This is a genomic window from Cupriavidus sp. YAF13, assembly GCF_052113425.1.
In the GTDB taxonomy this organism is placed as follows: domain Bacteria; phylum Pseudomonadota; class Gammaproteobacteria; order Burkholderiales; family Burkholderiaceae; genus Cupriavidus.
The window spans coordinates 1-55739 of record NZ_JBFRDD010000022.1; the positions used below are offsets into that span (position 1 = coordinate 1).

At 65.9% G+C, this 55739-nt stretch carries 55 protein-coding genes (1 of these 55 running past the window's edge); 24 read left to right on the plus strand and 31 right to left on the minus strand.

From position 1 onward, the window contains the following. A partial coding sequence (locus tag AB4061_RS18485; RefSeq protein WP_441636268.1) for a TetR/AcrR family transcriptional regulator occupies positions 1 to 594 on the plus strand: 594 nt, incomplete at its 5' end. Further along, positions 591 to 1640, plus strand: coding sequence for a heparan-alpha-glucosaminide N-acetyltransferase domain-containing protein (locus tag AB4061_RS18490; RefSeq protein WP_441636270.1), 1050 nt, complete (start codon positions 591 to 593; stop codon positions 1638 to 1640). The genes AB4061_RS18485 and AB4061_RS18490, both read left to right, overlap by 4 nt. 95 nt (positions 1641 to 1735) lie before the next feature. Here AB4061_RS18490 and AB4061_RS18495 read toward each other — a convergent pair whose 3' ends face one another. After that, complete coding sequence (locus AB4061_RS18495) at positions 1736 to 2701, minus strand: tripartite tricarboxylate transporter substrate binding protein (RefSeq protein ID WP_441636272.1); 966 nt, start codon at positions 2699 to 2701, stop codon at positions 1736 to 1738. 172 nt (positions 2702 to 2873) lie between these two features. Between AB4061_RS18495 and AB4061_RS18500 the strand changes: the two genes are divergently transcribed. Further along, the gene (locus tag AB4061_RS18500) at positions 2874 to 3461 is read left to right on the plus strand and encodes a class II aldolase/adducin family protein (protein ID WP_441636273.1); all 588 of its coding nucleotides are present in this window, start codon (positions 2874 to 2876) and stop codon (positions 3459 to 3461) included. Positions 3462 to 3515: 54 nt separating this feature from the next. Here the strand turns inward: AB4061_RS18500 and AB4061_RS18505 are convergent, their stop codons facing one another. The 3 genes from AB4061_RS18505 to AB4061_RS18515 are packed head-to-tail and all read right to left on the minus strand — an operon-like array spanning position 3516 to position 5913. Then, the gene (locus AB4061_RS18505) at positions 3516 to 4172 is read right to left on the minus strand and encodes a methionine ABC transporter permease (protein WP_150984309.1); all 657 of its coding nucleotides are present in this window, start codon (positions 4170 to 4172) and stop codon (positions 3516 to 3518) included. Next, a complete protein-coding gene (locus tag AB4061_RS18510) occupies positions 4153 to 5046 on the minus strand; it encodes a methionine ABC transporter ATP-binding protein (RefSeq protein WP_441636276.1) in 894 nt (297 codons plus the stop codon). The genes AB4061_RS18505 and AB4061_RS18510 overlap by 20 nt, the downstream gene beginning before the upstream one ends. A 54-nt stretch (positions 5047 to 5100) precedes the next feature. Then, a complete protein-coding gene (locus tag AB4061_RS18515; protein WP_441636278.1) occupies positions 5101 to 5913 on the minus strand; it encodes a MetQ/NlpA family ABC transporter substrate-binding protein in 813 nt (270 codons plus the stop codon). Positions 5914 to 6213: 300 nt separating this feature from the next. On the opposite strand from AB4061_RS18515, the gene AB4061_RS18520 reads away from it, so the two are divergent. Together AB4061_RS18520 and AB4061_RS18525 are read left to right on the plus strand one after the other, a co-directional pair. Next, positions 6214 to 7233 carry a succinylglutamate desuccinylase/aspartoacylase family protein gene (locus AB4061_RS18520; RefSeq protein WP_441636280.1) on the plus strand — a complete coding sequence of 340 codons (1020 nt, stop codon included), beginning with the start codon at positions 6214 to 6216 and terminating at the stop codon, positions 7231 to 7233. 74 nt (positions 7234 to 7307) lie between these two features. Next, entirely contained in the window at positions 7308 to 8150 is an 843-nt protein-coding gene (locus AB4061_RS18525; protein WP_441636282.1) for a transporter substrate-binding domain-containing protein, read from the plus strand. A gap of 10 nt (positions 8151 to 8160) precedes the next feature. Here the strand turns inward: AB4061_RS18525 and AB4061_RS18530 are convergent, their stop codons facing one another. From AB4061_RS18530 to AB4061_RS18540, 3 genes are all read right to left on the minus strand, one after another. Further along, a complete protein-coding gene (locus AB4061_RS18530; protein ID WP_441636467.1) occupies positions 8161 to 9318 on the minus strand; it encodes an ABC transporter substrate-binding protein in 1158 nt (385 codons plus the stop codon). Between the two features lie 84 nt (positions 9319 to 9402). Beyond that, on the minus strand, positions 9403 to 10368 hold the full coding sequence (locus AB4061_RS18535; protein WP_441636284.1) for a PDR/VanB family oxidoreductase: 966 nt from the start codon (positions 10366 to 10368) through the stop codon (positions 9403 to 9405). Between the two features lie 6 nt (positions 10369 to 10374). Next, positions 10375 to 11412 (minus strand): aromatic ring-hydroxylating dioxygenase subunit alpha, encoded by a 1038-nt coding sequence (locus AB4061_RS18540; RefSeq protein ID WP_441636286.1) that lies wholly within the window; start codon positions 11410 to 11412, stop codon positions 10375 to 10377. Positions 11413 to 11706: 294 nt separating this feature from the next. Here AB4061_RS18540 and AB4061_RS18545 point away from each other — a divergent pair, with 294 nt between their 5' ends. Beyond that, complete coding sequence (locus tag AB4061_RS18545; RefSeq protein WP_441636288.1) at positions 11707 to 12696, plus strand: LysR family transcriptional regulator; 990 nt, start codon at positions 11707 to 11709, stop codon at positions 12694 to 12696. A 12-nt stretch (positions 12697 to 12708) separates the two neighbouring features. On the opposite strand, the gene AB4061_RS18550 is transcribed toward AB4061_RS18545, so the two are convergent. Both AB4061_RS18550 and AB4061_RS18555 read right to left on the minus strand, forming a co-directional pair. Next, positions 12709 to 13578, minus strand: coding sequence for an IclR family transcriptional regulator (locus AB4061_RS18550; RefSeq protein ID WP_441636290.1), 870 nt, complete (start codon positions 13576 to 13578; stop codon positions 12709 to 12711). Continuing rightward, positions 13575 to 14429, minus strand: a complete 855-nt coding sequence (locus AB4061_RS18555) for an IclR family transcriptional regulator (protein WP_441636292.1) — start codon at positions 14427 to 14429, stop codon at positions 13575 to 13577. Before AB4061_RS18555 ends, AB4061_RS18550 begins: the two co-directional genes overlap by 4 nt. A 304-nt stretch (positions 14430 to 14733) precedes the next feature. On the opposite strand from AB4061_RS18555, the gene AB4061_RS18560 reads away from it, so the two are divergent. The 5 genes from AB4061_RS18560 to AB4061_RS18580 all read left to right on the plus strand — a co-directional run bounded on the left by AB4061_RS18560 (position 14734) and on the right by AB4061_RS18580 (position 21445). Next, the gene (locus AB4061_RS18560; protein ID WP_441636294.1) at positions 14734 to 15693 is read left to right on the plus strand and encodes an MBL fold metallo-hydrolase; all 960 of its coding nucleotides are present in this window, start codon (positions 14734 to 14736) and stop codon (positions 15691 to 15693) included. Positions 15694 to 15747: 54 nt separating this feature from the next. Next, on the plus strand, positions 15748 to 17481 hold the full coding sequence (locus tag AB4061_RS18565; RefSeq protein ID WP_441636296.1) for an FAD-dependent oxidoreductase: 1734 nt from the start codon (positions 15748 to 15750) through the stop codon (positions 17479 to 17481). A 35-nt stretch (positions 17482 to 17516) separates the two neighbouring features. Then, on the plus strand, positions 17517 to 17732 hold the full coding sequence (locus tag AB4061_RS18570; protein WP_441636297.1) for a DUF2783 domain-containing protein: 216 nt from the start codon (positions 17517 to 17519) through the stop codon (positions 17730 to 17732). Positions 17733 to 17833: 101 nt separating this feature from the next. After that, on the plus strand, positions 17834 to 19159 hold the full coding sequence (locus AB4061_RS18575) for an MFS transporter (RefSeq protein ID WP_441636299.1): 1326 nt from the start codon (positions 17834 to 17836) through the stop codon (positions 19157 to 19159). A gap of 201 nt (positions 19160 to 19360) precedes the next feature. Continuing rightward, positions 19361 to 21445, plus strand: a complete 2085-nt coding sequence (locus AB4061_RS18580; protein WP_441636301.1) for a putative bifunctional diguanylate cyclase/phosphodiesterase — start codon at positions 19361 to 19363, stop codon at positions 21443 to 21445. Positions 21446 to 21628: 183 nt separating this feature from the next. Here AB4061_RS18580 and AB4061_RS18585 read toward each other — a convergent pair whose 3' ends face one another. Beyond that, positions 21629 to 22072: a MarR family winged helix-turn-helix transcriptional regulator gene (locus tag AB4061_RS18585; RefSeq protein ID WP_441636303.1), complete on the minus strand. Its 444-nt coding sequence runs from the start codon at positions 22070 to 22072 to the stop codon at positions 21629 to 21631. A 151-nt stretch (positions 22073 to 22223) separates the two neighbouring features. On the opposite strand from AB4061_RS18585, the gene aceE reads away from it, so the two are divergent. After that, positions 22224 to 24911 carry a pyruvate dehydrogenase (acetyl-transferring), homodimeric type gene (aceE, locus tag AB4061_RS18590; RefSeq protein WP_441636305.1) on the plus strand — a complete coding sequence of 896 codons (2688 nt, stop codon included), beginning with the start codon at positions 22224 to 22226 and terminating at the stop codon, positions 24909 to 24911. A 94-nt stretch (positions 24912 to 25005) separates the two neighbouring features. Here aceE and AB4061_RS18595 read toward each other — a convergent pair whose 3' ends face one another. The 10 genes from AB4061_RS18595 to AB4061_RS18640 form a co-directional block, all read right to left on the minus strand. Beyond that, positions 25006 to 25518: an MlaC/ttg2D family ABC transporter substrate-binding protein gene (locus tag AB4061_RS18595; protein WP_441636469.1), complete on the minus strand. Its 513-nt coding sequence runs from the start codon at positions 25516 to 25518 to the stop codon at positions 25006 to 25008. Positions 25519 to 25844: 326 nt separating this feature from the next. Beyond that, the gene (locus tag AB4061_RS18600) at positions 25845 to 26909 is read right to left on the minus strand and encodes a 2-aminoethylphosphonate aminotransferase (RefSeq protein ID WP_416051015.1); all 1065 of its coding nucleotides are present in this window, start codon (positions 26907 to 26909) and stop codon (positions 25845 to 25847) included. Next, the gene (gene aepY, locus AB4061_RS18605) at positions 26910 to 28091 is read right to left on the minus strand and encodes a phosphonopyruvate decarboxylase (RefSeq protein WP_441636308.1); all 1182 of its coding nucleotides are present in this window, start codon (positions 28089 to 28091) and stop codon (positions 26910 to 26912) included. Beyond that, positions 28088 to 29737 carry a phosphoenolpyruvate mutase gene (gene aepX / locus AB4061_RS18610; protein WP_441636471.1) on the minus strand — a complete coding sequence of 550 codons (1650 nt, stop codon included), beginning with the start codon at positions 29735 to 29737 and terminating at the stop codon, positions 28088 to 28090. The genes aepY and aepX overlap by 4 nt, the downstream gene beginning before the upstream one ends. Positions 29738 to 29790: 53 nt before the next feature. Continuing rightward, positions 29791 to 30555, minus strand: a complete 765-nt coding sequence (locus AB4061_RS18615; RefSeq protein ID WP_441636310.1) for an NTP transferase domain-containing protein — start codon at positions 30553 to 30555, stop codon at positions 29791 to 29793. 32 nt (positions 30556 to 30587) lie between these two features. Beyond that, complete coding sequence (locus AB4061_RS18620; RefSeq protein ID WP_441636312.1) at positions 30588 to 31595, minus strand: flippase-like domain-containing protein; 1008 nt, start codon at positions 31593 to 31595, stop codon at positions 30588 to 30590. Beyond that, on the minus strand, positions 31592 to 32434 hold the full coding sequence (locus tag AB4061_RS18625) for a HalD/BesD family halogenase (RefSeq protein ID WP_441636314.1): 843 nt from the start codon (positions 32432 to 32434) through the stop codon (positions 31592 to 31594). The genes AB4061_RS18620 and AB4061_RS18625 overlap by 4 nt, the downstream gene beginning before the upstream one ends. A gap of 8 nt (positions 32435 to 32442) precedes the next feature. Further along, a complete protein-coding gene (locus AB4061_RS18630; RefSeq protein ID WP_441636473.1) occupies positions 32443 to 33111 on the minus strand; it encodes a CDP-alcohol phosphatidyltransferase family protein in 669 nt (222 codons plus the stop codon). 302 nt (positions 33112 to 33413) lie between these two features. Beyond that, positions 33414 to 35831: a penicillin-binding protein 1A gene (locus AB4061_RS18635; protein ID WP_441636316.1), complete on the minus strand. Its 2418-nt coding sequence runs from the start codon at positions 35829 to 35831 to the stop codon at positions 33414 to 33416. 125 nt (positions 35832 to 35956) lie between these two features. After that, entirely contained in the window at positions 35957 to 37201 is a 1245-nt protein-coding gene (locus AB4061_RS18640; RefSeq protein WP_441636318.1) for a S1 family peptidase, read from the minus strand. Between the two features lie 339 nt (positions 37202 to 37540). On the opposite strand from AB4061_RS18640, the gene AB4061_RS18645 reads away from it, so the two are divergent. From AB4061_RS18645 to AB4061_RS18675, 7 genes are all read left to right on the plus strand, one after another. After that, entirely contained in the window at positions 37541 to 38080 is a 540-nt protein-coding gene (locus AB4061_RS18645) for an AAA family ATPase (RefSeq protein WP_441636320.1), read from the plus strand. An 83-nt stretch (positions 38081 to 38163) separates the two neighbouring features. Continuing rightward, positions 38164 to 38691 (plus strand): hypothetical protein, encoded by a 528-nt coding sequence (locus AB4061_RS18650; RefSeq protein ID WP_441636322.1) that lies wholly within the window; start codon positions 38164 to 38166, stop codon positions 38689 to 38691. A gap of 133 nt (positions 38692 to 38824) precedes the next feature. Beyond that, entirely contained in the window at positions 38825 to 39445 is a 621-nt protein-coding gene (locus AB4061_RS18655) for a flavodoxin family protein (protein WP_441636324.1), read from the plus strand. A 113-nt stretch (positions 39446 to 39558) separates the two neighbouring features. After that, positions 39559 to 40656, plus strand: coding sequence for a LacI family DNA-binding transcriptional regulator (locus tag AB4061_RS18660; RefSeq protein ID WP_441636326.1), 1098 nt, complete (start codon positions 39559 to 39561; stop codon positions 40654 to 40656). 224 nt (positions 40657 to 40880) lie between these two features. Then, on the plus strand, positions 40881 to 41687 hold the full coding sequence (locus AB4061_RS18665) for an SDR family NAD(P)-dependent oxidoreductase (protein ID WP_441636328.1): 807 nt from the start codon (positions 40881 to 40883) through the stop codon (positions 41685 to 41687). Between the two features lie 63 nt (positions 41688 to 41750). Beyond that, the gene (locus AB4061_RS18670; protein WP_441636330.1) at positions 41751 to 42731 is read left to right on the plus strand and encodes a Bug family tripartite tricarboxylate transporter substrate binding protein; all 981 of its coding nucleotides are present in this window, start codon (positions 41751 to 41753) and stop codon (positions 42729 to 42731) included. Positions 42732 to 42851: 120 nt separating this feature from the next. Further along, positions 42852 to 43289 (plus strand): ester cyclase, encoded by a 438-nt coding sequence (locus tag AB4061_RS18675; protein ID WP_441636332.1) that lies wholly within the window; start codon positions 42852 to 42854, stop codon positions 43287 to 43289. A gap of 50 nt (positions 43290 to 43339) precedes the next feature. Here AB4061_RS18675 and arsH read toward each other — a convergent pair whose 3' ends face one another. The 8 genes from arsH to AB4061_RS18715 all read right to left on the minus strand — a co-directional run bounded on the left by arsH (position 43340) and on the right by AB4061_RS18715 (position 48199). Next, a complete protein-coding gene (arsH, locus tag AB4061_RS18680; protein ID WP_441636334.1) occupies positions 43340 to 44122 on the minus strand; it encodes an arsenical resistance protein ArsH in 783 nt (260 codons plus the stop codon). After that, the gene (arsC, locus tag AB4061_RS18685; protein ID WP_441636336.1) at positions 44119 to 44544 is read right to left on the minus strand and encodes an arsenate reductase (glutaredoxin); all 426 of its coding nucleotides are present in this window, start codon (positions 44542 to 44544) and stop codon (positions 44119 to 44121) included. The genes arsH and arsC overlap by 4 nt, the downstream gene beginning before the upstream one ends. A 6-nt stretch (positions 44545 to 44550) precedes the next feature. Then, on the minus strand, positions 44551 to 45645 hold the full coding sequence (gene arsB, locus AB4061_RS18690; RefSeq protein ID WP_441636338.1) for an ACR3 family arsenite efflux transporter: 1095 nt from the start codon (positions 45643 to 45645) through the stop codon (positions 44551 to 44553). Further along, positions 45632 to 45985, minus strand: a complete 354-nt coding sequence (locus tag AB4061_RS18695) for an ArsR/SmtB family transcription factor (RefSeq protein WP_441636340.1) — start codon at positions 45983 to 45985, stop codon at positions 45632 to 45634. Before AB4061_RS18695 ends, arsB begins: the two co-directional genes overlap by 14 nt. 116 nt (positions 45986 to 46101) lie before the next feature. Next, positions 46102 to 46482 carry a VOC family protein gene (locus AB4061_RS18700; RefSeq protein WP_441636342.1) on the minus strand — a complete coding sequence of 127 codons (381 nt, stop codon included), beginning with the start codon at positions 46480 to 46482 and terminating at the stop codon, positions 46102 to 46104. A gap of 147 nt (positions 46483 to 46629) precedes the next feature. Then, positions 46630 to 47037: a hypothetical protein gene (locus AB4061_RS18705; protein WP_441636344.1), complete on the minus strand. Its 408-nt coding sequence runs from the start codon at positions 47035 to 47037 to the stop codon at positions 46630 to 46632. Between the two features lie 31 nt (positions 47038 to 47068). After that, positions 47069 to 47575, minus strand: a complete 507-nt coding sequence (locus AB4061_RS18710; RefSeq protein WP_441636346.1) for a GyrI-like domain-containing protein — start codon at positions 47573 to 47575, stop codon at positions 47069 to 47071. A 297-nt stretch (positions 47576 to 47872) separates the two neighbouring features. Continuing rightward, positions 47873 to 48199 carry a winged helix-turn-helix domain-containing protein gene (locus AB4061_RS18715; protein WP_441636475.1) on the minus strand — a complete coding sequence of 109 codons (327 nt, stop codon included), beginning with the start codon at positions 48197 to 48199 and terminating at the stop codon, positions 47873 to 47875. A 204-nt stretch (positions 48200 to 48403) separates the two neighbouring features. On the opposite strand from AB4061_RS18715, the gene AB4061_RS18720 reads away from it, so the two are divergent. Continuing rightward, positions 48404 to 49423: a molybdopterin-binding oxidoreductase gene (locus tag AB4061_RS18720; protein WP_441636348.1), complete on the plus strand. Its 1020-nt coding sequence runs from the start codon at positions 48404 to 48406 to the stop codon at positions 49421 to 49423. Between the two features lie 19 nt (positions 49424 to 49442). On the opposite strand, the gene AB4061_RS18725 is transcribed toward AB4061_RS18720, so the two are convergent. Beyond that, positions 49443 to 49871, minus strand: coding sequence for a TOBE domain-containing protein (locus tag AB4061_RS18725; RefSeq protein WP_441636350.1), 429 nt, complete (start codon positions 49869 to 49871; stop codon positions 49443 to 49445). Between the two features lie 138 nt (positions 49872 to 50009). Further along, positions 50010 to 50366 carry a gamma-glutamylcyclotransferase family protein gene (locus AB4061_RS18730; RefSeq protein ID WP_441636352.1) on the minus strand — a complete coding sequence of 119 codons (357 nt, stop codon included), beginning with the start codon at positions 50364 to 50366 and terminating at the stop codon, positions 50010 to 50012. Between the two features lie 220 nt (positions 50367 to 50586). Here AB4061_RS18730 and AB4061_RS18735 point away from each other — a divergent pair, with 220 nt between their 5' ends. Next, positions 50587 to 51912 carry a DUF2325 domain-containing protein gene (locus AB4061_RS18735; RefSeq protein ID WP_441636354.1) on the plus strand — a complete coding sequence of 442 codons (1326 nt, stop codon included), beginning with the start codon at positions 50587 to 50589 and terminating at the stop codon, positions 51910 to 51912. 94 nt (positions 51913 to 52006) lie between these two features. On the opposite strand, the gene AB4061_RS18740 is transcribed toward AB4061_RS18735, so the two are convergent. Then, complete coding sequence (locus AB4061_RS18740; RefSeq protein WP_441636356.1) at positions 52007 to 53215, minus strand: collagen-like triple helix repeat-containing protein; 1209 nt, start codon at positions 53213 to 53215, stop codon at positions 52007 to 52009. Between the two features lie 414 nt (positions 53216 to 53629). Between AB4061_RS18740 and AB4061_RS18745 the strand changes: the two genes are divergently transcribed. The 3 genes in view from AB4061_RS18745 to AB4061_RS18755 are tightly spaced (at most 31 nt apart) and all read left to right on the plus strand, a layout consistent with a single transcriptional unit that may run on beyond the window. Continuing rightward, positions 53630 to 54133, plus strand: coding sequence for an ester cyclase (locus AB4061_RS18745; protein WP_441636358.1), 504 nt, complete (start codon positions 53630 to 53632; stop codon positions 54131 to 54133). A 31-nt stretch (positions 54134 to 54164) separates the two neighbouring features. Next, entirely contained in the window at positions 54165 to 55262 is a 1098-nt protein-coding gene (locus AB4061_RS18750; RefSeq protein WP_441636360.1) for a hypothetical protein, read from the plus strand. Next, positions 55259 to 55739, plus strand: the 5' portion of a protein-coding gene (locus AB4061_RS18755; protein WP_441636362.1) for an MFS transporter. Its footprint extends 863 nt past the window's final position; 481 of the gene's 1344 nt are visible here — the first part of the coding sequence; it begins with the start codon at positions 55259 to 55261; its stop codon lies off the right edge, out of view. Before AB4061_RS18750 ends, AB4061_RS18755 begins: the two co-directional genes overlap by 4 nt.

Sequence of the window (55739 nt, forward strand, 5' to 3'; positions counted from 1 at the left end):
GATCGTCGTACCGTCATCATGCAGGCCGCCATCGACTGCTTCATAGACAAGGGCTTTCACGCGACCAGCATGCGCGATATAGCTTTGGCTGCGTCAGTCAGTCTGGGCAACCTGTACAACTACTTTCCCGGCAAACAGGCTCTTATTGCCGAAGTTGCAAATCAGGAGCAGGCCGAACTAGCGCCGCTGCTACGCACACTCGAAAGAACCGCCAATCCATCAACGGAACAGGTAAAGCAGTTCCTTGCAGCATACTGGGCGCTTTGCCGGCAGCGCGAATGGGCGATACTGGGCGTTGAATGCCTGGCGGAAATCGCGCGAAGTCCCGCTCTTATGCCTGCGTTCGAGAACAATCGCAGGCAATTGCTCGATACCCTGACAAATGCAATCGAACGTGCCATGAAGCGAGGCGTGTTCAAACCGACTGCGCCCGCGCGGCTAGTGGCACAGGCAATGCTAGATATTGTTGAGAACGATGCCTTGCGCCAGGCGTTGATGGCGCAGGCAGAAACCGCCGGCTACCAAGACAATCCCTCTGTCCAGGCAATGGATGCGCTCCATCCAGGGCTCCTGCACGGCTTGCTTGGAACATGACGTCTGCTCCCCCCGCAAGACCGCGCCTGGATGGTCTGGATCTGGCTCGCTATCTGGCGCTGGCCGGAATGACACTGGTCAACTTCCGGTTAGCGATGCAGCCTGCCGCCCGTGGGCCGGCGTGGCTGGACGGACTATTGGGCTTCCTTGAAGGCAAGGCGTCAGCCACCTTTGTAGTGCTGGCTGGCATGGGCTTAGTGCTAGCAACACGCAATCTGGAGTCGACAACGGCACGCATATGGACGCTACGCCGTTCGCTATTCCTGCTATGTGCAGGATTACTTAATCTGCTGATATTTCCCGCCGACATCATCCATTACTACGCAGTGTATTTCCTGCTGGCATTGCCGTTGCTGCGAGCTAGGATTGCGCCGTTGCTCGCCACCATGTTGGCCGTGGCAACTGTTTCATTGTGGGCTTTGCTGAACTCCGACTACAGTCAAGGTTGGGAATGGGCAGCGTTACACTACACCGACCTGTGGACGCCGGCCGGCTTCGCTCGTAACCTGCTGTTCAACGGATTCCATCCGGTGCTGCCATGGTTCGCGCTGTTTCTATATGGCATGTTGCTGGCACATCTACCACTGCAACGCGCCAGTACGCAATGGGCGTTGGCAGGAACCGGATTGTCGATGGCCGTGCTGGCTGGTGTAATCTCACACCTGTGCCAGGACAGCGCCTTTGCCTGGCTGCTAGGCACGACACCTATGCCACCGGGCCCGCTATATCTGCTCATGGGCATTGGCTCCGCCAGCGCTGCCATTGGCGTTTGCCTGCGCATTTCCAGCCAGTGGCCCGGTCGGCCGTTGAGATTCCTGCTACCCGCCGGGCGCATGACCCTCAGCATCTATCTGGCACACATTTTCATCGRCATGGGCCTGCTGGAAACACTTGGGGCGCTGGATGGCAACTGTACTCTGACCGACGCCGCACTGGCCGCATCAGCTTTTCTGGCATTTGCAACAATCGTGGCCTGGGTTTGGAGTTTCAAGATGAGGCAAGGCCCTGTCGAACGCCTGATGCGATGGCTGACAGCCGTGCGTTAGACGCATGGATTCCGGTCACTTGCAAGCCGCTGCGCCATCGCCTCATGGCAACGCTCAACAGGCATGTGACGATGACATGGTTTTGTTAGCCGCGCCTAATCAGCCTGGGCGCCCGAACGCTTCACCACCGCGCCCCACTTGTGGATCTCGCTGTCGACGAACTTGCCGGTTTCCTCCGGGCTCATCGGCATCGGCTCCGAGCCGCGGTCGGTGATGAACTTCGACAGCTCGGGCGACTGCAGCGCCTTCACCGTTTCCGCGTTGAGCTGGCTCACGAGCGCGGGTGGCAGGCCTTTGGGCGCCATCAGGATGGCCCAGCCCAGCGCTTCGAAGCCTGGAACGCCTTGCTCGCGCACCGTGGGCACCGACGGCAGCTGCGGCGCGCGCTTGGCCACCGTGACCGCCAGCGGCACGGCCTTCTTCGACTGGATCAGGGGCAGCGCCGCCGTCACCGAGTCCACCATCAGCGGGATCTGGTTGCCGAGAAAGTCGGACTGCGCCGGGCCGCTGCCCTTGTAGGGGATGTGCACCATGAAGATGCCCGCCTGGGCCTTGAGCATTTCGGCCGACAGATGCTGGGTACCCCCCACGCCCGCGCTGGCGTAGCTGTACTTGCCGGGCGCGGCCTTGGCCTTGGCGATCAGGTCGCGCAGCGAGACGATGCCGGAAGCCGGCGTGGCGAGGAACACCAGCGGCACCGAGAACACGCCGGAGATCGGCTGGAAATCCTGGCGCGGGTTGTAGTTCAGCTTCTTGTATAGCGTCTGGTTGACCGCCATCGCGCTGCCGGCCATCACCAGCGTGTAGCCATCGGGCGCGGCGTGGGAAGCGATCTCCATGCCGAGGTTGCTGCCCGCCCCGGCACGGTTGTCCACCACCACCGGCTGGCCAAGCTGCTTGCCCAGCCGCTCGGCCAGGGCGCGCGCAAAGATGTCGGTGGCCTGCCCCGGCGGGAAAGGCACGATCAGCTTGATGGGCCGCTCGGGATAAGCGGCGTGGGCAAAGGTGGCAGCCGTCGTCAATGCTGCCGCGGCGGCGATGAGGGCGAAGGGCTTCTTCAAGGGGGGGCTCCTGCGTTATTGGTTTTATGTGTGGTGCTGGGTCAGTGCACGGCGCGCGATGCATGGGAGCGGCCGCGCAGGGGAGGATTCTACGGGATGGCGCATCGCGGCCGCATCGCCGTCCTTCCGCTCTTGCATTTCCATATGCCGATTGCAGCGTTGGCAAGCCCGGGTGGCCTTCGAAGAAATCACCGCGTCCAACCTGGTCAAGGTCGATATCGACGGCGAGATCCTGCGCGACGACACTGGCCTTGGCATCAACCCGGCCGGCTACGTGATCCATAGCGCCATCCACGCCGCGCGCCACGACGTGGGCTGCGTGCTCCATACCCACACCGCTGCCGGCATCGGCGTGTCGGCGCAGCGCGATGGCCTGCTGATGATTTCGCAGCACGCCATGCGCTTCTTCGACAGGGTGGCCTATCACGACTACGAAGGCATCGCCATCGACCTGGATGAACGCTCCCGGCTGGTGGCGGACCTGGGCGAGCGCGATATCTTCATCCTGCGCAACCACGGCCTGCTGACGTGCGCGCCCACCATTGCGCAAGCCTTCCAGGAACTGCATATGCCGGAGCGCGCCTGCGTGGCGCAGCTGGCCGCGCAATCCGGCGGCGCACCGCTGGTGATCGCACCCGATGCCGTGGCACGCAAGGTGGCGGACCTGGTGGTGAGCAATGCCGGCGGCCCCGTCACGCGCAAGCACTGGGCGGCCCTGCTGCGGCAGCTCGATCGCAGCGATCCGTCGTATCGCCAGTAATCGCCAGTAATCGCCAGTAGTCGCCAGTAGTCGCCAGCGCGCGCCGTGGCCGGCTCAGCGCCTGTGGTCGAAGCGCCGCGCCAGCCGCTCGCCGCCGAACTGCACCAGCGTGACCAGCGCAACCAGGATCACGATCACATTGAACATCACCGCGGTCTCGTAGCGCTCGTAGCCGTAGCGGATGGCCAGGTCGCCCAGGCCGCCGGCGCCCACCGCGCCGGCCATGGCCGACGAGCCGATCATGGCAATCACGCTGACGGTTGCGCCGCCAACGATGCCGGGCAGCGCTTCGGGCAGCAGCACGTGGCGCACGATGTGCCAGCGCCGGCAGCCCATGGCGCGCGCGGCCTCGATCAGGCCCGGATCGATCTCGTTCAGGCTGACCTGCGCAATGCGCGCAAAGAAGGGAATCAGGTGCACGCTCAGTGGCACCACCGCCGCCCACGTGCCCATGGTGGTGCCGACGATCAGCCGCGTCACGGGCAGCATCGCCACCAGCAGGATGATGAACGGGATCGAGCGGAAGGTGTTGACCAGCGCCGACAGCGTACGGTGCAGCCGCGGACGCGGACGCAAACCACCCGGCGCGCTCAACGTCAGTACGATGGCCAGCGCCATGCCGCACACGAACACCACCAGGCAGGCGGCGCTCACCATCAGCAAGGTCTCGCCCAGCGCCTTTACGTACTTGTCAGCCATGGGCGGGAACATAAGCCTGTATTTCGATATTGGCGCGCGCACTCGCGTACGATGCGTTGGCCGCCTTGGCGGCATGCATGGCATGGGCAAACTCGCCGCCGGCCGGCACCGGCAAATCCAGCCGCAGCGGGCGCAGCAGCGCCAGCGTGGCGGCGGCCCGCGGCTCGGCAAACACCTGCCACACCGTGCCGAGCTCCACCGCGCGGCCTTGGTCGAGCACCAGCACGCGGTCGCAAGCCTGGCGGATCACCGCCATGTCGTGCGTGATCAGCACCACGGTCAGTCCGAGCGTGCGGTTGATGTCGCGCAGCAGGGCCAGGATCGATTCGGTGGTCTCGGGGTCCAGCGCCGAGGTAGCCTCGTCGCACAGCAGGATCTCCGGGCGGTGCACCAGCGCGCGCGCAATGCCCACGCGCTGCTTCTGCCCGCCGGACAGCGTGGCCGGATAAACCTGCGCCTTGTCGGCCAGCCCCACCAGTTCCAGCAACGCCATCACGCGCGGCACAATCTCCGCGCGCGGCACGCCGGCCACGCGCAAGGGCAAGGCCACGTTCTCGAACACGGTCTTGGCCGATAGCAAATTGAAATGCTGGAAGATCATGCCGATGCGCCGGCGCAGCGCCACCAGGCCGTCCTCGTCCAGCGTGCCCACGTCCACGCCATCCACGCGCACCTGCCCCGCGCTGGGACGCTCCAGCATGTTGATGGTGCGCAACAGCGTGGACTTGCCCGCGCCGCTACGCCCGATGATGCCGAAAACCTCTGCGCGCGCCACCGTGAATGACACCTCCTGCAACGCGGCCGCGGGCGCGCCCGGGTAGTGCTTGCCAAGCTGCTCGAAGACGATATGCGGCGGACTTGATTGCAGCGGGGGCGTCTGTGACACGATGAAAATCCTCCGGGAACAACATCAACAACATGAGCAACGGCAGCCGCCACATCAGAACGCCGGGATCACCGAGCCCTGGTACTTGGTCAGGATGAACTTGCGCACCTCGTCCGAGTGGTACGCCTTGATCAGCGGTGCCACCCACGGCGCGGCCTTGTCACGCTCGCGCACGGCAATCACGTTCACGTACGGGTTGTGCTCCTTCTTCTCCACCGCAATGCCATCGCGCGTGGCGATCAGCCCGGCCTGGTAGGCGAAGGTGTTGACCACGGCGGCGGCATCCACGTCCGGCAACGAGCGCGCCAGCACCACCGAAGCGCTTTCCACCAGGTCCAGCTTCTTCGGGTTGGCGGTGATATCGCCCAGCGTGGCCGTGCCGGTGTACGGGTCGAAACCCGCGCGCAGCTTGATCAGCCCATGATCGCGCAGGATCACCAGCGCCCGGGTCTGGTTGCTCGGATCATTGGGAATACCCAGCCGCGCGCCCTGCGGCAGCGACTCCAGCGACTTGTATTTGCGCGAGTAAAAGGCAATCGGCGAGATCAGCGTGTCCGCCACCGCCACGATCTTGTAGCCGCGCTGGTTGATCTGGTCACGCAGGAACGGCTTGTGCTGGAACGCGTTGGCATCGAGATCGCCGTTGTTCAGCGCCTCGTTGGGGCTGGCGGTGCCGGTAATCACGATCGGCTCCACGTTGAAGCCTTGCTTGCGGGCCACCTTGGTCACCACTTCCCATATCTCTTCGTCCACCCCGCCGCGCACGCCGACCTTGATGGGCTTGTCGGCGGCCAGCGCCGGGGCGGCGCCGATGGCGAGCGCCGTCGTGGCGGCGAGGACCGTGGATAAAATTGCACGCAGGTTCATAAGCCGTTCACCTCGAAGATATTGCTGGCGATGATTGAGCTGGCGAGATGCCAGGCAACCAGTCTAGGTAAGCGACGGCATGCCGGTCCAAGAATAAAACCGCAGTAGCAAATCCGGAAAACCTGCCAGCGTGGCAGCGTGGCAGCCGTGGCGACCGGAAGTCAAAACGTGCGCACGCCGCACGCATATCCATGCGCCGATTTGTTCCTTCCGCAAGCCGGGCCGGCTGCGTAGAGTGACGGGTTCCCGTACGCCGCGCGAGCTGCAAGGCTCGCGCCGCCCTCACCCGACGACTTCACCATGGCTTCCTCCCCGGGGCACGCGCCCGCCTCCCCCATCCACAGCGAAGTCGATTTCGGCGCGCCGGGCAAGCACACCGGCTACCTGCGCCTGCCGCACTCCGCGCATCGCTCCGCCTATGGCTGGCTGCCCATCCCGATCGCCTCGGTACGCAACGGCGAAGGCCCCGCCGTGCTGGTGATGGCAGGCAACCATGGCGACGAATACGAAGGCCAGATCCTGGTTTCGCGGCTGATCCGCGCGCTCACGCCGGAGATGGTGCAAGGCCAGGTGATCCTGCTGCCGATGGCCAACTATCCGGCCGCGCAAGCCGGCCTGCGCACGTCGCCGCTGGACGGCGGCAATCTCAACCGTAGCTTTCCCGGCGATGCGCGCGGCACGCCGACGCAGGTCATCGCGGACTATATCGAGCGTTCGCTGCTCACGCGCGTGAGCCTGGCGATCGACCTGCACTCCGGCGGCAGTTCACTGCAATACCACGGCGCCACCTTGTTTGCCCAGGCCGCGCAAGACGCTGCCGCCAAGGCGCGACTGTTCGACGCGGTGCATGCCTTCGGCTTGCCGCACACCTTCATCAATGAGGTGCCCAACCCGGTCGGCTTGCTGGCGGCGGCGCGCCGCCAGGGCGTGCTGGCACTGCTGACCGAACTCGGCGGCGCGGGCATGGTGGATGCCGTGGCGCTGCAAGATGCGTGGCAAGGCCTGCTGCATCTGCTCGGGCACCTTGGCGTTGTGCGCGGCCCGCTGGTGCCTGCTGCGGCGCCGCACACCACCCGACTGCTGCGCGTGGACCGGGAGCGCCATTATGTTTATGCGCGGGAAGACGGCATCTTCGAGCCACTGGTGCAGCTTGGCGATCGCGTGGACGCCGGCCAGCCTGCGGCGCTGCTGCATACGCCGCACAGCCTTGAGCGCGAGCCGGCGATCGCGCGCTTCCCGGCAAGCGGGTTGGTGATCTGCAAGCGCGTGCCCGCGCACACGCAGCGCGGCGATTGCCTGTTCCAGCTGGCCGACGATTGATAAGCGCTTGCTCAGCACAAGGCGCGCGTGCCGGCATCACGCCGTCGCTTTACACCTCACCAGTATGCATTCCCATGCCCAGGCTATCTGACTCACCACGCCGCGCCCTCCTTGCCCTGGTGCTCACCACGCTGCTCGGCAGCACCGCCGTCCACGCCGACGCCACGCTGGATCGCATCCAGCAGCGTAAGAAAATCAGCATCGGCGTCATCGTCAACGGCACGGGCGGCTTCGGCTCGATCGATCCGGCCAGCGGCGAGATGATCGGCTTCAACCCGGAGCTGGCCAGGCAGATCGCCAGGGACCTGGGCGTGCAAGCCGAACTGGTACCCGTGCTGCCAGCCAACCGCGTGCAGTTCCTGCAGCAAGGCAAGGTGGACCTGCTGGTTGCCAGCATGCTGCTGACGCCGGAGCGCGCCACGCAGATGGATTACGCCCCCACGCCGTACTATCGCAACGGCGGCACCGCGGTCTTTCTCAAGCGCAGCGGCATCAAGCGCTGGGAGGACCTGCGCGGCAAGCCGGTCTGCCTTTCGCAGGGCAGCAGCTATGCCAAGCCGCTGAGCGCGCAGTACGGCGCCGAGCTCAAAGGCTTCAAAGGCATGTCCGAATCCCTGCTGGCGCTGCGCGGCGGCGCCTCGTGCGTGGCAGCCGTGCATGAGAGTGTGACACTGAACACGCTRGTGGCGCGCGATCCGGAATGGCGCGACTACGCGGTGCTGCCCGACGAGGTCGATCCCGCCCCGCAAGTGGCCTGGGTGCGCAAGGGCGAAAAAGACACGGTGGCGGCGGTGGACCGCATCATCCAGGACCTGCACCGCTCCGGCCGGCTGATCGAGCTGGAAAGCAAGGCCGATCTGCTGCCGCGCTCGCCGCTGCTGGCGCAAATGCACCGCAAGTTCAGCGGCAAGCCATAGAGGCAGTGATTTACTTCAGGTATTTCCAGACGCCATTCTGGATCTGGACCAGCACCGCTGCCCGCTTGTCGTAGCCAACATGGTCGGACCGGGACATCGTCGTCACGCCTTGGGTAGTCACGACACCGCTGGTGCTCTCCAACGCGTCGCGCAGCGCGATGCGGAACGCCTCTGTGCCCGGTTTGCCCTTGCCAAGGGCGGCGGGAATCGCCGCACGCAGCACCAGGCCCGCATCCCAGACGTTGGCCGAGAAGATCGAGGCTGAGTTAGAGCCGTACGCGGCCTCGTAGCGCTTGACGAAATCCTGCGCGACGGGCCGCATCGGGCTGCCAGGCTCAAGCTGGTCCGCTACCAGCACCGGCCCGACCGCGAAGATCGCGCCCTCCGCATCCTTTCCGGCAACGCGCAGGAAGTCCCGGTTGGCAATGCCGTAGGTCTGGTAGACGCGTCCTTTGTACCCGCGCTCGGTGAGCGCTTTCTGCGGCAGGGCGCCGGGTGTGCCGGATGCGGCGACAAGGACGGCGTCCGGCTTCGCGGCGATGATCTTCAGTGTCTGCGCGACTACGCTGGTGTCCGTGCGGACATAACGCTCCGTGGCCACAAGCTTGATACCGGCCTTGTCCGCCAGCGGCTGGAGTGCGGCCAGCCATGCGTCGCCATAGGCATCCGAGAAACCCATGAATGCCAGTGTCTTCGTCCCGGCCTGTTGCATATGGTCAAGCGTGGCGCCGATCATCAGGTTCTCATTCTGGATCGCCTTGAATGCCCACCGTCGTTTCTCGTCCTGCGGCTCCACGATCTTGGCGCTGGCAGCCAGGCTCATCAACGGCACCTTGGTCTCGGCGGCAACGTCGACCAGCGCAATGGTCGACGGCGTAACCGAGGAGCCCATCACCACATCCACCTTGTGCTCATCCACCAGGCGGCGAAAGTTGCGCACGCTGACGCTGGGATCCGAGGTGTCGTCGAGGAGGATGAAGTTCAGCTTCTGCCCTGCTGCCTCCTTTGGCAGGAGGTCGATCGCGCGCTTTGCCGGCATGCCGAGCGACGCCGCGGGACCGGTCAGCGACAGGGTGACGCCGACGTTGATGTCGGCACGCGCAGGGGTTGCTGCCAGGCCGGCCATGGCAAGCACGGCAGCCAGTATTGAGCGAGCGGGATGGAACATCATCTTGTCTCCTTGGATGATCGCGGCCATCTGGGTGGCGCGTGTTGCGGTGCTCTTGCCAGGCAGTGGGGCTGCGCGGCGTGCTCAGATGTCCAGTTCCAACTCGGGAGTCAGCGCCCGGGAAACGCAAATCATGATGGCGGTGTTGGCCTCGCGCTCTGCGTCGCTCAGCACGTAGTCCCTGTGGTCCGCCTTGCCGGACAGCAGGGGCACCTCGCAACTGCGGCACAATCCCTCGCGGCAGGAGAACGGCAACGGCACGCCGTTGTGCTCGAGCGTTTCGAGAATGGTGGAACCGGCGGGCACGGTGAAACGGCTGCCGTGCCGGTGCAGGACAACCGTGAAAGCCTCGTCCGCATCGGCATCGGCATGTGCACTGGCCTGCTGCGGATCCGCGCTGAACCGCTCGAAATGCGTGGCAGCGCGTGGCACACCTGCCGACTCCGCCTTGGCAGCCACCGCATCCATCAGCGGCGAAGGCCCACAGCAATACACGTGCCCACCCTCGTGCAGCCCGCCAAGAAAAGAGGCAAGATCCGCCAGCGCACCCTGGCTTTCGTCATCGACATGCAACTGCACCCTTTCCCCGTAGCGCGACAACGTATCCAGGTAAGCCGCGCGCTGGCGCGAGCGCATGCAGTAGAGCAGTTTCCACGGCCGGCCGTTGGCCTCGCACCAGCGGATCATGCTGAGAATCGGCGTGATGCCGATGCCGCCGGCGATGAACAGATGCGCAGTGGCAGCCGCGTCGATGCCGAACAGCGAACGCGGCGCGCTCACGGCGAGCGCGTCGCCCTCCTTGAGTCCTTCATGGACATACCGCGACCCCCCACGCGACAACGGCGCGAGCCCCACGCCAAGGCAGTAGCGGTCGGTCTCGTCGGAGTCGTTGCACAGCGAGTATTGCCTGACAATATTGCCGGGCAGGTGTACATCGATATGCGCGCCCGCGGTGAACGCCGGCAAGGCGCCACCGCAGGGGCGCCGCAGCTCGATGCCGAGAATGCCCTCGGCCTCCGCGGTCATCCTGGATACGATCAGTTCGAGCATGCCGTGCTACCTCCGCGCGGACGCTGCCGCTTCCTCTTCGAGCTTCTGGTTCACCGCCCAACGGAATTGCGAAAGCGCGGCGTCGATGGAAAACGGCATCATCTTGAAGTTGGGCTCAAGCTCAAGGCTTCGCTGCTGCGCCGAGATGATCTCGCGGTCTTCGTCGAACGCGGTGACCACGCTTTGGTGAATCGACGCGGTGACTTCCGGCTTGTCGATGGCAAAGTTGTGCGGATGGGCGAAGAAGTAATGCGTGGAGTTTTCCGTCTCCGGGGTGATGGCCTGGCAGCCACGGAATTCGGCGGCATCGACGCGCACCCCCGCCGGCGCGCCCGTGCCGGTGGGAGACATGCCGGAATCCATTAGCAGGATGGCGGGGATCGTGAAGTTGTAGATGTTCCAGCGATCGACCTTCCCGGGATAGTCCTTGACGGCCTTGGCGAAGGCGGGCGCTTCGGTATTGATGGCCCAGCGCGTGATCCGCACGCCGCCATCGATACGCTCGACCTTGGGCTGCACCGCGGCATAGTCCTCGCTGCCGCCCAGGGTGGTGGGATGAACGAACGGCAGGTGCGAGAAGTCCAGCAGGTTGTCGCAGATCAGCAGGTAATTCACGTCGTAGTGGATGTAGCCGTCCAGGCTGCGCCATTCCGGATGGTCCAGCCACTGCGTATCCGGGATCAGCGACGGATCGGCATTGTCCGGGTCTCCCATCCAGATCCACACCCAGCGGTGCTGCTCGACGATGGGGAACTTGCGCACCTTGGCCTGCGGCGGAATGCGCTCCTGCGCGGGCGCCTCGATGCATCTACCCGCGCTGTCGAACTTCAGGCCGTGATACATGCAGCGGATGCAATCGCCTTCCCTGCGCCCGACCGACAGCGGCGCGCCACGATGGCAACAGCGATCCTCCAGCGCGACGATGCTGCCGTCTTCCTTGCGGTACATCACGACAGGCACGCCGATGATGGTGCGGGAGAACATGCCTTCGCCAGGGATTTCCTTATCCCAGCCGGCTACATACCAGGTGTTTTTGATGAACATGCGGCGTTCCTCGAAGCGTTCACTTTGCGCCCGTGCGGAAATTCGGGGCGCACGTTGCCATGCACGCATTGCTTGCAAGCAATGCGTGTTGCGGGCGTTAAAAAAGGCGGGGAGTCAGGGTGGCGGCAATGTGCCTTGCGGGCCGGGACGCGGGTGGCGGCGGGTGCGGGCGTGGGCGTGGGGTGTCATGTCTTGTCTCCAGTGCGGCGACCCATCTCCGGGGTCCTTGACTGCAGAATAGATTTGGAGGAAACATGCGTCAACGTCATCCCCCTAATAGCGAGAATGTACGCCATGCATGCAGATGAGCTGGACCTCAACCTCCTTACGGTGTTCGATGCGATGCTGCGGGAGCGCAGTGTGACCAAGGCCGCGCAAGAGCTGGGCCTGACGCAAAGCGCGATGAGCCACGCGCTGAACCGGTTGCGCGCCTTCTTTGACGACCAGTTGTTCGTCAAGACGCCGGCAGGCATGATGCCCACGCACAAGGCGCAGGAGCTGACCGAGGCAATTGTGGGCGTGATGGCCACTGTGCGGCAGCAAGTTCTATCGCAGTCCCGCTTCGATCCGCTAGTGGCACGGCGCACGTTCAACCTGTGCATGACCGACATGGGCGAACTGGTCTTCCTGCCGCCGCTGATCAGCAGGCTGCGCCGCGAGGCACCGCACTGCAAGCTGCGCACGTTGCAGGTTCCACTACAGCAGATCGAGGGCATGCTCGGCACGGGCGAGGCCGACCTGGCACTGGGATCGATTCGCGCCGCGCCGGAAGGCTTGTTCCAGCAGCGCTTGTTCATGCACTCGTTCGTGACCATCGTGAGCGCGCGCAACCAGGAGGTGGGCGACGCCCTGACGCTCGAGCAGTTCCAGCGCATGCCGCAGATTGTGGTCACGCTGTCCGGGCGCGCCAGCGCGGCGTATGACAGCGCGTTTGACGACCATGGCATCCAGCGCAATATCTACCTGTCGACGCCGCACTTCCTGGTGGTGCCGCTGCTGATGGAGCAGCAGCCGGACCTGATCGCCACGGTACCGCTGGAACTCGCCAACGTCTTTGCCCGGTACGGCACGGTGCGCGTGATGCAGCCGCCGGTGGCGCTGCCGGAATTCGCCATCAAGCAGCATTGGCATCCGCGTTTCCACCATGACCCGGCAATCATCTGGCTGCGCGAGCTGGTGAAACGGACCTTCGAACACTATCCACGGGTCGACGATGGCGAGGATGAAGCGGCGGCGCCTGCGCCGCAACCCAAGCGGCCCCGGCGCGTGGCAAAAGGAAAGTAAGCGGCGGCTCGGCTATCCGTTCCCCACGGCTACCTCTATCGGCTCCATCGCGCCGAACCGCCACGACAACCGCCGCGCCGCCTGCAACAGTGTCCCGGCCATTGCGCCGTCCGTACCGCTGTCAAAGCTGCCCGATGTGCCAATCAGGGCGATGACGAGCGCAATGCTGCCGGTGTGGTCGAACACCGCCGCCGCAAGCGTGTCGATGCCGGGCACGGGCCGGCCCAGCGCATTGTCGATCCGCTGCGCGCGGATTTGCGCCAGCCGGGCCGCGTACGCTGGCGCAAGTGCTTCGCCCGCGCCGCCATCCGCTTCGACAACATCCGATGCCCGTGCACCTGCGAGCCGCAGCGCGTCCTGGCCCAGCAGGCCAATCAGCACGGGCTCCGGCAGGTGCGCCGCGAACAGCCGGCCGATCGCCGTATTGACCAGCGACAGCACAGTGCCGACCCGCAGGCTGACGTGCTGCGGCCGCGCGGCTTCCTCCAGGCGGACCACGGTCGGCCCCAGCGGGCCAAGCACTGCCATTGCCACGCTCAGGCTGGTCGCGCCCGCCAGTTCGATCACTTCTGGCTCGGCCTCGCGGGTTGGCGAGAGCCGCTGCAAGGCGATCAGCCCGAGTTCGAGGCCCAGCGGGCCGGACAGGAAATTGCCCGCCGCGTCGCGCGCCAGCAAGCCGATCTTCTGCAGGCTGACCAGATGCGGGAACGCTTTGGCGGGCGGCATGCCGGCCGCGCGTGCAAGGTCGCGCAAGGGCAGCGGCCGCCCGGCCGCGACCAGCCCGGCAAGCAACTGGCCGGTGTTGTCCAGCGACTGGATGCCGCGTTGCGGCTTGGCGGCTTCACCCAGGATGTCGTCGATTGGCATGGGGGCGGGTGTCATTCGGTTTCGTTAGTGGCGTTAGTGGCGGCGATCGCGTCACGGATGGCCGCGGCGGTGTCTAGCAATGCGACAGCCACGGGGCCGCGCCAGCCCACATCGATGGCGCCGGTCGATCCGACCACGGTCAGCGCCAGGCGCAGCCGCCCGCTGGCGTCCAGCACCGGCACGCACAGGCTGCTGACGGCGGGGCTTGGTGCGTCGATGCTGCGCTCGATGCCGCGCTCGCGGATGGCGGCAAGATCCGCACCGAACGCGGTGGCGTCCACGGCGGGCGTATCGCCCGCGTGCTGTTGCGCCCAGATCGCCTGCCACTGGCCGGGCGGGAGAAACGCGCAGAACACGCGGCCGGTCGCCGTTGCCGACAGCGACATCACCGTGCCAACGTGCAGGTTCACGTGCAAGGGCGAGCCAGCGTGCGCATAGCGCACGATGGTGGGGCCCTGCGGGCCGGCGGCGCAGATCGCCACACTGAACCCGCACGAGCCGGCCAGCGCGGCCACCAGCGGCACCGCCGCCCGGTAGGCCGGATCGTGGTCCAGATACAGCATGCCGAGTTGCAGCGCGAGCGGGCCCGGCTCGTAGCGCCCGGACAGGTGGTCGCGCTTGATCAGGCCAAGCCGCACCAGGCTGACCAGGTAAGTGTGTGCTTGCGCGGGCGCAATCTGCACGCTGGCCGCAAGATCGGCCAGGGCCATCGGCGCGCGGACATCGGCCAGCGCGCGCAGGAAGCGGCCGCCGACTTCCACGCTCTGGATGCCGCGCTGCGCCTTCTCCTCGCCGCCGGCGTCCGCGATGTGGTCCTCGGATCGCGTTGATCGCGCGGATCGCGCTGGTCGTGCTGGTCGTGGCATTCGGCCCCCGCTTGAAAACCCAGATAGTAATCGACCGGGCGCCATCCGCCCGGCAAGACCGAGGGTTTCCCCTCGGATTTCTGCGTCTTGTTTGTGCCTTACCCTCCCCGCCCCTCTAGTTAGTCAAAAACAATACGATTTGTTATTGACTAATTTTGCTGCAATTCCTAAGATGGCCTTACCCCGATACCGGTGCAGTTATAGAGTGAATACGGGGCGAGACAGTCCCCCGCTATGCAGTGATCTGCTCCGGCGCCTGCTGTCTCGTCTTTCCCCCACGCAAGACAAAAGAGATGAGGCAAGCATGAGCAAGGCATTCGCATCCCAGGCCGACCTGGAAGCCAAGAAAGTCACCTTCACCCAGCTCTCCGAGAACGCTTACGCGTACACCGCCGAGGGCGACCCCAACTCCGGCGTGATCATCGGCGACGACGGCGTGCTGATCGTCGATACCACCGCCACGCCTGCCATGGCGCAAGACCTGATCGCCAGGATTCGCTCGGTGACGGACAAGCCCATCAAGTACGTCGTGCTCTCGCACTACCACGCGGTGCGCGTGCTGGGTGCTTCGGCCTACTTCRCCGAAGGCGCGCAGCAGATCATCGCCAGCCGCGGCACCTACGAGATGATCGTGGAGCGCGGCGAGGCCGACATGAAGTCGGAGATCGAACGCTTCCCGCGCCTGTTCGCCGGGGTGGAAACCGTGCCGGGCCTGACCTGGCCGACGCTGGTGTTCGAGAAAGAAATCACCCTGTACCTCGGCAAGCTCGAAGTGCGCATCGCCCATCTGGGCTCGGGCCACACCAAGGGCGACACAGTGGTCTGGCTGCCGTCGCAGAAGGTGCTGTTCTCCGGTGACCTGGTGGAGTACGACGCAGCCTGCTACTGCGGCGACGCGCAACTCGAGCAATGGCCCGCCACGCTCGACGCCTTGCAGGCGCTGGGCGCCGAGAAGCTCGTCCCCGGCCGCGGCCCGGCCCTGACCAATCCGGAAGAGGTCAAGAAGGGCATCGAGTACACCAAGGATTTCGTCACCACGCTGTTCCAGGCCGGCAAGGAAGCCGTGGTGGACCGCCTGGACCTGAAGAGCGCGATGGCCCATACGCGCAAATCGATGGACCCGAAGTTCGGCCACGTCTTCATCTACGAGCACTGCCTGCCGTTCGACGTGTCGCGCGCCTTCGATGAAGCCAGCGGCATCCAGCATCCGCGCATCTGGACCGCGCAGCGCGACAAGGAAATGTGGGCCGCGCTGCAAAACTGAAGGCCAATCGCCGCATAGATGGAATGGCCGTACAGAGTGGATGGAGACACCAGCATGAGCAACGATTACCAGAACCAGTCATTTGAGTACCAGCCCTGCCCCGAGCAACGGCAGGCGCACGCAGGCAAGCCGCACCCCGTGATCGTCGTGGGCGCCGGGCCCGTTGGCCTGGCCGCCGCGATCGACCTGGCCCAGCACGGCGTGCCGGTGGTGCTGGTGGACGATGACTGCACGCTGTCGAGCGGATCGCGCGCGATCTGCTTTGCCAAGCGCACGCTGGATGTCTTCGACCGGCTCGGCTGCGGCGAACCCATGGTGGACAAGGGCGTGCGCTGGCACGTCGGCAAGGTCTTCGTGCGCGACGAACAGGTCTACACCTTCGACCTGCTGCCGGAGGCCGGCCACCAACGGCCGGCCTTCATCAACCTGCAGCAGTATTACGTCGAGGGCTTCCTGCTCGACCGCGCGCGCCAGTTGCCGAACCTGGAGATCCGCTGGAAGCACAAGGTGACGGGCATCGAACAGCATCACGCCGGCACGCCTGACGCGGCCGTGGTGCTGACCGTCGACACACCGGACGGCCCCTATGCGCTCACCGGACGCTACGTGGTGGCGGCCGATGGCTCGCGCAGCCCGCTGCGCAACCTGCTGGGCCTGGACAGCAAGGGCCGCACGTTCAAGGATCGCTTCCTGATCGCCGACGTGAAGATGGAAGCCGAATTCCCCACGGAGCGCTGGTTCTGGTTCGACCCGCCTTTCCATCCGAACCAGTCGGTGCTGCTGCACCGCCAGCCCGACAATGTCTGGCGCATCGACTTCCAGCTCGGCTGGGACGCCGATCCCGTGCTGGAAAAAACGCCGGAGCGCGTGATTCCGCGCGTGCGGGCGCTGCTTGGCCCGGACGCGAAGTTCGAGCTGGAGTGGGTCAGCGTCTATACCTTCTCCTGCCTGCGCATGGACAGCTTCCGCCATGGCAATGTGCTGTTTGCCGGCGACTCCGCGCATGGCGTCTCGCCGTTCGGCGCGCGCGGCGCCAACAGCGGTGTGCAGGACGCGGAGAACCTGGCGTGGAAGCTGGCGTACGTGATCCAGGGCCGCGCGCCGGACAGCCTGCTCGACACCTATGCGAGCGAGCGCGAATATGCCGCCGACGAGAACATCCGCAATTCGACGCGCTCGACGGATTTCATCACGCCGAAGAGCACGGTCAGCAAGGTGTTCCGCGATGCCGTGCTGGCACTGTCGAAGAAGCATGCGTTCGCCCGGCAGCTGGTGAATAGCGGGCGGCTGTCATTGCCATCCGTGCTGCGCGATTCGGCGCTCAACACGCTTGACACCGGCGAGTTTGCCGACGCCATGGTGCCGGGCACGGCCTGCGTGGATGCGCCGATCTCCGGTGCGCAAGGCCAAGGATGGCTGCTGCCGCAACTAGGCGGGCAATTCACCGCGTTGCTGTTCGGCACGCCCGACGCCGACAGCCTGGCCGCCTTGCAACGGCTGGGACAAGGCACGCTGCCGCTCAAGCTGGTCGTGGTCAGCGCGAATGCCCAGTGCGCAGCATCGCCCGGCATAGCGGTGTGGCACGACGCCGAGGGACTCGCGGCGCGGCGCTACGACGCGCGGCCCGGCACGCTGTACCTGATCCGCCCCGACCAGCATGTCTGCGCGCGCTGGCGGCAGGTCGACATCGCCGCCGTCCAGCAGGCCATGTCACGCGCGACCGGCAACTTGCGAGGCACGCAGGCCGGCGCACCAACTGCGCAAGCGCCCGCTCCGGTAGCGGCATGAATCCCGCGGCGACATTCTGAGTCAGAGAGACAGCAATGGCACTCAACACCCAACCCAACCTGGCGCGCGCCGACGACTTCTACGAAGCCCTGATCGACATGCATCGCGATCTCGACGACGGCCAGAGCCAGGCGGCCAATGCGCAACTGATCCTGTTGCTCGCAAATCATATCGGCAACCACGACACGCTCGCCGCCGCCATGCAGCTCGCGCGGCAGGGCGCGGCGCCGGAGATCAGCGCGCAAGCCTGATCGCAGCGGGCGCGGCCCGCTGCCCGCTTCCACTCATTGCCAATACGCGCCAGACGTCGGCATCCAGGGCCCAGCCGGGCCCGCGTTCCCGGAGACAATCCATGACCTATTCCTCTGCAGGGGCCATTGCGCCCCCGGCTTGTGCTGCCCGCGACGAAGACGCGCTCTATCGAAAGATCTGGCTGCGCATCATTCCTTTCCTCTTTGTCTGCTACGTCATCTCCTTCCTCGACCGGATCAATATCGGCTTTGCCCAGCTGCAGATGAAGCAGGACCTGGGCTTCAGCGATGCGATGTACGGGCTGGGCGCTGCGGTGTTCTATGTGGGCTACGTGCTGTGCGAGGTGCCCAGCAACATGCTGCTGGCCCGCTTTGGCGCCCGCCGCACCTTCACCCGCATCATGTTGCTGTGGGGCCTGGCATCGGTCGGCATGATGTGGGTATCGACACCCACGCACTTCTATACACTGCGCTTCCTGTTGGGCGTGTTCGAAGCCGGCTTCTTCCCCGGCATCGTGCTGTACCTGACTTACTGGTTCCCGGCGCGGCGGCGCGCTGCCGTGATGGCCATCTTCTTCGCGGGCGTTGCCGTGGCCGGGGTGCTGGGCGGGCTGGTGTCGGGCTGGATCATGCGCGACATGGCCGGCGTGCTCGGGCTTTATGGCTGGAAGTGGATGTTTGCCATCGAGGGGGCGCCCGCCATCGTGCTCGGGCTCGCCGCCGCGGTGTTCCTGGTCGATGGCCCGCAGCAGGCGAGCTGGCTCACCGACCCGGAGAAGGCATTGCTCGCCGCGCATAACGGGCCGGCCGGACAGGCCACGCGCGCGCACTCGTTTGGCGCGCTCATCGAGGCGTTGCGCAATCCGCGCATCTACCTCTTTGCCTTCATTTACTTCGCGCTGACCTGCGGCTCGCTGACGCTGAGCTTCTGGATGCCCCTGATGATCCGGGACTTCGGCATCACCGATGTGATGTCCATCAGTCTTTACTCTGTCATCCCGAACGCCATCGGCGCCGTCGGCCTGATCCTGATTGCCCGCCACTCCGACCGGCGCGGCGAGCGGCATCGCCATTTCGTGGCCTGCACGGTAGGCGGCGCGCTGGCACTGGCGCTGCTGACCCTGCACCTGCCCAGCTTCGCGGCGATGCTCGCGTTGCTGTCCGCCGCGTGCGTGCTGATCTTTGCCGCGCTGCCGATCTTCTGGTCCTTGCCGCCAAGCCACCTGCCGGCCCACACAGCCGCCACCGGCATTGCCTTTATCAGCAGCATCGGCATTACCAGCGGCATCGTCAGCCCGTGGGTGATCGGGCAGATCAAGACGCACACGGGCAGCATGGACAACGCGCTGTACCTGCTCGCGGGGTTGCTGCTGGCCAGCGGCGCCGCCATGTGGGCAGGCGTGCCGAAGGCCGCGCCACGGCACTGATTGCCGGCCAGCCGCTGGCCAGCATTAGCCCCGGGGGCCAGTTGGCCCCCGGGCGCCGATCTTTTTGGGGTTTCGACTAAACTTGCCCGCCATCTTGTCGATATGAGGGGCGTACTGGCGCTTTCCTTGGCGCGCTCGCTCGGCGCGCGCGCGCCGGGCGGCCTCCAGGCAGTTCCAAGTCAACGTCCAGAAAGGTATTCCATGCACGCCGGTAGCTACAACAGTTTGCTTGTGCTGTTCTCACTGCTTGTCGCGATGCTGGCCTCCTACACGGCCCTGGACATGGCCGGGCGCATTGCCACCGCGCAAGGGCGCGCGGCCCACTGGTGGCTGGCGGGCGGCGCCTGCGCCATGGGCATCGGCATCTGGTCGATGCACTTCATCGCCATGCTGGCGTTCCACCTGCCGATTCCGCTGGGCTACGACCTGCCCATCACCGTGGCCTCGCTGCTGATCGCCATCGCGTCATCCGCGCTCGCGCTCTGGCTGGTGGGCAGGGAGACCTTGCCGTGGCGGCGCCTGGCAGGCGGCGCCTTGTTGATCGGCAGCGGCGTTGCCGGCATGCACTACACGGGCATGGCGGCACTGCGCATGGTGCCGGGCATCCACTACATCCCCTCGTTGTTCGTCCTGTCCGTGGTCATTGCGGTCGCGGCATCCGGCGCGGCGCTGTGGATCGCGTTCAACCTGCGGCGCGAGTCCGTCTGGGTGCGGCCCTTGCGGGCGGGCGCATCGGTGGTGATGGGCTCAGCCATCGCCGGGATGCACTACACCGGCATGGCGGCCGCGGAGTTTCCGATCGGCGTCGTCTGCGGCGCGGCGCGCGACGGCATGGACACAGGCTGGCTGGCCGTGGTGATCATCGTCGTCACGCTGGCCGTGCTGGCGATTGCCCTGATCACCTCGGTGCTCGACATGCGCCTGGAAGCCCGCACCGCCATGCTGGCCATCTCGCTCGCCGAAGCCAACCAGGAACTGACCTACCTGGCGCTGCACGACAACCTCACCAAGCTCCCCAACCGCGTACTGCTGGAAGACCGGCTCGAGCAGGCGATCCAGGGGGCCACGCGGGAGAAGAGCCGCTTCGCCCTGATGTTCATGGATCTGGACGGCTTCAAGGCGGTCAACGACGCCTATGGCCATCCCATTGGCGACCAGTTGCTGGTGGAAGTCGCGCGGCGCATCGGCGCCAATGTCCGCTCGCAGGACACCATCGCACGGCTGGGCGGCGACGAGTTCGTGCTGCTGGCCAGCGTCAGCGAGCCGGCGGATGCTGCCACCCTGGCCGAGAAAGTGCTGAGCGCCATCCGCGAGCCCTTCCAGGTAGCCGGCCGCGAGTTGCGCGTCTCCACCAGCATCGGCATCGCCATGTACCCTGGCGATGGCGAGCTCCAGCACGACTTGCTGACCAACGCCGACGCGGCGATGTATCACGCCAAAGCGCTGGGCCGCAACACCATCTGCTTCTTCGAAGCATCGATGAACGCCAACGTGCACGAGCAGCTTCAACTGGTGCAGGACATGCGCATGGCGCTGGAACGCCGTGAGCTGATCCTGCAGTACCAGCCCAAGCTCACCGCCCCCAGCGGCCCGATCGTCGGCGTGGAAGCCCTGGTGCGCTGGATGCATCCCACGCGTGGCCTGATCGCCCCGGACCAGTTCATCCCCCTCGCGGAGAAAACCGGCCTGATCGTGCCGATCGGGGACTGGATCCTGGACGAAGCCTGCCGGCAGATGCGGGCGTGGCGCAACGAGGGCCGCCCCGAGTGGACCATGGCGGTCAACCTCTCGGCGCTGCAGTTCCGGCACGCCAGCCTGATCGCGACCGTGCGCGACACCCTGGCCCGGCATGCGCTGGAGCCACGCTGCCTGACGCTGGAGGTCACCGAATCCACGGCGATGCGCGACGCGGATGCCAGCCTGCAGATCCTGCAGCAACTCCACGACATGGGCGTGCGCATCTCGATCGACGACTTCGGCACCGGCTATTCTAGCCTGCTGTACCTCAAGCGGCTGCCTGCCAGCGAGCTGAAAATCGATCGCGGGTTCATCCGGGATCTGTCACGCGATACGGAGGATGCGGCGATTGTCTCGGCCATTGTGGCGCTTGGGCGCACGCTGAATTTGAATATCGTTGCGGAAGGGGTCGAAACGGCGAAGCAGCAGGAGTTCCTGACGCGGCTTGGATGCGATTCGCTGCAAGGCTTCCTGCTGGGACGACCGATGTCCGCGGCGAACCTGATTGCATCGCTGTCCGACGACAATCTGCTGTTGGATGCCGGATGAAGAAGGCACCATGGGGCCGAGGCTGTGTGAAAACGCATCGATCACCTACACTGAATATGCGCATTCAGATTGGGGGATCGGATGAAGCGACGCAATATAGAGCTGAGGTGGCTGACCGCTCGACTGGCGCCGGACTTCAAGACCATTGCAGACTGCGTCACCGCACGAAAAGGGAGTTCAAACCTATTTCGGCCGTCCCGCTTTGGCGGCCGCCGCGTCCAGCGCGCGAGAAAACCGTTCGATGTCATCCGGCCGGAACTGGGCCAGAAACAGTTCATTGACCGCCGCCTCATAGACGCCCCACATCTTCTTGCGCAAGGCCTTGCCTTGCCGTGTGACGGACACGAACGCAGCGCGCCCGTCTTCCTCTGAACGGATACGGGTCACCAGTTCTTCACGCTCCAGCCGGTCAATCAGGCGAGTCAGGTTGTACCGCTCGATGGCAAGTACATCGGCCAGTTCATGCATCCGCCTGCTTTCCTCCGGCCCGCTTTCAATCCCCCACAGCACGTCGTACCACGCGTAGACAGGCAGTCCAGCCTCGGCCAGACGCCGGTCCACCTCACGTATCAAGGCCCGGTGCGACCGTACGAACGAAAACCACAAATCCGGCTTCTCAGTCGACATGGCATCTCCAATAGTTGCAGTTGCAATTATGCCGCAGAATGCTCACAATACCCGAACGATTGCATTTGCAATTCACTCGGATCGCGATGGCCCCGTCTACCCGACTGGGCCTGGTGCGAACCGAAGCCCCGTCAATCCCATGGAGACAGAGATGAATGCCCCGGTGTTGCCGCTACACGTATTGCCGCAGGATGTGGATCCGCAGGAAACCCAGGAATGGATCGAGGCACTGGCCGCCGTGACCGAAGTCGAGGGCCGCGAACGCGCCCACTACCTGATGAACCGCCTGCATGAATCGGACGCCGCCCAACACGGGGATTTCCACGGCGCGATCACGACGCCCTACGTCAACACGATTGCCGAATCGCGCGAGCAGCCGTATCCCGGCGACATCCAGATCGAGCGCCGACTGGCCGCCATGGCGCGCTGGAATGCCATGGCGATGGTGTTGCGGGCGGGCAAGCACTCCAACGTCGGCGGGCATATCGCCACGTATGCATCGGCCGCCGTGCTGTACGAGGTAGGTTTCCAGCATTTCTTCAGGGGTCAAACGGAGGCCTTCGCTGGCGACCTGGTCTATCTGCAGGGCCATGCATCGCCTGGCATTTACGCACGGGCCTTTCTGGAAGGCCGCATCGACGAAGCACAACTCGACAACTTCCGCCGCGAGGCAGGCCGCAATGGCGTGTCGTCGTATCCGCATCCGCGGCTGATGCCGGACTTCTGGCAGTTCCCCACCGTCTCGATGGGGCTTGGACCGATCACGGCGGCATACCAGGCGCGCGTCATGCGCTACCTCGAGGACCGACAGCTTGCCCCCACCCAGGGGCGCAAGGTCTGGGCATTCCTTGGCGACGGTGAAATGGATCAGCCTGAATCCCTGGCAGCCGTGGCCATGGCTGGGCGCGAGCGGCTTGACAACCTGATTTTCGTTGTCAACTGCAATCTCCAGCGACTCGACGGACCTGTCCGGGGCAATGCCAAGATCATTCAGGAGTTCGAGGGTCTGTACCGGGCGGCTGGCTGGAACGTGATCAAGGTGATCTGGGGCAGCGGCTGGGACCGCTTGCTGGCACGCGACACCACCGGCCTGCTGCGCCAGCGCATGATGGAGTGCGTCGATGGCGAATATCAGGCGTTCAAGTCGCAGGACGGGGCCTATGTGCGCGAACGCTTCTTCGGCAAATATCCCGCCCTGCTTGAACTAGTGGCCGACATGAGCGATGCCGATATCTGGGCGCTGACCCGTGGCGGTCACGATCCGGTCAAGGTCTTCAACGCCTACGCGGCTGCCATGCGGCATGTGGGACAGCCCACCGTCGTCCTGGTCAAGACCGTCAAGGGCTTCGGCATGGGTGAGGCCGGTGAAGGCCAGAATATCAACCACCAGTTGAAGAAGCTCAACGCAGACGCCGTACGCGCGTTCCGTGATCGATTCGAACTGCCGGTCAGCGATGACCAGCTCGACGAGATACCCTACCTGAAGCCCGCCCCCGAAAGCGTGGAGGCACGCTACCTGCACGGCCGACGCGCAGCGCTGGGCGGCCACATTCCAGCCCGGCATGCCGGCACGGGACCCATGGCACTGCCCCCGCTGTCGATCTTCGACACCCAATTGAGCGACTCCGGCACCCGTGGCTACTCCACGACGATGGCCTTCGTACGCATGCTTGGTACGCTGCTCAAGGACAAGTCACTGGGCCGGAACGTGATACCGATCGTTCCCGACGAATCGCGGACCTTCGGCATGGAAGGCATGTTCCGGCAGGTCGGGATCTATTCCCATGTCGGGCAACTCTACACGCCGCAAGACGCCGATCAGCTCAGCTACTATCGCGAGTCGCGCGACGGACAGATCCTGCAGGAAGGGCTCAACGAGTCCGGCGCGATGTCAGCTTGGATTGCTGCCGCCACCGCGTACAGCAATCATGGCGTCAACACCCTGCCGTTCTACATCTACTATTCGATGTTCGGCTTCCAGCGGGTGGGCGACCTGGCCTGGGCCGCCGGCGATGCCCGCGCGCGCGGCTTCCTGCTGGGCGCCACCTCGGGACGGACCACGCTCATGGGCGAAGGACTGCAGCACGACGATGGCCACAGCCACGTGCTGTCGTCGGTCATTCCCTGCTGCGTCTCATACGACCCCACCTTCGCCTACGAACTGGCAGTGATCGTCCATGACGGGATGCGCCGCATGTATGTGGATCAGGAAGACATCTTCTACTACATCACGCTGCTGAATGAGAACTACACGCACCCCGCCCTGCCGGCAGGCGTTGAAGCAGGCATCCTGCGCGGGTGGTACCCGCTGCGCTCCTCGGCGCCGACAGAGAAGCCCGTTGGCCGGGTGCAACTGGCGGGCAGCGGCGCCATCCTCAACGAAGTCATTGCGGCGGCGGAACTGCTGGCATCGGATTTCGGCATCGCCAGCGACATCTGGAGCGCCACGAGCCTGACGGAGTTGCGCCGCGACGGCCTGGCAGCCGAGCGTTGGAACTTGCTTCATCCCGAGGCCAGGCCGCGCGTGCCCTACGTCCAGCAATGCTTGGCCGACCGGGAGGGACCGCTCGTAGTGGCCACTGACTACATGAAAATTGTGGCCGACCAAATCCGTCCGTTCATCGGACAACGTCGCATGGTGGCATTGGGAACCGATGGCTTTGGGCGATCCGACACGCGCGAGGCACTGCGAAGCTTCTTTGAGGTGGACCGGCACTTCGTTGTCCTGGCCGCGCTCAAGGCCCTGGCGGATGACGGCGCGCTGCCGCCCGGCGTGGTCGCCCAGGCCATCCAGCGCTACGGGGTGGCGCAAGACAAAGTCGATCCGTCCTTCGGTTAAGCGTCGGTTGATGTGCTGCTGTCGAGAATGCAGGCAACGAGTATTGCCCGGTCCTCGGCGGCAGTTCTCGGGCCATTAAACGACGCGGGGTACCTCACGCCGCATTATGAGTGGCCAAATACTTGACCAAGCCCTCAATTCCCCCCTTGGCCACGATATCCGCGAACTGCTTACGATAGACCTCGATCAACCAAGCCCCGCTCATATTGATATCGTAAATCGACCACCCCGCCGCGCCCCGCTGCAGCCGATAATCGATCTGCACCACATCCCCGTTGTTCAGCACGCTGGTCTCCACCACCACATCCTTGCCCGCAGTCCGCGGCGCCTTGTAGCGAAACTTCAGCGTCTGCTCGCGCACTTGTGAAAGGGACAAGGCGTAGCTGCGCACCAGCAGCGTCTGGAACTGCTCGTAAAGCTGCTTCTGCTGCTCAGGCGTGGCGTTGCGCCAGGCGCTGCCGACCGCAAGCCGGGTAGTGCGCTGGAAGTCGGTATAAGGCAGGAACTGCCGGCGCACCACGGCCGTGATCTTGTCCAGATCGCCGTTGCGGGTGTCGGGGTTGGCCTGGATGGTGGTGAGTACGCCTTCGACGGCGGCGCGGACCATGCGGTCCGGGGAGGACCGGTCAACGCTCGCGGCTGTGGGACTCTCGCCAGGTGTCGCGGCCGGCGCGGTGATGGGCAAGGATGCGCCAAGGACAAAGATGAAGATAAAGCCGGCGGAAACCGCGAGCACGGCGGCGTTGTAACCCGCACGGGCAAAGCGAAGACGGAAACGGCGAGGCATCGCAATGATCCTCCACGAACAAGATGCGGCCGCCCCGGGGACCCGGGGTACCGGTATCTCTTGCCTAATGCTAGTGCCTTGCCGCCAAAAATAAAATGACGAAAACGACAGCGGCCGGCGCGCACCGCGCACCGGCCAACAGGCACTTACTGCGTCAGCGCCTTGAAACCCTGCAACAAGCGCTCGATGTCATCCATCTGGATATTGCCCATCGTGGAAATGCGGAACAACTCGGCCGACAGCCCGCCCTGCCCCGCATAGATGACAAACCCGCGCTCCTTCAGGCCGTCGTGCAGCTGGGGATACGACAGGCCGGCTGGCAAGCGGTAGGCCCGCAGCACCACCGAGGACTGGTCCGACGGCCACAGGGCCGGCATGCCCAGGGCCTCAAGCCCGGCGCGCGCGCGCTCCGCAAGGGCCGCATAGCGCGCATGGCGGGCGCGCCAGCCACCCTCTTCTGCCAGTTCGCGCAGCGCTTCCACCAGCGCGTAATAGGCATGCACCGACGGCGTGAACGGTGTATTGCGCTGGTCCTGCAAGCGCGCGAGGCGCCCGAGATCCAGGTAGTACGTCCGGCTGGCGGCTTGCTCCAGCGCGCTGCGCCGCACAATAACGAACGATGCGCCCGGCACGCCATGCAGGCACTTGTTGGCCGTGGCCGCCACTGCGGCGATGCTGCCGCCGAAATCGATCGCCTCGGCGCCGAAGCTGCTCACGCCATCCACCAGCAGGCGCACGTCCCGCGCGCGGCACAGTGCGTCCAGTGCCTGGAGGTCGTTCAGGCGGCCGGTGGTGGTTTCATGATGGATCACCGCCACGTGCGTGATCGCGCGGTCCGCGTCGAGCGCGGCGGCAATGCGGGCAAGATCGGGCGCCTGCATCCAGTCGTGCGCAACGACCTCATGGGCGATGCGGTACTGCGTGGCAATTTGCGTAATGCGCTCGCCGTACACACCGTTCTGGACGATCAGCAGCTTGCCTTGCTCGGGCACCAGCGCGGCGATCATGCTCTCCACCGCCGCCGTGCCGGAACCGGTCATCAGGACCGCGGCCCACTCGGCGGGATCCAGTTCGTAGATGTCCAGCAGGCGTGCGCGGGCTTCGTCCTGCAGGTCAAAGAACTCGCTTTCGCGGTGGCACAGATCGGGCTGCAGCAAGCTTTGGCGGACACGTTCCGACAGGGTAACGGGGCCCGGATTGAGTAGCAGCATTTACTTCCCTCCTTGGTCGGCACCGATGTGTCGCGCCAGGCGCGTCTTCACATCGACCGGGGTGATGGTCGGGCGCGGCAGGCCGTCCGGCGTGCCGGCGCTGATCGTCAGCGCGACAAAGCGCGGGCCGGCGGTGCTCGCCGGCGCGGCCGTGAGCGTCTGGTCGAGCAGGTCGAGCTGGTCGCCCTCGGCCGCCGACGCGTAGCCGCAGGCGGACGCCACGCCGGCAAACGAGACTTGGTGCGACACGGTCGCCTGTCCGCCGGTGGAGTCATGGGCGCCGTTGTCGAGCAGCACATGCGTGAGGTTGCCCGGGCCATAGGCGCCGAGCGTGGCGAACACGCCCATGCGCATGAGCGCCGCACCATCGCCGTCCACGGCGACCACGTTGAGGTCCGGACGCGCGAGCGCAAGGCCTAGCGCGAAGGGCGTGAGGCAGCCCATCGAGCCCACCATGTAGAGCTGGTTGGCACGGTCGTCGAGCGCATAAAGCTCACGCCCGCAGAAGCCGGTCGATGCCAGCACCACGGTCTTGTCCATTGGCGTATGCGCGATCACGCGTTGGAGCGCGTCGCGGCGCGTAGGCAGGCCATCGCGCGATGCGCCCTGCACGCCCGAGCGCGGCATGCACCTGGGGCGCGGCGTGGGCCGCTCCTGCTGCTTCAGTGCATACGGCGCGACGCTGCCCTTTTGCATCACCAGCGCGTACGGACGGCCCGTGGCATCCATATGCGCCACCGCGCGATCCAGCGCCGGGCCAACCTCGGCCGGGTCGGTCGGGAAGGTTTCCCACGGGATTTCCATGGTGTCGAGCATCGCCGGGGTGACCGGGCCCATCAGCGCGTGCTGCGGCTCGTCAGCCACGCCCGGCTGCCCGCGCCAGGTCACGATCAGCAACTGCGGCAGGCGAAACGTCCACGTGAGCGAGGTCAGCGGACTGACCGCATTGCCCAGGCCGGAGTTCTGCATCATGGTGACGCCACGGCGGCCGCCCTGCGCGCCCAGCGTCACGCCGGCGATCAGCGCCACCGCATCGCCTTCGTTCGCCGCCGACACGTAGTGCAGCGACGGATCCTGCATCACGTAGTTGATGAACGGCGTGAGATACGAGCAGGGCACCCCGGCATACCAGTCGAAGCCGCGTGCACGCGCGGCCTCGACAAACTGTGCCGCTTCGATCATCGGGCTTCCTCGGCGTCCGTGCCGCCGACCGCGAACGGGGTCTGCGTATGCGCGAAATCGCCCGCGCGGCGGAAGTCGTCGAGGTCGTTCACGCCGCGCCAGTGGCCGTGCACATACTTCACTTCGATCTCTTCGCCGGCTTCGACCAGCGCGTTGAGCAGCGCGGGCATGTCCAGCGTGTTGAAGTCGTCGCGCTTGCGCAGTTCGGCAACCAGCTTCTGCAGGCGCACGCGGCCCTCGCCGCGCACGTTCAGCAGGCCGATCCAGCGGCCGTGCGGCGCCTGGGCTTGGGCGGCGCCCGGCTCCTGGCCCTTGCTCGACACATGGCGCAGCAGGATCTTCTGGCCGAACAGGTCGCGGTCGTCGGACGCGGAGCAATAGGCGAAATCGCGCACGCTCTGGTTCGACTCCGTGGTCAACGACGAGTCCACCACCACGCTGAACGGCGCGTCGCTCTCCAGCAGGTCGCGCAGGATATAACTGCGGAACAGCAGGTCGCCATAAGCGATCACGGTATCCGTCTGCAAGCCGTCGACGGCGCACGCCAGCGAGGCCAGTTCTCCGGTCTGGGCGTACTGCTCGTTGACCACCAGCTTGATGCCAGCCGTGTCGATGGCCTTGGCCTGATAGCCGCCCACCACGGTGATGTCGTTGATCGACTGCTTCTTGAACGCGTCCACCAGCCAGCGCAGCAAAGGCTTGCCGGCCACGGGCAGCATGACCTTGGGACGGTCCTCGGTGAGGGGCTCCAGGCCCGTGCCGCGGCCGGCCGCCAGCACCACCGCCGCGCCCGGCGCTTGCGAGCCGGACAGGTAGATCTTCTCGGCGGTCGAGTATTCGTCGGCGTCCTGCAGGCGGAAGATCTCGTTGACGGTGGCAATGCGGTCTTCCACGTTGACCAGCGTCTCGCTGTCGTGGATTTCCTTGGCCACGGCCTGCATCGAGGATGCCGCCACGCGGATCAGGTGGTTGGCCCAGATCACCACGCTGATGCCGGCCTTGCGGAAGGCTTCGGTCGGGGTGCTGTAGTACTTGGTCGGCACGATCACCAGCGGGCCTCGGCCGGCCCACTCGCGCGCGAACTGCAGGATCTCGTCCGGGCGCGACAGCTTGCTGTGGATCAGGATGGCATCGGCACCGGCCTGGCGATAGGCCTCGGCGCGACGCAGGGCTTCGTCCATGCCCCAGCCTGCGATCAGGGCTTCCACGCGGGCGACGATGGAGAAGTTGTCGTCCGACTGCGAATCCTTGCCGGCCTTGATCTTGCCGCAGAACTCATCGATCTCGGCCAGCGGCTGGCGCTCGCCGTCGATGAAGCTGTTGGTCTTGGGAAACTGCTTGTCCTCGATGCACACGCCGGCAATGCCGCGCTGCTCGAGCTTGCGCACCAGGCGGCGCACATTGTTGAAATTGCCATAGCCGGTGTCGCCGTCCAGCAGGATCGGCAGGTCGCTGGCGTCGGCCATGAACTCCAGCGTGTCGACCACCTGGGTCCAGCTGGCTTCGTTGTTGTCGCGCACGCCGTACTGGGCGGAGATCGCCAGGCCCGAACCCCAGATGGCCTTGAATCCGGCCTCGCGCACGATGCGCGCGGACAGCCCGTTGTGAGCTTCCATCATGAATTCCAGCTCGTTGCCAACAATCATCTGGCGCAGCCGGGCGCTGCGCGAGGCAGTCGAGAAAATCGGGTCAATCGCGTTCACTGTGCTACTCCCACAATCGGCTGAAGTTCGGGCAGGACTTCGTCGCGCGCGCGCGCCACGTCGTTCGGGAAATCGATCTCGATCCACGGTGCGCCGCTCACATCGGCGACATCGAATACGTGGCCGCCTTCGAGCAGCAGGTCGCGCACCGCTTCTTCGTGCGGCATGTTCGAGCGGCCGCTGTCGACATAGCCCTGGACGATCTGCGCCAGGCGGCGCGCGGTCTGCTCCTGAAAGCGGAAGAAACCGACCGACTCGCCAATGGTGTCGTACTCCAGGCCAACCGCGAGCTGCTTGCGCAGCTCCACCGGCACGCCGTTCTTCAGGCACAGCTTGACGGGTTCGTCGCCGGCTTCGAAATCGCGGTCGATCAAGAGGCGGTTGGTGGTGCCGCCCGCCACCAGCGCGCTGAGGATGCGCTCGTCGTAGAGCACGTCCGCATCCATCAGCAGGACGTCGCCGCCACGCGTGAGCGCATCGGCCACCGTGTGCACGGTCAGCACGCTGCCCAGGTCGTAACGCGGGTTCAGCACGATCTCCGGATAGGGGTCGCGCCCCAGCCGTACCAGTTCGGCCTCGACGTGTTCCGGCTGGAAGCCCAGCGCCAGCACGATCTCGTCCACCCCGGCCGCGTCGAGCATGCGCAGATGCCGCTCCAGCAGGGTGATGCCCTCAAAACGCAGCAGGCACTTGGGGAATTGCTCCCCGGGTTGTTGCTGAAGTCGCAGGCCTAGGCCCGCGGCAAGGATGATTGCTCGCATTCGTTCTCCGCACCCATGCAAATTGCCATCGATCAATCGGCGGCCTGCTGCACACCTGCTGCACGCCGCCGTTGGAATTTTCGTTCACTCAAATGTAAATACAGCAGCCCGGGCGCGCCGAGCCCGATCTCGCGGGCGCGCTTTGCCAGGGACAGTGCCAGCGCGGCATCGGGCGGCAGGCCGACGATGGGCGCCAGCAGCAGGTAGCCGCCTTCCTGCGCGCCCAGCGAGCCGGGAATGGCAAACGCCGCGCCACGGATCGCCTGCCCCACGCTCTCCAGCAGCAAGGCGTCGAGCCAGCTGACGGGATGCCCGAGGAAATGCAGGGCCAGCCAGACCTCGCCCGTGCCGACCAGCCAGCCCACCAGGCTCAGCGCGAAGGTGGACGCCACCTTGCGGCGGTCGCGGTACATGCCTTGCACGGCCGCATCCACGGCATCGGCGCGCATGGTCAACCCCGACCAGTCGCGCTTGCCGAATACCTTCGACAGCAGGCGCAGCACCCGGCCAAACAGGCCACGCTTCTGCACCACGTAGAAACCCGCTATGCATAGCGCAAGCACGGCGGTGACGACCAGGGTCGGTATGCGCAGGTCCGCAAGCGCGTCGTGCCCGCCATACAGGCCGAACAGCGCCAGGCCGATGAAGGCGAACACCATCTGCGCCAGCGCCTGCATGGTGGTGCTCACCGTGATGGCCGCGGCGGCGTCGCGCATGCGCGTGCCGCGCTGCGCCAGGTAGCGCACCATCAGGACCGGGCCGCCGATCTGCCCCGCAGGCAGCAGGCTGTTGACGGACTCGCCGGCCCAGCGCGCCAGCAGCGCGTCGCGCATGGTGCCGTGGCCGGCCCGGCGGTCGAACAACACGTAGATGGCGCCGGCGTCCAGCACCAGCGGCAGCAGGTGGAACGCGGCGACCAGTACCAGGCCCCAGCCGGCCGACATGAACGTCGACGCGACGGAGCCAAATCCCTGCCAGGCGAGCAGCGCGACAAAGAGCGCCGCGCCGATCGACAGGAAAAGCATGGCAGCACGGGTCATGGGCGGGGCTTCTGGCCCGGCACCAGTCTCTTGAACACTTGCCGGAAGCCGAAATAGGCAACCGCGTCCTTCATATTGGAGATGAAGCGCAGCCACGGGCGCATGCCCGGATCGGTCACGTACTCGAACGTCAGCGACACGCGCATTTCGTTGGCGCCGGCCGGCGTGATGCGGTGGCGCAGCTTGTCGCCATCGAAGAACACCAGCCCCCCGGGCGTGGTCTGCACCGAGCCGGGCTCATCGGGCACTTGCGCGTCGCGCGTGTGCAGTTCGTAGTCCAGGCGGCATGACGATTCCTCGATCACGCCCAGCAGCAGCGTGTAGCGGCGGCCGTCGTAATAAGAGGTGTCGTAGTGCCAGCCAATGTGGTCGCCCTGGCGCGTGTAGTAGTACAGCGCGTAGGCATGGGGATCGGAGTCGGGGGAGAGCAGCAGCTTCTCGCCGCACATCTGCTCCAGCCAGCCGATCAGCGCCTTCGAGCGGTACAGCTCGGCGATAAACGGCGCGAGCTCGTCGATGGTGTGGCGGCTGACGCTGCCGCCCTGCTTGTGGCCGGGCAGGTAATTGCGGTTGATCTGCGGCACCAGCGCGCGGGCGCTGGCCACCAGTTGCGCGGTGACTTCCGGCGCCAGGAATTCCTCCAGGTGCAGGAAGGCGTCCTGGCGCACGAAATCGGCGCGCAGCTGCTTGCTGTCGAGCCGGGCGGTGCGCTCGGCCACGGCGGCATCGGGGTCGGGCAGCATGGCGCCGGCGGCAGGCTCCGCGGCCGGCCTTTGGCAGGAAGGAACTACAGCGGGGGACGGGTCGTCCAGCGTGATGTCGTTGGCTTGCTCGCTCATCGGGTTTCTCAGGTCTCCGTCGAAGCCGTGGCCGGCAGGGGACGCCGCATCACACGCCAGTAATCGACGATGACCCAGGCCGCGAACAGGGGAGCGCCGATCGACGCCGCCATCAGGAACGGCGCGATGCCACTGGTCAGCGTAACGAGCGGAAGCAGGTAAAGCACGTCTTCTGTCTCGAAACCGCCGGCAGAGGCTTGCTTCGTCCCGCTTTTCCCCACACGCTCTTCGATACGCATGCGCAGAAAGAAGATCAGCGCCACTGCCACGCCCGCCAGCGTGCCTTGCAGCACTGGCGACATCGTGTCTGCCGCGGCCTGCCCGGAAATGGCTACGCCCATACCCACGAAGAGCAGGACGGTAATCAGCGCATCGCTCGCCAGGTCATAAAAATGGCCTATCTTGCTCGATTTACCGCTAATTCTCGCCAATTCCCCATCAGTGTGGTCAACGAAGTTGGACACCACGATCAGGAGCGCACCGTAGTTGGTCCACGCGAAACCGCCCTGCATCAGGCACGCTACCCCGGCAAGGCCGATCACGAGCCGCAGGGTGGTCAAGTGGTTCGGCGTGATCCAGGAGTCCTTGAGCGGGCGGACAAGCGCGCGCGCCAGACGGGCGTCCCAGGTACGCGGAGCGGGAGGCTCGCCACGAGAATTCTTTGGATTTTTGTTCATCTGGAAAAAGGTCCACCGGCAGGAAAGCTGCAGCACGGCTCGCATACTAGCGCTGGTTTGCGCACCTTGCATGGTGCGAACGCAACGCCGAAAGGCCGGCCGGGCCGCTTTTGGGGGCATACGCCAGTCAAACCGCTATGTTAAGCCATGTGACCCGCAACGGTAAGCGTGCGTGCACGGCAGCGGCCTGGAAGTTGCCCCCACGCCGCCGGAGACGCGTTTTACCTTCCGCATGCCGGCAGGCCGGACCTGGCACGGCGGAGCCCGGGGGTGCGGCGGTCAGCGTCGCGCGGGGCCCGGCTTCAGGGCTGGCTGCTTTCGCTGGCCCGTGCCCTGGCATCGTCTTGCGTGAACGATGGCGCCGCCATGGCAGGCGGCACGCTTGCCGGCACCTGCACCGGCGCGCTGGCCGGTGCCGCATCGACGGCGCCTTGCTCGACGGCCGGACTGCTCACGCCCGGCAACGCGGGCGCTGCCGCCGATGCCGCCACGCTGGCTTCGGGTTCCATTGCCGCTGTCTCCGGCGCCGGGCGCGCCGCCCGCTTGGGCGCGGGCGGGGCTTCCGGCTTGGCCGCCGGCCCGAACCACCGCTGGTACCAGCCGCGTATCGTCCAGCCCAACGCTTCAAAGAGGCCGGTCTCCTTGTGCTCCACGAAGCGGACGTTCGCATCGATCATGCGGGACCGCAGCGAACGCTGGAAGAAGTCGCCCACCATCGGCAGCGCGCTGTGCGCGCCCTGACCCCAGTAGTCGCTGCGCAGCGTCACCCGGCTGTCGTTGAACCCGACCCAGGCACCAGCTACCAGCTGCGGATGCATCAGGATGAACCAGCCATCGGCGTTGTCCTGCGTGGTGCCGGTCTTGCCGGCGACATCCGCGCGAATGCCGAAGCGCGTGCGGATGCTCGCGCCGGTGCCGCGGTCGATCACGCCGCGCATCACGTCAAGCAGCGTCTGCACGGTGGCAACCGGCAGTGCCTGCTCGGGCGACGCGGGGCGGAACGTCTCCAGCACCTCGCCCTTGCGGTCTTCGATGCGCGACACCATCACCGGCTCCAGGTAGGCGCCCTGATTGGCGATGGTGCCGTAGGCGCTGACCATTTCCTTCAAGGTGACCGGGCTGGTGCCCAGCGCCAGCGAGGGCACGGGATCGAGCCGGCTTTGCCGCACGCCCATGGCGCGCGCCAGCTTGGCCACCTTGGCCGGGCCAACGCCCTGCATCAGTTGCGCGGTGATGGTGTTCTTGGAATACACCAGGCCGTCGCGCAGGCTCATGGCACGCCCGCTCGGAGGGCCATCGTCGGAGGGCCGCCAGACCTCGCCGCCGGCAAGCGGGATTTCCACGGCCTGGTCGACGAAGGTGTCGTCAGGCTTGGCACCTTGCTCGAACGCGGCGCCATACACGAACGGCTTGAACGTGGAACCCGGCTGGCGCTGCGCCTGCTGGACATGGTCGAAGGCATCCAGGGTGAAGTCTCGGCTGCCTACCCATGCCTTGATCTCGCCGGTGCGCGGGTCCAGCGCGAGGAAGCCGGCCTGGATACGGGTCTTGGACTGGCGCAGCGCCTGCATGAAGGCGTTGTCCGCCAGCAGCTGCTTCATGGCCGCCTCGGGTGTCTGCCCGGACTCCCTGGCCGAGCGGTACGCCGGTGTCTCGCGCACAAAGGCCTGTACCAGATCCTTGTTGGCCGCCCAGCCGGAGCGCGGCGCCCACGCCGCGTCGGCGATGCCTTGCAGCTGGTTGCCCTGGCGCGCCACCGCCTGGTTGGCCAGCGCCTGCAGGCGCGAATCGATGGTGGTGCGCACCACCAGCCCGTCGGTGTAGATGTTGTAGTCGTTGCGGTCCGCCCAGGTGATCAGCCATTTGCGCAGCTGCTGGGCGAAGTGCGGCGCTGGGCCGGGCGGCTCGGCCTGCCGCTCGAAGTCGATGCGCAGCGGGCGCTTCTTCAGCAACTCGTACTTCGCCGGCTCCAGCTTCTGGTATTTGACCATCTGCGCCAGCACGGTATTGCGCCGCTGCACGGCGCGCTCGGGGTTGATGACCGGGTTGTAGTAGCTGTTGCCCTTGAGCATGCCGATCAGCGTGGCGCTTTCCAGCACGTCCAGCCGGCCGGCGGATTTATCGAAGTAGGTGCGCGCCGCCATCTCGATGCCGTAGGCGTTGTACAGGAACGGCACGGTGTTGAGATAGGTCTCGAGAATCTCGTCCTTGGTGTAGAGCGCCTCGATCTTCAGCGCCGTGATGGCTTCCTTGAGCTTGCGCGTGAGCGTAGGCGCGCGGCCGATCTCGTCGGGATAGAGATTGCGGGCCAGCTGCTGCGTGATGGTGGAGCCACCTTGCCGGTCGCCTGAGAAGGTATGCAGCGCGGCCGAGCCCATGCGGCGCCAGTCCAGGCCGAAGTGCTGGTAAAAGCGGTGATCCTCGGTGGCGATCAGCGCGGTCGTCACATTGGGCGAGATATCGGCCAGGCGGACCCATTCGCGATTGGCCCACTTGAACACGGCCAGCGGCTTGCCATCGGCCGACAGGATCTGCGCGGGCTGGTCGGACTTGGCCTTGCGGATATCGCTGATGCCCGGGGTGAAGGGAATCAGCACCAGCACATAGAGCAGGAACAGCACCGGCACGGCGGCCACTGCCTTGGCCACGCCGCGGCGCGTGGGGCGCCGCAGGCGGGCAAGCCGCTCGGCGGCCAGGGTTTTGATCTGGGCCAGATTCATGAAGCAAGCAGCATGGGGCGGAGTCACATTCCGGCACGAAGAAAGGCCTGCATCCTACCAAAATCGCTTGCTGCACCCCGGCATATCGTCCCGCGCCCGGGAATCAAGGCCGGATCGGGGCCACGTCAGTCGAAGCGATGCTCCGCAAGCACCAGGCTTTCGTCCACGCGTTCGTACTTGGACGCGTAGCTGGCATCGAAGCGCACCACGCGCTTGAGCTCCGGGGCATACCACGCTACCGCCGTGTAAGGCACGGAGGATGGTGCGCCATACGAGAAGCCGTAGAACGGCCGCGCCACATAGCCCTTGTAGGCCAGGCGCAAGACGCGGAAGCTGCCGGCAGGCACCGTGATGGTGGACTCCCCGGTCACCTCGCCGGTGAGTTCCGTACGCATGTCGGTGCCGGCCTGCTTGTAGCTGTATTTCCATCGGGCGCCCGGCTTGACGTCTTCCGGCACCCAGCCGCGCGGCGGCGATGCGCCATCGAACTCGCCAGCGCTGGGCGTGCTGATGCGCTCGACACGGCCGTTCAGCGTCTCGACGCGGGCGCCCTGGTTGAACGTGATGCGCTCGCCTTCGACGCGGTCGACACGGTAGACCACATCGCGCCGCTTGCGCGTCAGCTTATCGACCAGCTCATAGCGCCAGACCTCGCCAACGCGGGGCGACGCGCCGCCAGCCGGGGCAGCGCCGGCCTCGTCCGCCACAGGCGCCACAGGCGCCGCCGCGCCGCGCTCCTTGACCTGAGCGATCCAGCTGGCGGGCAACGCCTTGAGCTTTTCGCCAGGCGCGCGCCGTGCCGACAGGATGCCCACGAGGCGGCCCGTCTCATCGAACAGGCCGCCACCGCTGGCTGCCGCCGGGAAATCAAGCGTGATCTCGATGCGGTCCAGCTTGCCGTCGGCGCCCGCGCGCAACCCGGACACACTGCCGTCCAGCACGACCACGCCCGAGGCCTCCGGGCTGGCTGCCGCAAGCACCTTCTGCCCGAACGCCGGTGCCGCCGCCGCCGACACGCTGACGGCCGGCGCGTTGAAGTTCGCCACCCGCAGCAGGCACAGGTCGCGATCCACGTCCGGCGCGTCCAGCGTGGCGTCGTAGCTCACGTTGTCGCGCCGCACGGCAATCGCGCGCGCGCCGGCCAGCACGTGGCAAGCCGTGACCAGTTGCCCCGGGCCGATCACCACGGCGGAGCCCGACGCCAGCGGCGCGTTGTTGGCGCCCATTGCCCGCACGGCATAGATGCTTGGCGTGAGCTTGGCGAGCAGCTGCGGGGCGTCGAGCGCGCTGGCATTGGCGGCGGCGAACGCCAGGAAGACTGGGGTAGCGATCAGAGCGAAGCGGCGCATCGGTTGCGGTGATGTTGTCATGTACGGGAAGCCGGGAGACGTTGCCGGTCCGCGTGGCGAGGCAGGCGGCTTCGCGCAAACGCGCGACGGCGGTGAAGGATCATCTATTCTGGCGTGGCCGTATTCTGCAATGGCCGGATCGATAGGACAAGGGCGGCCCCGCGCGAAGGCAATTGCGAGCAAGCGGGCAATCCGCTAACATCTGCGCCATGACCCGCGCGCAAAACCCGTCGATTATTCGCACCATCCCTGGGATGGTGGGTTAGCGCACGTGGACTGAGCACACAAAGCGACCCGCCCAACGAGGCGGGTTTTTTGTGCCCGCCTCCTTGGGGCCTGCATACACCAAGGAGCCTGAAGATGCAGCCAACCCGCCCCGCAGCAGCAGCAGCGGCACCCGCCGTCCTCTATATGGTCTGCGGCAAGATCGGCTCCGGCAAATCGACCCTGGCCAGGCAGCTCGCTGTCCGGCCGGCCACCGTGCGGATCAGCGAGGACGACTGGCTGTCACGCCTGTATCCCGGCGAGATCCGGGAGGTCGCCGACTATGCCCGCTGCGCCGCACGATTGCGTGACGCCATGGCCGGCCACATCGACGCGCTGCTGCTGGCGGGCATGTCGGTCGTGCTTGATTTCCCTGCCAACACGCCGGCCACCCGAAGCTGGGCCAGGGCCATCTTCGAGCAGGCGGGCGTGGCGCATCAACTCCACTACCTCGATGTGCCCGACGCCGTGTGCAAGGCCCGCCTGCGCGCGCGCAACGCCAGCGGCACGCATCCGTTCGAGACGACCGATGCGCAGTTCGATGCCATCACGCGTTACTTCGTGGCGCCCTTGGCGGACGAGGGTTTCAACGTGATTCGGCATGTGCCATCCGAGGCCGGCGCGGCGACAACCTGACAGGCAAAGCCGGGGAGGCAGCGGACCGCATGGCTCGGCTCGCTATCATGGCGAACACGTTCACCCACCGATCGAAATCCGCCATGCCCCTGACGCTCGAGCTTGCATCCACCCTGCCGATCAGTGCCAGCCAGGCATGGCAGCGCGCGACCACGTCCGAAGGCATCAACGACGAGCTGTTTCCCTGGCTGCGCATGACGGCGCCGCCCGCCATGCGCGGCAAGGCGATCGGCGAGCTGCCGCTTGGCGAGCGGCTTGGCCGCAGCTGGCTACTGGCGTTCGGCATGTTTCCCGTGGACGCGGACGACATCATGCTGGCGGAGGTGGGGCCGGGCTACCGCTTCAAGGAAACGTCGCGGATGCTGAGCATGCGCAGCTGGGTACACGAACGGACGATTCGAGACACCCCTGGCGGCTGCGAGGTGCGCGACCGGCTCACCTTTGCCTTGCGCGGACCCGCGGCCTGGCTGCCCGGCGGTGGCGGCGCGATGGCAGCTGTCGTGAAATGGCTGTTTCGCCACCGTCATCGGCGCCTGGCACGGTGGGCACGAAATGCCAGGCACACAGGATCCCCTGCCTCGCCCGATAATTCAAAATATTTCAATGAATAATTGATATTTCAGTCACCAACGCGATCAGCCGGCGCCTAGACTTGCTTCACCGGCCCAGCAATCAAGCAGATCCAGTGATCCAGGCGATGCGAGCCAAATTCAAATATTTCCAACTTTGTCGAGGCACCGCATCATGAACCCCAACGCTACCCAAATCGCGATCGTCTACCACAGCGGCTACGGCCACACCGCCAGGCAAGCACAGGCCGTTGCACGCGGCGCCGCCAGCGTCGATGGCGTGGAAAGCCTGCTGATCAGCGTCGACGACATCGACCAGCACTGGGACACGCTCGAAAACGTGGACGGCATCATCTTCGGCGCGCCCACCTACATGGGCAGCGCGTCAGCGCAGTTCAAAGGCTTTATGGACGCCACCTCGCGCAACGTGTTCGCCAAGGGCGGCAAATGGGCCAACAAGGTGGCGGCGGGCTTCACCAACTCGGCCTCGCGTTCGGGCGACAAGCTTGCCACGCTGCAGCAGATCGCGATCTTCTCCGCGCAACACGGCATGCACTGGGTCAACCTTGGCCTGCCCCCGGGCCACAACAACTCGAAGTCGACCGAGGATTCGCTCAATCGCCACGGCTTCTTCCTGGGTGCGGCGGCACAGTCGAATGCGGATGAGAGCGCTGATGTGGTGCCGCCGCTGGCAGACCTGCGCACGGCCGAGCATCTGGGTGCGCGCGTGGCGGAAGTGGCGCAGCAACTGGCGGCGGGCCGCGCGGCATTGGCATCGCTGAAGAAGGCCGCCTGAGGGCTTGCGGCCCAATACACATCCGTGCGCCCCCAAGGCGCTCCACGCGATTGAAACGTTTCATAGCATGCTACACTGCATGCCACAGGAAACGACGATATCCGTGGAGTGCCATGCAGAAAAAAGCCGCGGCGCAGCGCAAGCCGACCCTGAAGGACCTGGCCGAGCAAGCGGGCGTTTCGGTTGGCACCGCCTCCAACGTGATGGCGGGGCGAGGCGGCCCGTCCGCCGAGACCGTCACCCACGTGTTCGAGGTGGCGCGCAAGATCGGCTATGTCACCAACGCCGCGGCCCGCAGCCTGCGCTCGCGGCGCTCGCGCCTGGTGGCCTGCCTGGTGCCGGACATCACCAACCGCTTCTACGGCGTGATCGTGCGCGCGGCCGAACATGTGCTGCGCGAAGCCGGCTACACCTTGCTGCTGGTCGACACCCATAACGACACCGAACGCGAATGCGAGCTGCTGCTGGACGTGACCCGCGTCGGCGTCGACGGCGTGCTGTTCGCGCCCGGCTCCGAGAGCTCCGGAAAGCTGCAGCAGCAGATCGCGCAGGTGGATGTGCCGCTGGTGATCCTGGACCGCGATATCGCCCCGGATCGGCCCAGCGTCAAGGTGGACCACTTCAGCGGCGCGCTGAAGACCGCCAACTATCTGTTCGATCTCGGCCACCGCCGCATTGCCCTGCTCTTCCCCAGCTCGCACCTGCGCCCGGCGCGCGCGCGCTGGCATGCCTTCGAGACGGCTGCTGCCGCGCGCGGCATCGGCGATGCGCTGGAGCTTGTGCGCATCGACACCAGCTCGATGGACGTCGCTTTTTCGCAATGCCTGGCGCTGTTCCAGCAAGCCGCGCCGCCCACCGCCATCTTTGGGCTGGGCACGACGCTGCTCGCCGGCGCGCTCAAGGCGGCACGCCAGACCGGCCGGGACATTCCGGGCGACCTGTCGGTGGTGTGCGTGGGTGACACCGAACTGGCCCAGGTGCACACGCCCGAGCTGACCACGCTCACCTGGAACCTGCAGGACCTGGGGCGCCATGCCGCCCGCCTGCTCCTTGCCGAGATGGAGCCGGGCCTCGATCCGCAAGGCAGCCCTGACGCAACGGGGCACCTGATGCTGACCTGCGAGCTGATCCTGCGCGAGTCCTGCGCCGCCGTCGGCGTGGAGGCAGGCAGAAAAACGGCGCGAGGCCGGGCGAAGCGCGTCGCCAGCTAAGCCTGCCGCGTTTTCGCCAGACCCATCGCGTCAGCCCCCGCCGGGCGGCGCGATGCCGCCCATGCGGCATCCCCTTCCCTAGCGCATGCCTCTTGCAGCCGGTCGTTTACCCTTTATATGAAACGTTTCAATTCCGTGCTATATTTTTCCCATCCCTCGTAGCGGGGACCATAAGAACGATCATCCAAAGATCACCATAAGATCCCCACGGAGACAACCTCAGCATGCCGGACAGCAATCGCAAAGGAATGAGCCGGCTTGCCGGCAAGGCAGCCATCGTCGTCGGCGCGGGATCGATCGGCGCCGACACCAGCAACGGCGCCGCCGCCGCCATCGTCTACGCCCGTGAAGGCGCGCGGGTGCTGTGCGTGGACCGCGACCTGGCGCTGGCCCGCAGGACCGCGAGCCAGATCGAAGACGCGGGCGGAAGCGCCAGCGCCTTCGAGGCCGACGTGCGCGACGGCGCGCGGCTGGCTGCCATGGTGGAGGCCTGCCGCGAGCGCTATGGCCGCATCGACGTGCTGCACAACAATGTGGGCATCGAGGAAATCGGCGAGCTCGAGGACATCACCGAGCCATCCTGGGACCGGGTGTTCGACATCAACCTCAAAGGCGCCATGCTCGCCTGCCAGAAGGCGATGCCGCACATGATCGCGCAGGGCGGCGGCTCGATCATCAACATCTCGTCGATCGCCAGCCGCAAATGGGGGCCGATGCCCTTTCTCTCCTACAACGCATCGAAGGCCGCCCTCAACCACATGACGCGGATCCTCGCGCGCCGCTACGCCGCAGACCAGGTGCGCTGCAATGTGATCCTGCCCGGCCTGATCGATACGCCGCATGCGGCGCACCTGACCGATGGCGATGAAGCCGCCGTGCAGGCCGCGCGCGAGTTTCGCAACAGCCGCTGCCCCATGGGCCGGCAAGGCACGCCGTGGGATATCGCCTACGCGGCGTTGTTCCTTGCCTCCGATGAGTCGCGTTATGTGACAGGGCTGGAGATGGTGGTGGACGGCGGACTGGGTCTTTGACGGAAACAGACAGCGAATCAAAGGCCGCGCCGCGGCACATAACAAAGAATCAGGAGACGCCCCATGATGCCCCGCTACCTGCCCGCCGCCACGCTCGTCGTCGCGCTTGCCGCGCCCGCGATTGCAGCGCAAGGCAGTGAATCCCCCGCCGACTACCCCTCCCACCCCATCCGCCTGCTGCTGCCGATCTCGGCCGGCTCGGGCGGCGACATCCTTGGCCGCGTGCTCGCGGAGCGCATGTCGGCCATCCTGAAGCAACCCATCGTGGTGGAGAACAAGGGTGGCGCCTCCGGCATCATCGGCACGCAAGCGGTCGCGCGCGCGGCGCCCGACGGCTACACCTTCACGCTCGGCGGCGCGACCACGCATATGCTGAACGCCGCGGTCTACACCAAGCTGCCATACGACCCGGTGAAGGACTTCACCGCCATCGGCCAGGTCGGCACGGCTGCCATCCTGCTGGTGGCCAGCAATGACTTTCCCGCGAACGACATCAAGGAGCTGGTGGCGTACACGAGGAGCCATCCCAACGAAGTGCAGTACGCCAGCTGGGGCACCGGCTCCACGGGGCAATTCTGCGGCGAGGTGCTCAAGCAGCTCGCCGGCGCGTCGATGACGCATATCCCCTACAAGACCGTGCCGCAGGTGCTCAACGACATCGTCGCCGGGCATATCAAGCTGGGCTATGTGGACATGACATCGGGCACGCCCTTCGTCAAGTCCGGCAAGGTCAAGGCGATCGGCACGTGCACCTCGCGCTCGCCGAGCCTGCCCGGCGTGAAGAGCTACGTCGACGAGGGCATCGATTTCGATCGCGTGTTCCGCTGGGGCCTGTATGTGCCCGCCGGCACGCCCAAGCCGATCGTGCAGAAGCTGTCGGACGCATTGAACCAGGTGCTGGCCACGCCGCAGATCAAGGCCCGCCTGCTGGAGATGGGCATCGCGGCCACGCCGATGAGCGGCGAGGAACTCGGCAAGCTGAATGCGCGCGATATCCCGGCGTGGAAGGAAGTGGCAAAGACCGCTGGCGTGACGCAGGACTAAGCGCCTGATGCACGTGTCAATGCATCAATGCGTCAATGCATCAATCACTCGACCAGCCTGCAAACCCCAAAAAACCAAAGAACCAAAAAAACCAAACACCCAAATCACGGAGCCCTGAACATGGATAGTCTGTCTCTCGCCCGCATCCAGACCGTGCGCGACCACATGGCCCTGGAGTGCACCCAGGAATGGGACGCCGTCATCGCCACCTTTGCCCATCCGCGCTATGAGATGCACGGAGGCGGCGCGGTCTTCGACGGCGAGCAAGCAGTGCGCGGCTACTTTGCGTCTTCGCGCACGCCCTTCCCCGACCAGGCCAACGAGATCATCAGCATCGCCGCGGCCGGCGACACGGTGCTGGTGGAGTTCTGGCTCACCGGCACCCACCTTGGTCCCTTGAAGGCGAACGGCACCGTCTACCCGCCCACGGGCCGCGCGTTTCGCGTGCGCATGGCCGCGTCGTTCGAATTCGCGCCCGGCAGCGACAAGATCATTTGCGAGCGGCCATACTTCGACCAGGGGGCGAAGCTGCGCTCGCTCGGGCTGGTCGCCGCCTAGCGGATGGCGCTTCGGGCCATGTTTCCCGCGCCGCGGCCACATCGGCGACGCTACTCGACTTCGCTGTCGCCGCCGTCGTTGCTATCGTTGCTCTCCAGCACTTGCGCAGCGCGCTCGTGATCCATCGCGGCCTGGGCAAGCGCCGCCGCAACCGGCGGCGCGCTCTCCTTGCGCTCGCTGTACCGGTCCGTCAGGTAAGCGGAACGGTCACGCACCAGCAAGGTGAACTTGACCAGCTCCTCCATCACGTCGACCACCCGGTCATAAAACGCGGAGGGCGCCATGCGGCCATCCGCGTCGAATTCCTGGTAGGCCTTCGGCACGGATGACTGGTTCGGGATCGTCACCATGCGCATCCAGCGCCCGAGCACACGCAATGCATTGACGGCGTTGAAGGACTGCGAGCCACCGCACACCTGCATGACGGCCAGCGTGCGGCCCTGCGTGGGACGAATGCCGCCGATCTCCAGCGGCAACCAGTCGATCTGGTTCTTGAACACCGAGGTCAGCGTGCCGTGCCGCTCGGGGCTGCACCAGACCTGGCCCTCCGACCATGCGGACAGCGCGCGCAGCTCGGCCACCTTCGGATGATCCGCCGGCACGCTGTCCGTGATGGGAAGGCCATGCGGATCGAACACCTTGGTTTGCGCGCCAAGGTGCCGAAGGATCCGCTCGGCTTCGAGCGTAAGCAGGCGGCTGTAGGAGTTCGGGCGCAGCGAGCCGTAGAGCAGGAGAATGCGCGGCGCATGCGTTGAGACGCTGCGCGGCTCCAGCCTTTGACCGGTGGGGATGTCCAGCAGCGGCAGCAGGACGTTGCGCAGCGCATCCGTCATCGGCCAACCCTCCGGCCGTCGGCATCGATCACGCGCTCGCCATCTTCCTTGGCAAAGGCGCCGCGCTGCGGCGATGGCAGGATGTCCAGCACCACTTCCGATGGCCGGCACAACCGCACCCCGAGCGGCGTCACCACAAACGGCCGGTTGATCAGGATCGGGTGCGCCTGCATGGCGTCGAGCAACTGGTCGTCGGTGAGCGCCGGATCGCCCAGGCCGAGTTCGGCGTAGGGCGTCCCTTTCTCACGAAGCGCTTCGCGTACCGTCAGCCCGGCACTGGCGATCATCGCCTTGAGCACCGCGCGCTCCGGGGGTTGCGTGAGGTACGCGATGACTTCGGGCTCGATCCCGGCGTTGCGAATCATCGCAAGCGTATTGCGCGACGTGCCGCAGTCGGGGTTGTGATAGATCTGGACATGCATGCTTGACTACCTTGATGGATGTGTCTGGATGCCGGCTTCGTACCAGGGCTGCGAGCGGTTGACGATGCGCACCACCAGCAACATGACGGGCACCTCGATCAGCACGCCCACCACGGTGGCCAGCGCCGCGCCCGACTGGAAGCCAAACAGGCTGATGGCCGTGGCAACGGCCAGCTCGAAGAAATTGCTCGCGCCGATCAGGCTGGACGGGCCGGCCACGCAATGCGCGACGCCAAGCTTGCGATTGAGCAGATAGGCCAGCCCCGAGTTGAGGAACACCTGGATCAGGATCGGCACGGCCAGCATCGCGATCACCAGCGGCTGGTTGACAATAGCCTGTCCCTGGAAGCCGAACAGCAGCACCAGCGTGGCCAGCAGCGCACTGATGGCGTAAGGGCCGAGCGCCGCCACCGCCCGCCGATAGGCCGCGTCTCCCCGTGCGAGAAGCGCCCGGCGGATGACCTGCGCCACGGCCACGGGAACGACGATGTAGAGCGCGACGGAGATGACCAGGGTGTCCCACGGCACCGCGATGGACGACAGGCCCAGCAGCAGCGCCACCACCGGCGCGAAGGCGACCACCATGATGGCATCGTTCAACGCGACCTGCGATAGCGTGAAATACGGATCGCCCTTGCAGAGCTGCGACCACACGAACACCATCGCCGTGCACGGCGCGGCCGCGAGCAGGATCAGCCCGGCGACGTAGCTGTCGAGCTGGCCGGCGGGCAGCCATCCGGCAAAGACGTGCCGCACGAACAGCCAGCCCAGCAGCGCCATCGAGAACGGCTTCACCAGCCAGTTCACGAACAGCGTCACGCCGATGCCACGCCACTCGCCGGCCACCTGGCCCATCGCCCCGAAATCGATCCGGATCAGCATCGGGATGATCATCACCCAGATCAGCGCGCCAACCGGCAGGTTGACCTGCGCCACCTCCATGCTGGCCACGGTGGCGAAAAAGCCGGGCATGGCCTGCCCCAGCGCGATCCCCGCGACGATGCACAGCGCCACCCACAGCGTCAGGTAGCGCTCGAAAAAACCAATGGCCTGCGCGGGCGCATCCGCCACAACGGGCTGCGCGGATTCAGCGTGCCGCATCGGGGGCCTCCGGCTTGGCATCGCAGCACGCCGGCGCAGCGGGCGCCTCGCATGGCGCCCCGCCACAGCAGTTCTCGGTCAGGAAGGCAACGAGGCCGCTCATGGCCGCAAAGTTGGCCGAATAGATCACGAAGCGGCCGTCCTGGCGGGAAGCCACCAGTTCCGCATGGGACAAGTCCTTCAGGTGAAACGAGAGGCTGGAGGGCGAAATGCCGACCTGTTGAGCGATGTCGCCGGCGGCGATGCCCCTCGGGCCCGCCACCACCAGCGCGCGGAAGATGGCAAGACGGGATTCGTGGGCAAGGGCGCCAAGGGCGCGTACGACCAGGTTAGAGTTCATGCCCCGGATCATAACGCCATCATTTCAATATTTCAACAATCATTGAAATGATAAGGATGGGCACATCGAGCGGTCCGCTAGCCGCCGCCTGGTGCCTGGTGCCCGGCCAAAACAGCTTATGTCGCTTCAAGCACCGAGAGAATATTGCCGGCCGGATCCTTGAACCAGGCGATGACGGGGCCGCCCTCGCTGCGGCAGATGCCCCGCTCGTCGGTCTTCAGCCCGGGCAGGTCGTAGGTCTCGAAGCGCACGCCGAGCTTGCCGAGTGTCTCCACGGCCTTGTCCACGCTCTTCACCGGGAAATTCAGCACCGTGAACGTCGCAGGCACGTGGTTCGGCTTGGGATAAAGCAGCACGTTGTTGCCGCCGGCGATATACAGGGTCAGCAAGCCCCCGCTCGCGGATACTTCCAGCCCCAGCGTACCGCCATAGAAGTCCGTGGCCTTGGCGATGTCGTCGACCGAGAATCCGCTGAATGCATGACTGTCGCGCAACATGGCGTACTCCTTGAAATCACTTCCGCGCATGCGGAAACAAAACCGGCCCGCTCGCGCCGGAGCGGCCTACGGGCCAGTATTGTTCATCGCGGCGGGGGACTCAAGGCGGGCGAGGTAACAAAGCACGGCGCGCAATCCTGCCTGCGCTCACTTCGGGCTTGCAGGCTCCGCCGCTTCGGTGCGCTGGAGCGCACGGCTGCATTTGCGCAGAAGCCGCGCAGGCGATTGCTCTGCCTCAAGCGCCTTCGACGCGGCGATCAGCATCGCAGGCAAGGCAGGATCGCGCCTTGTCGCGTCCATGGCCGCCTGATCGTCGGCACCCAGCTTGCCAAGCTCCGCCGACAAGGCTGCCTCGTAGCGCGGCGCGTTCGCGGGATCCAGCTTCGCGCAAGCCATCGGGAAGGCAACGATGGTGGCGTACATCTCCACCTTGAATTCCGGCGGCAACGGCCCGCACGGCGCATCGGGCGGGCACGGCGTGGTGGAAAAACTGCTGGCGGAAAACAATGCCAGGATCAATGCCAGGATCAGAGCGTTAACGGTCTTTATATGCATGGTGGTGTTCGCGCCTCTGACGGGCAACGCCTCAGGCCGCCGCATCCGCCCCACCCCTGACCGGCAGCCAGATTTCCACGGTGCCCGTTCCTGCCACCGGATCGAAGTCCGCGCTGTAGCGCTCAAACTCAGGCGCATGCCCGGCCTGAAACCCGGACGCCGGCAGCCATTGATGCCAGATGCGGTGAAACGTCTCGTGCAGTGTCGAGACATCGCCTGCATGCACGAATACGGCGTAGCGCTGCGGCTCGATCTTGATGCAGCGAAACGATGACGGCAGTCCATCCGGGCTGCTCACTTCCACGCCGGCCACATACTCGAAGCTGCCGTCGTCCCGAGGGTTGCAGCACAGGCCGTAGGTCATCCCGCCCACCTGGCCCGGGACTTTGCCAATGGACGGGCCGAGCGCTTCCCAGAGCGCGGGGATGCCGCCGTTCGTTTCCAGGGTGAACCGCGCGCCGAGGCCCGCTATCCAGAATGCGCGGCCGGCTTCAAAACGTGGGGTGGGGGGAAGAGCGGTCGAGTTCGGTTCATGCATGCGTTGTGGCTCGGAGAAATTGCAGTCCATAGGAGATATGTGGCGTGCGCGGCGCCAAGCATAGCGCAAACGCCGCCGGCACTTGATGCGCCCATTCGAACCTCGTGCCATGCCTTGGTTAGCGAAATATATCGATATGAGCGGGAATTACCCATATAACGCAGCGCAAAGCCGGCGTCCTGACCAACCAAGGAGGGCGTTCGGTGAATGAAGCGCTGTCCGCCAGCACCGGCGAGTGGCATCGAGGTCCGGCAGTGGCAGGCTTAGGGCTCAGGGCTCAGGGCTTGGGCCGCAAGCTCAAGGCTTGGCCAGCAGCTTGATCAGGCCGTTGATCTCGGCCTCGCAGGCCTTGGCCGCGCGTAGCTCCGCGGCGCGGTAGAGCCGGATCGCTTCCTCGCCCACCGGCGTGAGCACGGTGCCGCCGCCCTGCGCGCCGCCATGCTCGGAATCCACTGCCGGCTTGGCCAGCGAGCGGTTGATCTCGTTGAGCAGATCCCAGGCCCGCTTGTAGGACATGTCGAGGTGTTTCGCCGCGGCGGAAATGGAGCCGCATTCGCGGATCGCTTCCAGCAGCGCGATCTTGCCGGGGCCAATGGCGATGGTATCGCCCAGCATCACGCGCATGCGAAACAGCGCCTGCGGCGTATCCGGGCTGACCGAGGTTCGGGAGCGAGCAAGTTTGACCATGGCGGCATGGTACCCCGGCGGCCTCCCCAGCGGAATATGCGCGCGATGCAATAGCGCCTATGTGGGCATCGCCATACGATCCGCAAAGCGTTATGTTACAGTGAATATAACGAAAAGAAATAAGCGGCAGAGGAGATCCACATGCTCAAGATGAAGCGTCCGGTGTCCGTATGGCTCGGCACCGCCTTTGTGCCACTGTGCCTGGTAGCCTGCGGCGGCTCCGACGCCGAGACACCGGCCATGGCAGCCACCCCGGTAACGCAGCCTGTGCAAGCCCAGCGGCAGCTCCAGGTCGGCGGCGCGCTGGACCGGCCCGCCACGCTAACGCTCGCGCAGCTCCAGGCGCGTCCGGCCGCCACCCAGGCCGTCAGCTTCTCGAGCGGCTCCGGCGCGCAAACCCACACCTATGTGGGCACGGCCTTGTGGGACCTGCTCGATGGCATGGGCATCCAGGTGAATGCCGCCGTCAAGAACGACGTGCTCGGCAAGTACGTGCTGGCGACCGGCGCCGATGGCTACAAGGCGGTGTTCTCGCTGGGCGAGATCAAGCCGGATTTTGGCAACCGGGCCAGCCAGGTTGTCTATGGCGAAACGGTGAATGGCGTCGCGACCCCGCTCACGGCCGATGGACTGCTGCGCGTGACCGCGCCGGGCGACGGCAAGGGCGGCCGCTATGTCTCCGGCCTGCTGCGGCTGGATGTGCGCGCGTCCGGCTCCACGGCCATGGGCACGGGCGGCGCGCCGTCCACCCTCCTCACCGTGACGGGCGCGGTCAAGCAGCCCGGCACGTTCGACCTGACCGCCCTGAAAGCCCTGCCGGTGGTCACGCGCACGGTGGGCGCCAACACCTACACGGGCGTGAGCTTGTGGGATTTCCTGAACACCACGGTCGGCCTCGCCACCAACCCGGCGGTGAAGAACGACGTGCTGGCCATGTATGTGGTGGCAACCGGCAGCGACGGCTACAAGACCCTGGTCGCGCTGGGCGAGGTCGAGCCTGGCTTTGGCAACCAGCCGGACCTCATCGCCTATGCCGTGGACGGCGCGCCGCTGGGCGCCAACGGCTTTGCCAGGCTGGTGATCCCCAACGATGGCAAGGCGGGCCGCTACGTCTCCAAGCTGATCAGCCTGGAAGTGTTCGCGGCGCCGGCTGCCCAATAGGCGCCATTGCTCGGCACGCTTATGCGCGCGCGGCCAGCAAGACGCTGGAGGCCTTGAAGATGGCGACGGCCGCGCCGCCTTGCACCAACCCGAGGCTGGTCACGCTGTCATTGGTGATGATGGCCACGATCTCACCGCCCTGCGCCAGGCCGATGGACACCTCCGCATTCACCGCGCCGGTCTTGATGCCCGATACAGTGCCGGCAAGCTGGTTGCGCGCGGAGAGCAGCATGTCCGGGTCGGGCACGCCCACGATCACGGACGATGCCTTGATCAGCGCGACGGCTTCCTTGCCGACAGCCAGCCCGAGGCGCTTCGTGCTCTCGGCGGTGATGGTCGCCACGATGCGCACGCCGCCGGCAATCTCCAGCTCGATTTCGTCGTTCACCGCGCCTTTGTGGACTGCGCTGACCTTGCCGCTCAATTGGTTTCTTGCACTGGTTTTCATGTTGTTCGCGCCTCGTCATGCCGGCGGCCATCGCCCGGCCGCATGGGTCCCGGCCTGTCGCGCCCGGGTGCCTGGTCGGCAGATCATAGCGCGTTCACATCCCTTCGCCATGCCGTCCTTCCTGATAACCATTCTTGCTCAGGCCCGGACGTAGACCCACGCCTGAACGCCTGACTTCAGCGTCACCGCGATGCGCTTGTAGTCCGAGACTTCATAGGCATCGGCGGATGCCAGCTCCTGCGCGGTGATCTCGAAGACCATGCCGGCCACCTCATCGTTGGGATCCGAGCTGGGCTGGACAATCGGATGGTGCGTCTTTCCGCTGGTAGCAACCACGGCAGGGTCATCGATGGCAACCATCGACTGCGAGTAGCCGGGGATGGCGTCATGGCGACCGGCCAGCTCGCGGCCGAAGTTGGCGATCTGCACCGCCTTGTCTTGCAGCGTTCCGTAGGAAAAAAGCAGTACAGCCGTATCTTTCGCATCCACCATCATCACCACTCCTTTTGATCTGCCTGTCTGGCGCTGCAATTCTAGGGCATGCCCGGTGGTTGCTGGCAGCGCTGCCTTACCGGCCTGCGGCGCGCTGCGCCACCGCTCCACACCCGTTATATTCAATGATATATTTCGCTAACCGAACGGGAAGCCTGACGTTGCCCCTCTCCGAGGCACGGCAACGCGCCACCCTGCCCGTCTTCTCCCACGTGAGGCCCGCATGCACACGCCACCGTTTCGCCTTGCTCACGCCAATGGCATTGGGGCCGCGCTTGGCCACGAGCAGCCACCGGCCGCCGGTTGCTGCACGCCAGCCCAAGCGCAGGGCCGCGCGGTACGGCGGCGCACGCGCCTTGCCGAGCTGGACTCGCACCTGCACTGCTCGGTGATCGGCACCTGCATGACCACCAGCGAGCTGCGCAAGCTGGTACCGCGCTTCACCACGCTGGACCGGCAACGCGCCACCGACCTCGAGATCCACCACGAAGCGGTCAAGCTTTCCAGCGCGGGCGGCGAGGGTTGCAAGGCGTTCCAGAAAGCGCTCGATGAGCGCTACGCGAGCACATTGAAGCGTTTCGGCGCAGCCAAGGATGCGGATGCCGTGCGCAAGCTCTGGGACGACGCCGTCGGCAGCGGCGACATCCCGCCGGCTTACTGGGCGGTGATGACGCACCCTGAAGCCAGCACCGCGGTTCGCCAGGCGGCATTTGGCGAGGTGCATATGCTATCGCACCTGGTGGGTGCGGCGAATCGCGCCGACATCCGCCGGCTGATCGCGCTGGAAGAAGAAAACGCCACGCTGCGGGACAAGCTCGAGCGCCAGCAGGAGCGCCTGCAGGCGTTGAGCACTCGGCATGAAATCGCGATCCGCCAGATGAGCGATCAGCTCAGCCAGCTGAACGCGCGCGCGGACCGGCAAACTGGGCCGTGCGGCACGGATACGGATACGGATACAGATACGGCATTGCAGATGCTGCGAGAGAGCCTGGCGGCTCGCGATGGGGAACTCGCACTGCAGGCAAGCCGCCGCGAAGCCGCGGAGCAACGCGCCATGCGCGAACACGAGCAGATGCAGGCCGTGCGCGCGCAGCTTGACGACACACTGGCCCAGCTGAAGATCAGCCGCGCCGAATCGGAAGCCATGGAACGCGCCATGCTCCCCGCCGCGGCACAAGGGGAAGAGCGCCACGCCGGGCTGCGCCAGCTACAGGGAAAACGCATTGTCTATGTGGGCGGACGCCCGGGCGCCAACCACACCCTGAAATCGCTGGTGGAATCCACCGGCGGCCAGCTCGTGCTGCACGACGGCGGCATCGAGGACAGGAAGGGCCTGCTGGCGGCAACCGTGGCCCGCGCGGACATGGTGGTGTTTCCCGTCGACTGCATCGACCATGACTCCATGAACATGCTCAAGCGCGTCTGCGAGCGCCATCAGGTGGCCTACTATCCTTTGCGAACCGCCAGCGTGGCCAGCTTTGTCGAGCTGACCACGCGCGTCAGCGCAGCGGCGTGGCAAGAAGCCGGCGCCGTAGCTGCCGGCGGCTAGCCACATGCGCGCAGGCGGAGCCTGAACGACCGGCGCGCTCAGGTTGTAGAAACGCCGGCGCCATGGCGCCGGCGTTTCCCATGGCGCTAACGTATCAGGGCTTGGTGCCGCCCAACCCGCCAAGCAATCCGCCGAGCAGGCCACCCGTGCCCGCATTGCCGGCGCCCGCCGTGCCAGTTGCGCCAGTTGCGCCGGTTGCGCCGGTTGCGCCTGCCAACACATTGGTGACCGGCGCCAGCGCATTGGTCAGCGAGCCAGGCAAGGCACCGGGCAGCGCGCCGCCGCCGCTGCCCGTGGCGTGCGTCACCGTGCCGAGGGTGTTGTTGAGCAGGCTGGTCACTGGCGCGAGCAGGCCCGACGCCGGCGTATTGCCCGGTGCCAGGCCACCCGTCAGCCCGCCCGTCAGCCCGCCAAGCAGGTTCGTGACCGGAGCCAGCGGGCTAGTGCTATTGCCAGTGCCGCCCGTGGGGGCGTTGACCAGCCCGCCCAGCGCGGACACCGTATTGCCGGTGGACGTCACGATGCCACCCAGGCCGGATACCACCGGCGCATTGGTCTGGGTGACCGTAGTGCCAACAGTGCCCACCGTACCGCCAACAGTGCGCAGCAAATTGTCGACGACGGAGCCCAGGCCGGTCGCTGCGCCCAGGGTCTGCGTGGCGCCGGTCAGCGTGGAGGTCAGCGGCACGATCGCCTGGCCGAGCGTGCCCGTGATCTGGGTCACCGGATTAGTGATGGCCTGCGGTCCCGCGCCACCCACGATCTGGCCAGCCTGGCTGACGATGGATGCCACAGGCGTGGTGACGGCAGCCAGCGGGCCGGTGCCCACCGCGCCGACGGCACTGCCCACGCTGCTGATTGCGGTGCCGAGCTGATTGAGTGCCGAGGCACCGGTCGCGCCGGTGAGCCCCGTGCCGCCGGTGGCGCCCGCGGAACCCGCAGGCCCGGTAGCGCCAGTGGCGCCCGAGGGGCCGTTGGCACCCGTCGTGCCCGTTGCCCCCGTTGCCCCTGTGGCTCCGGTAGCGCCGCCTGCTCCGGTGGTGCCAGTGGCGCCGGTGGCGCCTGTCGCTCCCGCTGCGCCGTCCGATCCGTTCGTCCCCGCGGCGCCGGCAGCCCCGGCATCGCCCTTGGCACCTGCGCTGCCGGCCGCACCGGTGACACCAGCGTTGCCCGCCGCTCCCGTATTGCCCGTCGGGCCTGTGGCGCCGGTCTTGCCCATGGCGCCGTCGGATCCGTTGGCACAGCCGCCAAGCAGCACCAACGCGCCCAATGTGATACCAAGGAAATATTGCTGATTGCGCACGGTCAGACCTCTCTGGTTATGGCGTTGAATCGTCAAATAGTGGCCTAGACGCAATAGTTATGCCCGAGGTGAAAAGCGTTTTTCCCCGTGCCGCGCGCGACCGTGCTCATGGACCTGGAACCCGCTTGTGGATTGGCTTTGCGGGAAATGGATGAAGCCGGGATCGTGCGTTTGAAGCGCGCCCTGCGCGCGCCTGTTCCGTTACGCGTTACGTAACGTCTCACCGGCTCCGCCGCCAATCGAGCCGAAGACATGGGCGCCTGGCACGCGCGCGCCAAACCCGGGGTTTATCCGGATCGGCAACTGCCAAGCGGCGACAGTCTTGCGCCGGCACGCTGCAGATAATCGCTCCAGGCAACGGACTGCGGCATCGGCCGCAGTGTTCCGCAAATTGCCCGCCACGGAGCTTTCAGCATGACCACACCTCTCTCCCCCGATCTCAAGACGCGCCGCGAGCGCCTGGTGCTTGACCACTTCGCCGATGAGACCCGCCAGGATTTCGATGCCGTGCTCGCCACCTTCCCGCACCCGCACTACGAGCTGATTCCCAGTGGCGAAGTGCATGACGGCATCGACACTGTGCGCCAGTACTACCTCGACAGCCGCCTGGCCTTCCCCGACCAGCGCCACGAGATCATCCAGCTGCGCCACACGGACGATGCCGTGATCGTGGAGTTCTGGCTGCTGGGCACGCACCGTGGCCCGTTGCGGGGCTTGCCGCCGACGGGTAATGCGTTTCGCTGCCGCATGATCGCGCTGTTCATCTTCGAGGGCGAGCGCCTGGTTTGCGAGCGCGTGTATTTCGACACGCTGACGATGCTGCGCCAGCTGCTTGCCGGCACGCCGCCGGACACGCTGCCCCAGCTGATCGGCGGCCTGCTGGGCCAGCCGGATGCGCGCCAGGCCGAAGCCGCATAGAAAGAAAAACAAGAACCACAGGAGACAACCCATGAAACGCGAACCCGATCCGACAGGCCTGCTGCCGATCTCCGACTTTGACGGTGCCCGCAGCGCCAGCGCGCCACAGGACCGCCTGCGCGCGCTGCGCCGCGGCGCAGCGCAGTTTCGCGAGCAGTTCCTGGAAGCGCCGCCGGTTCGGTTCGCGCGCAGCTTCAACCTGCTACGGGTTCCCTATCCGGCCTGGTACGCCTTTAACGGCGTGTACTCGCAGCAGATGCTCAAGCCGCACCTGATCCACCTGCTGTCGCGCATGGCGCTGATCCAGTACGAGGACTTCGCGGGGTGCCTGCGCACACTGCTGTTTACCCCCGCGGACTTCGAGGCCGGCGCCGAGACGCCCTACTTCAAGCGCATGAGCACGCAGACGCCGCGGTTCCTGCATAGCACCATCGCCCCCGTCTACGGCACGGTGCTGCAAGCGCTGGCACGCTGCGGCGTGGCGCCGGAGCAGATCGACTACATCACCTACGATCACCTGCACACGCAGGACGTGCGCCGCTGGCTCGGCAGCGGCGCGAGCCGCGGATTGCTGCCCAACGCGAGGCTTCTGGTGCACCGGCAGGAGCTGGCCAGCGTGCAGGGCCTGCTGCCGGTGCAGGCCGACTGGTACTGCCCCAATGGCCTGGCGGACGTGCCGCGGGAGCGCGTTGTCGCTTTCGACGGCAGCGTGCACCTGGGCCACGGCCTGGCGCTGGTGCACACGCCAGGGCACACCGAAGGCAATCACTCGCTGGTCTATCGCACGCCCGACGGCATCCGCGTGAGCAGCGAGAACGGTGTCAGCGCGGACAGCTGGTCGCCAGAGCATTCGCGCCACAACGGCATCCGGCGCTTTGCACGCGCCACCGGGGCCGAGGTGATCCTGAACGGCAATACGCAGGAGAGCAGCAACGACCAGTACCTGTCCATGGTGCTGGAGAAAACCATCGCGGGCGCCTCCGAGGCGCATCCGTTCAGCAACGTCGTGCCATCGTCCGAGTGCACGCCGTACTGGCTGTTCCCTGGCGCGCCGTCCAGCCACCTGTGGGGCGAGACCGAGTTCGGCCACCCGACCAGCACGCGGGCAGACCGGAGGGCTTCGCGATGAACACCGCTACCCTCACCAAGCCGGCCGGCGCGGCCGCCGCCGATCCGGCCAGCGACGCCGAGCTGTTCCGCAAGATCACATGGCGGCTGCTGCCGTTGCTATGCGTGTGCTATGTCTTCAACTACCTGGACCGGACCAACGTTGGTTATGCGCAACTGCAGATGCGCGAGGACCTCGGCTTTGGCGATGCTGTCTTTGGCCTGGGCGCGAGCATCTTCTTTCTCGGCTATGCGCTGTTCGAGGTGCCCAGCAACCTGATGCTGGCGAAGATCGGCGTGCGGGCTACGCTGCTGCGCATCATGGGGCTGTGGGGACTGGCGTCCGCGGCCATGATCTTCGTGAGCACGCCCACGCAGTTCTATGCGTTGCGGTTCCTGATCGGCGTGCTGGAGGCCGGGTTCGCGCCGGGGGTGCTGTTCTACTTCACGCTCTGGTACCCGTCGCGGCGCCGGGCACAGGTGACGGCGCTGTTCTTCA

Excerpts from the sequence above, each read along its gene's own strand:
- AB4061_RS18505 (WP_150984309.1), bottom strand. The coding sequence starts at position 4,172 with ATGTTCCCGCCCATGGCTGACAAGTACGTAAAGGCGCTGGGCGAGACC.
- AB4061_RS18515 (WP_441636278.1), bottom strand. The coding sequence starts at position 5,913 with ATGAACCTGCGTGCAATTTTATCCACGGTCCTCGCCGCCACGACGGCG.
- AB4061_RS18520 (WP_441636280.1), top strand. The coding sequence starts at position 6,214 with ATGGCTTCCTCCCCGGGGCACGCGCCCGCCTCCCCCATCCACAGCGAA.
- AB4061_RS18530 (WP_441636467.1), bottom strand. The coding sequence starts at position 9,318 with ATGTTCCATCCCGCTCGCTCAATACTGGCTGCCGTGCTTGCCATGGCC.
- AB4061_RS18535 (WP_441636284.1), bottom strand. The coding sequence starts at position 10,368 with ATGCTCGAACTGATCGTATCCAGGATGACCGCGGAGGCCGAGGGCATT.
- AB4061_RS18540 (WP_441636286.1), bottom strand. The coding sequence starts at position 11,412 with ATGTTCATCAAAAACACCTGGTATGTAGCCGGCTGGGATAAGGAAATC.
- AB4061_RS18545 (WP_441636288.1), top strand. The coding sequence starts at position 11,707 with ATGCATGCAGATGAGCTGGACCTCAACCTCCTTACGGTGTTCGATGCG.
- AB4061_RS18550 (WP_441636290.1), bottom strand. The coding sequence starts at position 13,578 with ATGACACCCGCCCCCATGCCAATCGACGACATCCTGGGTGAAGCCGCC.
- AB4061_RS18555 (WP_441636292.1), bottom strand. The coding sequence starts at position 14,429 with ATGCCACGACCAGCACGACCAGCGCGATCCGCGCGATCAACGCGATCC.
- AB4061_RS18565 (WP_441636296.1), top strand. The coding sequence starts at position 15,748 with ATGAGCAACGATTACCAGAACCAGTCATTTGAGTACCAGCCCTGCCCC.
- AB4061_RS18570 (WP_441636297.1), top strand. The coding sequence starts at position 17,517 with ATGGCACTCAACACCCAACCCAACCTGGCGCGCGCCGACGACTTCTAC.
- AB4061_RS18575 (WP_441636299.1), top strand. The coding sequence starts at position 17,834 with ATGACCTATTCCTCTGCAGGGGCCATTGCGCCCCCGGCTTGTGCTGCC.
- AB4061_RS18580 (WP_441636301.1), top strand. The coding sequence starts at position 19,361 with ATGCACGCCGGTAGCTACAACAGTTTGCTTGTGCTGTTCTCACTGCTT.
- AB4061_RS18585 (WP_441636303.1), bottom strand. The coding sequence starts at position 22,072 with ATGTCGACTGAGAAGCCGGATTTGTGGTTTTCGTTCGTACGGTCGCAC.
- aceE (WP_441636305.1), top strand. The coding sequence starts at position 22,224 with ATGAATGCCCCGGTGTTGCCGCTACACGTATTGCCGCAGGATGTGGAT.
- AB4061_RS18595 (WP_441636469.1), bottom strand. The coding sequence starts at position 25,518 with ATGGTCCGCGCCGCCGTCGAAGGCGTACTCACCACCATCCAGGCCAAC.
- AB4061_RS18600 (WP_416051015.1), bottom strand. The coding sequence starts at position 26,909 with ATGCTGCTACTCAATCCGGGCCCCGTTACCCTGTCGGAACGTGTCCGC.
- aepY (WP_441636308.1), bottom strand. The coding sequence starts at position 28,091 with ATGATCGAAGCGGCACAGTTTGTCGAGGCCGCGCGTGCACGCGGCTTC.
- aepX (WP_441636471.1), bottom strand. The coding sequence starts at position 29,737 with ATGATTGTTGGCAACGAGCTGGAATTCATGATGGAAGCTCACAACGGG.
- AB4061_RS18615 (WP_441636310.1), bottom strand. The coding sequence starts at position 30,555 with ATGCGAGCAATCATCCTTGCCGCGGGCCTAGGCCTGCGACTTCAGCAA.
- AB4061_RS18620 (WP_441636312.1), bottom strand. The coding sequence starts at position 31,595 with ATGACCCGTGCTGCCATGCTTTTCCTGTCGATCGGCGCGGCGCTCTTT.
- AB4061_RS18625 (WP_441636314.1), bottom strand. The coding sequence starts at position 32,434 with ATGAGCGAGCAAGCCAACGACATCACGCTGGACGACCCGTCCCCCGCT.
- AB4061_RS18630 (WP_441636473.1), bottom strand. The coding sequence starts at position 33,111 with ATGAACAAAAATCCAAAGAATTCTCGTGGCGAGCCTCCCGCTCCGCGT.
- AB4061_RS18635 (WP_441636316.1), bottom strand. The coding sequence starts at position 35,831 with ATGAATCTGGCCCAGATCAAAACCCTGGCCGCCGAGCGGCTTGCCCGC.
- AB4061_RS18640 (WP_441636318.1), bottom strand. The coding sequence starts at position 37,201 with ATGACAACATCACCGCAACCGATGCGCCGCTTCGCTCTGATCGCTACC.
- AB4061_RS18645 (WP_441636320.1), top strand. The coding sequence starts at position 37,541 with ATGCAGCCAACCCGCCCCGCAGCAGCAGCAGCGGCACCCGCCGTCCTC.
- AB4061_RS18650 (WP_441636322.1), top strand. The coding sequence starts at position 38,164 with ATGCCCCTGACGCTCGAGCTTGCATCCACCCTGCCGATCAGTGCCAGC.
- AB4061_RS18655 (WP_441636324.1), top strand. The coding sequence starts at position 38,825 with ATGAACCCCAACGCTACCCAAATCGCGATCGTCTACCACAGCGGCTAC.
- AB4061_RS18660 (WP_441636326.1), top strand. The coding sequence starts at position 39,559 with ATGCAGAAAAAAGCCGCGGCGCAGCGCAAGCCGACCCTGAAGGACCTG.
- AB4061_RS18665 (WP_441636328.1), top strand. The coding sequence starts at position 40,881 with ATGCCGGACAGCAATCGCAAAGGAATGAGCCGGCTTGCCGGCAAGGCA.
- AB4061_RS18670 (WP_441636330.1), top strand. The coding sequence starts at position 41,751 with ATGATGCCCCGCTACCTGCCCGCCGCCACGCTCGTCGTCGCGCTTGCC.
- AB4061_RS18675 (WP_441636332.1), top strand. The coding sequence starts at position 42,852 with ATGGATAGTCTGTCTCTCGCCCGCATCCAGACCGTGCGCGACCACATG.
- arsH (WP_441636334.1), bottom strand. The coding sequence starts at position 44,122 with ATGACGGATGCGCTGCGCAACGTCCTGCTGCCGCTGCTGGACATCCCC.
- arsC (WP_441636336.1), bottom strand. The coding sequence starts at position 44,544 with ATGCATGTCCAGATCTATCACAACCCCGACTGCGGCACGTCGCGCAAT.
- arsB (WP_441636338.1), bottom strand. The coding sequence starts at position 45,645 with ATGCGGCACGCTGAATCCGCGCAGCCCGTTGTGGCGGATGCGCCCGCG.
- AB4061_RS18695 (WP_441636340.1), bottom strand. The coding sequence starts at position 45,985 with ATGAACTCTAACCTGGTCGTACGCGCCCTTGGCGCCCTTGCCCACGAA.
- AB4061_RS18700 (WP_441636342.1), bottom strand. The coding sequence starts at position 46,482 with ATGTTGCGCGACAGTCATGCATTCAGCGGATTCTCGGTCGACGACATC.
- AB4061_RS18705 (WP_441636344.1), bottom strand. The coding sequence starts at position 47,037 with ATGCATATAAAGACCGTTAACGCTCTGATCCTGGCATTGATCCTGGCA.
- AB4061_RS18710 (WP_441636346.1), bottom strand. The coding sequence starts at position 47,575 with ATGCATGAACCGAACTCGACCGCTCTTCCCCCCACCCCACGTTTTGAA.
- AB4061_RS18715 (WP_441636475.1), bottom strand. The coding sequence starts at position 48,199 with ATGCGCGTGATGCTGGGCGATACCATCGCCATTGGCCCCGGCAAGATC.
- AB4061_RS18720 (WP_441636348.1), top strand. The coding sequence starts at position 48,404 with ATGCTCAAGATGAAGCGTCCGGTGTCCGTATGGCTCGGCACCGCCTTT.
- AB4061_RS18725 (WP_441636350.1), bottom strand. The coding sequence starts at position 49,871 with ATGAAAACCAGTGCAAGAAACCAATTGAGCGGCAAGGTCAGCGCAGTC.
- AB4061_RS18730 (WP_441636352.1), bottom strand. The coding sequence starts at position 50,366 with ATGATGGTGGATGCGAAAGATACGGCTGTACTGCTTTTTTCCTACGGA.
- AB4061_RS18735 (WP_441636354.1), top strand. The coding sequence starts at position 50,587 with ATGCACACGCCACCGTTTCGCCTTGCTCACGCCAATGGCATTGGGGCC.
- AB4061_RS18745 (WP_441636358.1), top strand. The coding sequence starts at position 53,630 with ATGACCACACCTCTCTCCCCCGATCTCAAGACGCGCCGCGAGCGCCTG.
- AB4061_RS18750 (WP_441636360.1), top strand. The coding sequence starts at position 54,165 with ATGAAACGCGAACCCGATCCGACAGGCCTGCTGCCGATCTCCGACTTT.